The organism is Bartonella sp. HY406 (assembly GCF_025449315.1).
Taxonomy (GTDB): domain Bacteria; phylum Pseudomonadota; class Alphaproteobacteria; order Rhizobiales; family Rhizobiaceae; genus HY038.
Genome location: NZ_CP104893.1, coordinates 3,092,843 through 3,150,513 on the forward strand (window position 1 = coordinate 3,092,843; position 57,671 = coordinate 3,150,513).

The following is a 57,671-nucleotide window of genomic DNA, read 5'->3' on the forward strand; positions in this document are numbered from 1 at the left end:
CCCACTTATGAGGAAGTTTGCTCCGGCCGCACAGGACACACTGAGGTGGTCGAGGTTGTTTATGATGAAAGCAAAATTGACCTTAAACAGATTTTAAAACTGTTTTGGGAAGAACATGATCCGACCCAATTTATGCGTCAAGGCAATGATATGGGTAATAATTATCGCTCTGCCATTTATGTAAATGATGATGATCAGCTTGCTATTGTTGAACAAAGTGCCAAAGATTATGGCAACGCCCTTCATCAACGTGGCCTAGGTGATATTGTTACCGAAATAAAAATGCATATTCCTTACTATTATGCCGAAGATTATCATCAGCAATATCTTGCTAAAAACCCCAATGGTTATTGTGGTTTACAAGGCACGGGCGTATCTTGCCCTATTGGTCTTGGTGTCAAAGCTTAAAATGACTTAGTTACGCCCTTTATTGTGCCACAAAATTATAATAATTCTATTATAATTAGTTGTTCTTTAAGCACTTTGTAATGGCGATTTTAGCTATATATATTGACAATTTGGTTATTGCTTCTTATCTGTCAAGAAATTTCTATATTCTGTTTATATAGTAATTTCTTGAAAAATCGGGGTTGATGGCTTTATCCATCAAAGGCAAAGATTTGATTTAGTTTTTTTTAATGTTTCACGTGAAATAGCTATAATTGCTTTTTTAGTGAAATCATTAAAAGCTTAAGATTATTCAAGTCATTATTTGGTTTTTAAAGCAGGTTTTATAATGACATGCACTTTTGTGAGTTGCATTATAGTTGTTGCACTTATAAAAGCTGTTTAGGTTTAAAAGTGGTTTACTTGGATTAATACTTAATCCAAGTGGTTTTATTTAAGAATGGAAAGGACCAGTAATGGTCAGTTTAGGTGGTTTGGCTCGCAGACTTTTTGGCTCAGCGCATGAGCGCCGTGTTAAAAGTTTGCGCCCGCGTGTTGCGCAGATTAATGCGCTTGAACAGCAGGTTTCTGCCCTTAGTGATGACGAGTTGCGTGCAAAGACTGCCGAATTCAAACAACGTCTTGCTGATGGCGCCACACTGGACAGTTTGTTGAATGAAGCTTTTGCAACCATACGTGAAGCATCAAAACGTGTCATGGGTATGCGCCCCTTTGATGTGCAGCTTATTGGCGGCATGGTTTTGCATGAACGTGGTATTGCTGAAATGCGTACCGGTGAAGGTAAAACGCTAACCGCTACCTTGCCAATTTATCTTAATGCCCTTGAAGGTAAGGGTGTTCATGTTGTTACGGTGAATGATTATCTTGCTAGCCGCGATGCGCAAACCATGCGCCCACTTTTTGGCTTTTTAGGGCTGACCACTGGCGTTATCGTTCATGATCTTGACAATGACCAACGCCGTGCCGCGTATAATTGCGATATTACCTATGCCACCAATAATGAACTTGGCTTTGATTATCTGCGCGACAATATGGCTTTTGAGCGCGGCCAGATGGTTCAACGCGAACATAATTACGCGATTGTTGATGAGGTCGATTCTATTTTGATCGATGAGGCGCGTACGCCGCTTATTATTTCAGGACCGCTTGAAGACCGCTCTGATTTTTATACCCTTATTGATAAGTTTATTTTGCCGTTGGTGCCAGAAGATTATGAAATTGATGAAAAGCAAAAGACATCAACTTTCACCGAAGAAGGTACGGAAAAGCTAGAAAAGCTTTTGGCAGAAGCTGGTTATTTAAAAGCTGAAGGGCTTTATGACATTGAAAATGTCACCATTGTCCATCACCTTAATAATGCTTTGAAAGCCCATAAACTCTTCCAACGCGATAAGGACTACATCGTCCGCAATGATGAAATTGTCATTATTGATGAGTTTACTGGGCGTATGATGCCGGGTCGGCGTTATTCTGAAGGCTTGCATCAGGCTTTGGAAGCCAAAGAAAACGTCAAGATTCAGCCTGAAAACCAAACGCTTGCATCTATCACGTTCCAAAATTACTTTCGCATGTATAAAAAACTTGCTGGTATGACTGGTACGGGTGCAACGGAAGCTGAAGAATTTGCCAGCACCTATGGGCTTGATGTTATTGAAATTCCAACCAATGTTCCGGTTATCCGTATTGATGAAGATGATGTTATTTATCGCTCCATCGAGGATAAAACCAAGGCGATTGTTAAAGATATTCGCGAGGCGCATGCCAAGCATCAGCCAGTACTTGTTGGTACCACCTCGATTGAAAAATCTGAGCATCTTGCCGAGCGTCTTCGCAAGGAAGGTATTACTGATCTAAAAGTGCTCAATGCTCGTTACCATGAGCAGGAAGCCTATATTGTTGCACAAGCAGGTGTACCAGGTGCGATCACTATTGCGACCAATATGGCAGGTCGCGGTACTGATATTCAGCTTGGCGGTAATGCCGATATGCGTATTAGCCAGGAATTGGCTGATATTCCTGAAGGACCAGAGCGCGATGAAATGGCAAAAGCCATTCGTGAAGATATTGCGCGCTTGAAGGAAGTTGCGCTAAAAGCTGGTGGTCTTTATGTTCTTGCAACCGAGCGTCATGAAAGCCGCCGTATTGATAACCAGTTGCGTGGTCGTTCTGGACGTCAGGGTGACCCTGGTCGTTCTAAGTTCTTCCTTTCAACCGAAGACGATCTTTTACGCATTTTCGGTTCTTCCAAACTTGGCGCTTTGGTGCAAAAATTTGGCTTTGAAGAAGGCGAGCCAATTACCCATCCTTGGATGAATAAGGCGCTTGAAAAGGCGCAAAAAAAGGTTGAAGCTCGTAACTTCGAAATTCGTAAGAACCTGCTTAAATATGACGATGTGATGAATGACCAACGAAAAGTGGTCTTTGAGCAACGTAATGAAGTATTAGACTCAACCGATCTTCATGAACTCATTGCTGAAATGCGTGAGGAAGTGATTGATAATATGGTTGATCATTATATTCCTGCAGGTACTTATTCTGAACAGTGGAAGCCGGCGGAACTTGCTGAAGATCTGCGCCAGACCTTGCATCTTGACTTACCAATTGAAGATTGGTCCCATGAAGAAGGTATTGGTGAAGAGCAAATCCTTGAGCGGGTTCGCGAAGCACTCGAAGCACGCGTAAAAGAACGTGACGAGCGTTTTGGTCCTGAGCTTATGCAATATTTCCAAAAAGCCATGTTGCTCGAAACAATTGATACTTTATGGCGCGAACATTTGGGCAATCTTGATCATCTTCGCTCGGCTGTTGGTTTCCGTGGCTATGCGCAGCGTGATCCGCTTAATGAATATAAGACAGAATCCTTTGAGCTGTTCCAAAACATGCTAATTAATTTGCGCCGCGATGTGGTGTCGAAATTAATGCGCTTTGAAATTATTCAAGAAGCCCCTTCCCCACAATTGCCGCCGATGACTGAAAATCATCCTGAAGCTGACGAATTTGGTTCTTTTGAAGAAGCGGCGCTTGCGATACCTTTTGAAGAAGAAAGGATCGTTGATCCTGCTGATCGTGACGCAAATGATCCTGAAACTTGGGGCAAAGTTGGTCGTAATGAGCAATGTCCTTGCGGCTCTGGCAAGAAGTATAAGCATTGTCACGGCGTACTTCGTGCATAAAATCTATGCTTCGCATTGGTGACGCATATTATTATAAGTGAAGCTTTTTGTATTGGAAAACATATCCATTTTTTGCAATGGATATGTTTTTTTATTTATATAATTGATCGCAGGTTTATAATAAAATAAATATATTGGCAAAGTGTAAGGCAAACTTAAATTTAGCATGGGAAAACGGTAAGCAGGTGATGACAAAGGCAGCTATGGATCAAAAATCACGCTATGAAATGGCGTTGCGCGAAGCTGGTTTACGCATCACGCGTCAAAGGCGCATCATCCTTGATTTCCTATTAAGCACCGATGATCATCCTAATGCCTTTGAAATTTTTAATAAAATCAATGCTATTGATAATACAATTTCGCTATCCACCATCTATCGCACCATGAAGGTTTTGGAAGAATGCGGTGCTATCCATCGCCTTAGTTTTGAAGGTGGCCCATCACGTTTTGAGCAAGCAGGAGGTCAGCATCACGATCACCTTATTGATATTGACAGCAATGAGATTATCGAATTTCGCTCTGACTTAATTGAAAAATTGCAAGAGGAAATTGCTCGTGAACTTGGCTATGATATTATTCATCATCGTTTTGAACTTTATGGTCGCAAACGCAAATAATTTTAAAAAAATCATTTGCTGAAATGAACAATATTTTTAGTTATTATGAGGTTGACTTATAAGCTCTTAAATCACGGGTTTTACTGGCCTTACGTACAATGAAGTCAAATAAAGTCAACGTTTTTTTATTTACCTCCCTCCCAATCATATTGAATATGATTGTAAAGATATTTTAGTGTTTAAAACAAGATGTGTTTGAAACCCTAACACAATGCAATAGAACTTAATTGTTTCATTATGAGACTTGTTTATTATCTTGCTTGGCATATTTACCACATTTATAAATTTTTTGCTAAAATGCTGTTGAATGTAAAATGTCTTATTGCATTTTATCCTCAGAACGTTAAAACGCCTTTATTGGAATTATATTAAAAACAGTCATCAACAGCCATAGGACTATGCGATGGAATATGCGGTTTTGCATGTTGCGTGATATAGGGTTTGCTATACTAGCACTTTATTTGTAACATGTATGGTAAATGACTAATTTCACTCTTCATCACCTGAAAATAAGTTTTACCAAAATCGTTTTTACCATTAATTGGAAATAGGCATTATTTTTCGCAGTCGTTAGAAGAATAATGTAAAAAAATGGCATTACTTTTTAAAAAAGCTCTTTAGGCAAAGCAACAGTGCCAGAGGATGGACAAATGAAACTTTTCTGCGGAAATGCAAATCCACGTTTAGCTGCGGATATTGCGAAATACCTCAATATCCCTTTAGGTTCTGCGACAGTGCGCCGTTTTGCCGATCAAGAAGTTTTCGTAGAAATTCATGAAAATGTTCGTGGTAAAGACGTATTTGTTTTGCAATCCACGTCTTACCCAGCAAATGACCATTTAATGGAACTGTTGATCATGATTGATGCGTTACGCCGGTCTTCAGCTCGGCGGATCACCGCAGTTATTCCTTATTTTGGCTATGCTCGCCAAGATAGAAAGCCTGGGCCGCGCACGCCTATTTCTGCAAAATTGGTTGCTAACCTCATTACTGAAGCAGGTGCGCACCGCGTTTTGACGTTGGATCTCCATGCGGGCCAAATTCAAGGCTTTTTTGATATTCCAACCGATAATCTTTATGCGGTTCCTGTTATAGCTCGTGATGTTAAAGCCAATTATACAACCGACAATGTAATGGTCGTATCGCCTGATGTTGGCGGTGTTGTACGCGCCCGTTCTCTTGCTAAACGCATTGATGCGCAGCTTGCTATTGTTGATAAACGCCGCGAACGTCCAGGCGAATCAGAAGTGATGAATGTTATTGGTGATGTTGCGGGTAAAAATTGCTTGATGCTTGATGATATTGTCGATTCTGGTGGTACACTTTGTAATGCAGCAGAGGCCTTGCTACAAAAAGGTGCAACTAGCGTTACTGCTTATATTACCCATGGTGTGCTTTCAAGTGGCGCAGCAGCTCGTATTGGTGCATCTAAGTTGAAAGAATTGGTGATTACTGATTCTATTCAGCCCACCACTGCTATTGAACAAACCGGTAATATTCGCGTCATTTCTATTGCTAGCCTATTGGGCGAAGCTATTTCACGCACCGCGGCCGAACAATCGGTTTCCAGTCTGTTTGACTAATATTATTTATATTCCCCGTTTTTTTGCATCTGCAACGGGGAATTTTACAAAAACAGCTTGAATTAAAAAATTTACATTTAGCTATCAAATTGCACTGGCATTTATAATGTCGAGCATCATAATCATGATTAAACCGCAATATCCATGATGGTTATTGCGGTTTTAACTTGTTTAAGCTTGGCCGTTTCACTTAACTTCAATAATCTTTCAGCCTTATTGGTCATTGCGCGGCGAACCATCGCCAAAGCCATTTCTACCATAATCACCAAAAGCACTAACTGATATGCTTTGAGCAGAAGAATGAGTGCGTGTTGTATAATGATTTTCAGGAGAGCCATCACCAAACACAGTTCGCGCGCCATTATCGAAGGACAGATTGTTTTGGCTATGATCAGTTATAGCGATATGCGCAACATAGTTATTTTCTAACGATCCATCGCTAAAGAATATACGGCCGTTTTAAGCAAATGATGCAGAGGTTGTTGCTAAAATTGCTACTAATGTGGAAATTGATAATTTCATGATAATAATCCTTGATTTTGATTTAAAATATTTTTTTCTTATAGCTAAGAATTTAGCCAATATATTTTAGATCAGAAGACAGATTAATATCGACATATTGTATCAATTTCGTTGGCAGTCCCCATTGGCAGATTATTGGTATCATGGCTAAATTGTCTTTTTCTTCTATGCCGTGCTTTAATTGTATAGCTCAAGCAAAAACCGCTGACGGACGAGCCATACAGCGGTTTTTCAAAGAGGCAAAAATTATGCTTTTAGAGCGTAAAGCTATTAGTTAAGCGGTGAGCCATCGCCAAAACCATTTCTTCCTTCATCATTGAATGAAAAATTTGATGGGGTGTTGGACCGGTTCTGGATATTGATTGTGTAGCCGTTTTCAGGCGAGCCATCTCCAAACGCATCACGTCCATTAAAGCTGGCTGGCAAATTGCTTTTATTATTGATATTTGCCGAGGCACTTTGTCCAGAAATATAAGAATTTTCAGGTGAACCATCACCAAAAAAACTGCGATTATTCTCTGCCAATGCCACAGAGCTTGTTGCCAAAATTACGACTAATGTCAAAGCTGATAATTTCATGGTGCTATTCCTTATGTGTTGTTTTAATTTAATTTTTCTTTATCTGTAATAAGGAATATATTGGAAAGACTTAATGGGGAAGCCTATTAAAATACAACGGATTGTTTCTGTTTCATGAACATTAAGTGACATTTTAATGAATGTTTGATGGCTATCAAAAATAGGTTATGACGTTTAAAGCTTATTAAAAATGGCATCCATGAATGTGATTGCCAAGGTAAAGTGCTCAAAACAACTATTTGCAACTTAATAGCCAAAAATGATTGCCCATCTAAAGATTATAACCGCCGTCAACGGGTATTATGGCGCCTGTTGTAAAGGATGATTGCTCACTTGCAAGCCAAAGGGCAGCATTGGCAACGTCCTGAGGGTTAGATAGGCGGCCAAGTGGAATTGAGTTGATCAATTCCTGACGTTTTTTTTCGGCAAGGCTGCCATAGAAAACGTCAAAAGTTGCGGTATCCGACTGGGCTGGACATACGCAATTGACACGAATATTGTCGCGTGCAAGCTCAAGTGCTAAAGCACGTGTTGCGCTCATTACCCAGCCCTTTGCGGCACCAAACCAGCTGAAGCCAGATTGTGGCCGTTCTGCCATGGTGGCACCTAGTGTAATGATGGAGCCGCCGCCATTTTCTTTCATATGCGGGACAAGAGCTTTTATAGCATAATAAAGGGATTTAATATTGACAGCGAGTATAAGATCAAAAGTAGGCTCGTCAACATCTGTTACATCGGCTTGCGGATGGGCAAAGCCGGCATTGGCAATGAAAATATCAATTTTCTTAAAATGTTGCAGAGCCTTTGTAACCATATGATCTATATCACCTTCACGGGTTACATCAGCTTGAACTGCAATGGCGGCATTTTCTTGCGTTTTGCCAATATCAGTCACAATATGCTTGGCGATAGTATCTGCTTTTTTCAAATTAATATCGGCAAGTACCACATTGGCACCCGCTTGCGCTAATTTTTGGGCTATTGCGGCACCAAAGCCGGCCCCTGCCCCAGTAATTAATGCCGTTTTGCCTTTTAACGATAATTGGTTGTTGATATCATAATCTTTTGACAAAGTTTTCCCCTTATAAAAGGTTGGAAACGCCAACCTATCCCATGCAAATTATGGTAAGAGTTTGCCGTAAATTGGTTAACGGAAAATGATATCCGTCAAAATAAGATGGACATTTAAATTAGTTTTAGGATATCGAATATTAATTGTATATCGCGTTAAACAGTTAGATAAACTATTTTCTTTATGGAGCAATGTGATTAATATACCAATAATCGCGAAGCAGTCATGTCACATAGTTTGACTTGTTTTTCTGCTTGTGTGTTACGGATTACGTTGAATAAATATACAAAAAAACCGCATTAAATATATGAACCTTTTTAACCATAAGGGGTTTATAGAATAAATATAGGATTTTCTATTTGTAATAAATAGAGCCACTTCAACAACTGGTTAACCAATCAGGATAAGGTATTCTTCATGGCCCATGATAGTATTTCAATTCCTCCGTTTGATTGTATTGTATTTGGCGGCGCTGGCGATCTTGCTGAGCGTAAACTAATTCCCGCACTTTATCACCGCCAACTTGTTGGCCAGTTATCAGAACCTGTGCGTATTATCGGTGCCTCGCGTAGCCCGATGAGCGATGAGGAATACCGGCAATTTGCGGCTACTGCCCTTCATAAGCATGTTGCAAAAGATGACATTAATGACGAGCAGATTGAAAAATTTTTAAAACGCCTTTCCTATGTAGCCGTTGATGCAACGAGCGATAAAGGTTGGGGCGATTTGAAGAAAAAAATCGAGGAAGCACCGGTTGATGTCCGCGCCTTTTATTTGGCGGTTGGCCCTGCTCTATTTGGTGATATTGCGGTACGGCTTGGACAAAATGGCCTTGTTACCAAGGATACGCGCATCATTGTTGAAAAGCCAATTGGTAAAAATCTTGAAACAGCGCGCGAGCTTAATGATGCAATCGGTCAAGTTTTCCAAGAAAGCCAAATTTTCAGAATAGATCATTATCTTGGTAAGGAAACCGTACAAAATTTGATGGCTTTGCGCTTTGCCAATGCACTTTATGAACCATTATGGAATTCTAACCATATTGACCATGTCCAAATCACCGTTGCGGAATCGGTCGGGCTTGAGGGACGGGCAGGCTATTATGATAAAGCTGGCGCTTTGCGTGATATGGTACAAAACCACATGTTACAATTATTATGCCTTGTTGCGATGGAGCCCCCCTTTATCAATAGTGCCGATGCTGTGCGCGATGAAAAGCTAAAGGTTTTGCGGGCACTACGTACAGTCAATGCCAATAATGTTCAAACAGCTACGGTGCGTGGTCAATATATGGCTGGTGCATCGGAAAGCGGACGCGCGGCGTCTTATTTTGAGGATCTTGGTAGTGATAAAAGCAATACCGAGACTTTTGTTGCTTTGCGGGTCGATATTGATAATTGGCGCTGGGCAGGCACACCTTTCTATTTGCGCACCGGCAAGCGCATGACCAAGCGGGTGTCTGAGATTGTTGTAACTTTCAAACCTATTCCCTATTCTATTTTTGGCGAAGATGCAGGCCCTGTGATGGCTAATCGTTTGGTTATACGGTTGCAGCCTGATGAAGGTGTCAAGCAATTTATGATGTTGAAAGACCCCGGCCCAGGCGGTATGCGCTTAAGACAAATTCCGCTTGATATGAGCTTTGCCAACTCCTTTGCAGGGCGTAATCCTGATGCCTATGAGCGGCTGTTGATGGATGTTATGCGCGGCAACCAAACTTTATTCATGCGCCGCGATGAAGTTGAAGCGGCATGGAAATGGGTTGACCCAATTCTTGATGGATGGAATGAAACAAAACAACCTGCCCAAGGTTATACAGCAGGTACGTGGGGCCCGTCCGGCTCGATCGCTTTGATCGAGCGTGATGGTCGCACGTGGAATGATATGGATTGAGGCCCTTTTTATGATTGCATTACATATAGATCGCCATACTTTTGATCGACCAGAAGATCTTGCCCGTTCGCTTGCCGACCGTGTTGCAACCGAGCTTAGTTTGGCGATTAATGAACGCAACCAAGCAACTCTTGCTGTTTCTGGCGGAGAAACACCAAAGTTGTTTTTCAACTATTTATCACAGATTGATATTGCTTGGGATAAGGTTACGATAACCTTGGTTGATGAGCGTTTTGTAGCGCCTGATCATCTTCGTTCCAATGAACGGCTTGTGCGCCAACATTTATTGAAAAATTATGCAGAAAGAGCGCGCTTTATCGGGCTTTATATGCGCTCAACTACCGCAGAACTGGCCGCTTTTTCTGCGGCAAGCCGTATTAATAATATTCCTCGCCCTTTTGATGTGGTTATTCTAGGCATGGGTCTTGATGGCCATACCGCGTCATTTTTCCCAGGCGGCGACCGCTTAAAGCAAGCAATCGATCCACAATCGCGCGCCCTTGTTGTGCCAATTCACGCAAGAGGGGCGGAAGAACCGCGCCTTACACTTACTTTACCGCTATTGATCGAGGCACATTTTATTGCCCTTCATATTGAGGGTGAGGCAAAGCTCGAAAAATTTGAACAAGCTTTGGAACTTGGTGAAGCAGCTGAAATACCAGTACGTGCAGTATTGCGCAATGCGGCAACGCCAGTGCAGCTCTTCTGGTCGCCATCGACAGAAAAGGGCGAGCGCAACCCCTATCTTGCTGCGGAAAGCTATTTTGAAATGATTGAAGTGCGTGAGCAAATCGGTGAAAGTGAAGTACAACTAGATATTGAGGACTTCCTTCCAGAATTGCCATTAGGTAATAGAGAAGACAATCAGCCACAATAAATCGCTTGAATAAAGATAAGCCGTTTTTAAATGTTTAAAACGGCTTATCCTACATACTCATATTAAAGGATTTTTGTCGGTGTAGTCCGCTCATTATTTGATATCGGCGCTGCCTGCTGCAATTTATTCTTTCTATAGGCCATAATAAAAGTGGCTAGGGTCAGGACTTGTTTATTGAAATGGAACAGGAAAATTTTATCGATAATTTTGTCGTTCCAGGTTAAATTTTTATATTTCTTGCGTTTAAGACCTATCTTCTCCACATATTGCATATGGTCGCTATAATTATTTTTCAATTTTATCAAAGTCTTATGCTTAAAAAATGCTACTAGGTTTTACCCCTTGGACAAGAGCAACATTTTATCCAATTTATGATGATGTTTCATAAAATCGGTTAGGGCAGTAGATTTATTCTAAAAATCTATGAAAGCTCGCTGCTGTGTAAATTGTAATCATTACATAGTGAAAAAAAACGTGTTGGATGATTTCGTAAATTTTAAAAATATTTCCATATTCTGTTTGTAATTATTGTAAGAACCAAATGCTAAGGCTGCTGATTGCATCTCATTGTTAGGCACGTTAGTTTTTGTAGGCTTACAATAATTATATTGTTGATTTTTAATATTTTTATAAGGGATAAAATCGATTGCCAAAATTGAAATTTGCAAATAATTCAGAATGGACAGGATAGAAGGTTCTATACAGAATTGGTTAAGCTAATTGGGCGTTTATGAAATATTATTCTTTGAATTGATAGGTTTTACAGCTATTATAACGAAGGCACTCCATGCGCTTTATTTTAGATTATAAAACAAACACAAGGGAGAGCGTAAGTTGGTTGAACGCAATTTTTTTACATCTTCACCATGTTGCAATGGCTATGTTTTTAATTGCAGTATTTGGTTTGCTGATAATGGTACTGATTAGTTAATAAGTGTTTTCTTAAAAAAATATAAACAATATGTTAGCTGTTTTTTCATTTTAAACTAAATGGAAAATACTTCAGAATATGTCTTTTGAGCACCGCAAATGGATAGGCGCTTGTAAAGGTTAAAAATACGGTCTTAATCGCCTTTTTGGGCATAAGGATAGTGATTTATGGTAAAAAACATTGTATCGGGCAATTGGTTTCATTTCGGACAAGATAATTGGCAAAGCCAAAAATTAGCAGCCCGCCCTATCCGTGCGGTTTATAAATCTGCCAGTCAATTGCGCGAGCTTGCCAATGAAATGGCAGGACATGAGCCTATTTCCTTGCCTGAATATGATCCTTTTGTGTTCGGTAGCCGCCTATCAGAAGATTCCAAAATCATTCTTTATGTCTTTCGCGCAACCGATGCAGCAGCACGTAATAATGAAACGGTAACACCGGCAGCGCAATGGCTGCTTGATAATCATTACACCATTGATAAAGCTATCCAGCAAACGCGGCGCGATTTTCCGCGTGGCTTTTTAAAGCAATTGCCAGCCTATGGTAATAATGACAAGATTGCCCGTATTTTCGCAATGGCTTGGCTTTATGTTGCCCATACTGATAGTAACTTTTCTCTTGAAACCTTGACTGAAATGGTCGAGGGCTATCAAGAAAAAGAGCCATTACGTATTGGTGAATTATGGGCTTTGCCATCAGCGATCCGCTTTTTACTCATCGATAATGCTCGCCGTCTTTGCTTACGTATCGAAAAAGCCCGCCAAATGCGTTTTAACGCTAATGAAGTGGCCGACAAAATTATTGCCATGGGTGAGGAAGACGACGTCAACGAACTTTTTGCTGGTTATCGCGAATTTTTGGGGGACACAAGTTTTGCCGCCCATTTGCTTAACCGTTTACGTGGCGCATCGGTGGATTGTAGCCGTGCTTTGACCTTGATTGATGATGAGTTAAGCAGACAAAATATTGACAGTGAAACAATCATGGCCAATGAGCATAGTCGCCAAGCAACCGGCGGCGTGACCATGGGTAACGTCATAAAGTCGCTTAAAGCGATTGATGACGTTGATTGGACGTCATGGTTTGAAAGCGTCAGCCATGTTGACTTTTTGCTGCGTAATAATAGTGATTTTTCACAAGTTGATTTTCATTCGCGCAATAATTACCGGAAAATTATTGAAAAGCTTGCCCGTCGCTCGCCCAATGATGAATTGACTGTTACCCGTAAGGCCTTAGAACTTGCCGATGAAACACGCAGCGAAGAAAATCTTAAAGCAAATCCTGCTATCCGCTCGCTTGCTTGGTTTTTAGTCGGTGAGGGGCGCCGTGGTCTTGAAAAAAAATGCGATTATCAGCCAACATTTTCTGATAAATTCATGCGTTTTTTCAAGGGACTTGGCATTTGGAATATTGCTGTTCCAGTTACCGTCCTTACTCTTGTTTTGTTGGCAATTGTCTATTGCTGTTTGCATCTTTTGGGGCTGCCGCAAAGCTTTGCACTGCTATTTACTGCTTTTGCCATTTTTCCATCGATGGATATTGCTTCTGCCCTTTATAATTTGCTCATTTCATGGACGGTGGAGCCCCACCGCCTTATTGGTTACGAATATAAGGATGGCATTCCTGAAGATGCCCGCACATTGGTAGTGGTGCCAACTATGATCAATTCGCGCGATAGTGTTGATGAGCAGGTGCGTAATCTTGAAGTGCATTATCTAAATAATCCCAATGGCGCAATTGGCTTTGTATTGTTAAGCGACTGGCCCGATGCCAAAGAAGAAGAAACTAAGGAAGATCTTGATCTTCTGGATTATGCTCGCGATGCCATCGCCAAATTAAACCACCATTATTTTGGTGATAATGTACCGCAATTCTTCATTTTGCACCGCCGCCGCTTATATAATAAAAGCGAAGGCTGCTTTATGGGCTGGGAGCGTAAGCGCGGTAAGCTGCACGAGCTTAATCTTTTATTACGCGGCGATCAAGATACCTCGTTTTTCCCCATTGACCCCAATTTACCGCGCAATGTTCGTTATATCATGACACTTGATTCCGATACGCGTTTAACGCCGGATTCAGTTACATTGATGGTGGGTAAATTATCTCATCCAATCAATCGTCCAGTTCATGATCCAAAAACCAATAATGTTATTTCCGGTTATGGTATTTTGCAGCCACGGGTAACACCATCGCTCACCACCGGTGAAGAAGCATCGTTCTTGCAACGTGTATTTTCGCTAAATCGCGGTATTGACCCTTATGTCTTTGCGGTCTCTGATACCTATCAAGATTTGCTAGGCGAGGGCAGTTTTACCGGTAAGGGGCTTTATGATATTGATGCCTTTGAACGCGCCATGGATGGCCGCATTGATGAAAATGCCGTTCTAAGCCACGACTTGCTTGAAGGTGGCTATGCACGTGCGGCTCTCGTTACCGATGTTGAAGTGATTGAAGACTATCCAACCGCTTATCAAGTTGACGCTGCCCGTCATCACCGTTGGGTGCGAGGCGATTGGCAACTCTTGCCTTATTTGTTTAAAAATCGTGGCATTAGCCTTATCACCCGCTGGAAAATGCAGGATAATCTGCGCAGATCACTAACACCGCTTTTATGGTGTGCTGCCTCGATTGCTGGTTGGTGTTTAATGCCGTTATCAACGGCACTTTTATGGCAGGCATTTTTGCTTATCGGCATGTTTATTGCGCCAACTTTGGGGGTATTGCGCGGCATAATCTCGGTTAATCGTGATTATTCAATGCGCGGCCATTTACAGGCGGTATTAACCAGCATTTCATCAAATACCGCAGAGGCTACTTTGCGGGTTACCTTTATTGCTCACACCGCTTATTATATGGTGGACGCAATAATTCGCACCCTTTATCGGCTTGGCATTTCTCATCATAATTTATTGGAATGGCGTTCATCGGCTGCAACAAAATCAGGGCCTAATAATTTAATCTCTTATATTGGTCTTATGTGGCCAGCCAGTATTATTGGTCTTTTTGCCATTGCCTTGCCAATTTTATTAACTGCACCTGCCGCATTACTTGCCCTTCCTTTTGGTCTTGTTTGGTTTTTTTCGCCCTTTATCGCTTGGATTGTTAGCCGCTCGGCTGCCGTACAAGATTCGCTTGAACTTCATGCCAGCGATAAAGCGGAACTTCGCCGTATTGCACGGCGCACTTGGCTGTATTATGAAACATTTGCCGATGAGGAAAATAACTTCCTTCCTCCTGATAATTTTCAAGAAGAACCTGAACCAATTGTTGCCAAGCGCACATCGCCCACCAATATTGGTGTTTATTTGCTAGCAATTGTTTCAGCCCGTGATTTTGGTTGGATTAGTTTTAGTGATACTTTGCGCCGTCTAGAGCTTTCGCTTGAAACCCTTGGCAAGCTAGAAAAATATCAAGGCCACCTTTATAATTGGTATGAAACCGATAGTTTGCGTCCATTATTGCCGCTTTATGTTTCAACTGTCGATTCGGGCAATCTTGCCGGCCATTTGGTCACCCTATCATCAGCTTTGCGTTCTTGGGCGGAAGCGCCTGCCGTTTATGTACAAAGCGATTTTGCCGGCCTTAATGATGTCAATGATATTATTGAGGAAGCCCTGGCGGAAATTCCAAATGATCGGCGTGTTTTACGCCCCTTACGTGCGCGTATTTTTGACCGCACACAAAACTTCCGCCGTGCTGTTTTCCAATTATTGAATGAGCCGGAAACTGCAACCTTCCGTATTCATGATATTAGCCTCATGGCAAGTGATATTGCAAAATTGGTACGCGAACTTGACAGCGAATTGCATAGCAGCCGCTCTGCGCGAGCTTTGGCTTGGGCCGAACGTTTGTTAGACACTTGCGCCGCCCATGAGCAGGATATAACCGGCGACCATGATAGCGATTTCTTGCGGGCGCACTTAATCCGTCTTGCCGAGCAAGCGCGTCAATATGCCTTTGATATGAAATTTGATTTCCTTGAACGCAAGGAACGCCGTTTATTGTCGATTGGCTATCGCGTCCAAGAAAATGAGCTTGATGAAAGCTGCTATGATTTGCTAGCTTCAGAAGCACGACTTTCAAGCCTATTTGCGATTGCTAAGGGCGATCTTAAGGTTGAGCATTGGTTCCGTCTTGGTCGTTTGCTTGTACCTGTTGGCTGGAAAGGCGCTTTGTTATCTTGGTCTGGCTCAATGTTTGAGTATTTGATGCCACCTTTGGTAATGCGTGAGCCGCTTGGCTCGCTGCTTGACCAGACCAACCGACTTGTTGTGCGTGAGCAAATTCGCTATGCGCGTGAACGCTCACTACCTTGGGGCATATCGGAAGCGGCATTTAATGCGCGCGACCAGCAGATGAATTATCAATATGGTCCCTTTGGTGTACCAAGTCTTGGCCTTAAACGCGGCCTATCGCGTAATGCGGTCATTGCCCCTTATGCAAGCCTATTAGCTGCGCAATATAGCCCAAGTGAAGCAGTTAGCAATTTGCGTAATTTGCGCCAAATTGGTGCTTTGGGACAATATGGCTTTTATGATGCGGTTGATTTTACCCCAGCGCGTGTACCAGAGGGTAAGCATTGTGCAATAGTGCATAATTATTATGCCCACCATCACGGCATGTCTATTCTTGCTATATCGAATGTCATTTTTGATGGCATTATGCGCGAGCGTTTCCATTCTGATCCGGTAATTGAAGCAACTGAGCTTTTATTGCAAGAAAAAGCACCGCGTGAAATTCCCGTTGTCCATGCCAAAACTGCAAATCCCATGCGCTCCGATGCAGGCGGCTTTGAAGATGCACCAATGCGCATTATCAATGATCCATTGGCGGCAGCGCGTGAAACCTTATTATTATCCAATGGCAGCTATAATGTCATGCTCACTTCAAAGGGCGCAGGCTATAGCCGTTGGAATGATATAATGGTGACCCGTTTTGAGGCCGATAGCGCCCAAGACCAACAAGGAACTTTCTTATTCTTACGCGATGTGTCAACTGGCCGGTGGTGGTCGGCAACCAGTGAGCCAACCCGTGTCAGCGAGGAAGATTGTCTTTGTGTCTTCACCGCTGAAAAAGCGGAATATCACAAAACCGTTGATGGTATAAAATCAACGGTTGAAGTGATTGTTGCTTCTGAGGGCGATGGCGAGGGACGGCGAATTGAGCTTATCAATACCACGGGCAAAGATCGAATTATCGAGATTACCTCTTATGGCGAACTTGTTTTAACCACCGCAGATACTGATGCAGCCCATCCAGTTTTCTCACGGATGTTTGTGGAAACAGAAATTGCGGATGACGGCGCAACTATATTTGCCCATCGCCGTAAACGTAGCCCCAATGATCGCGATATTTATGTAAGCCATTTTGTTACCGATGCGGCAGGAGCTATCCGTGAGGCGGAAGCTGAAACAGATCGCGCTGCCTTTATCGGCCGTGGTAGAACCATCTGGCGACCAACTATTTTTGATCGTGATAAGACATTTGTTGGTTCATCAGGCTGTGTACTTGACCCCATTGCTGCTATTCGCTGCAAGGTGCGCGTGCCCGCCCACAAAAAAATTGACCTCGTCTTTTGGACACTTGTTGCCGATAATCGTGAAAAGCTAGAAAATAACATTGCTTATTATCGCCAACCAAATGCCTTCCCGCGTGAATTTGCCGTGGCTTGGACACGTTCGCAAGTGACTTTATATCAGGTTGGCATTACACCAAAGCAAGCGCTTGATTATCAAAAATATGCTGGCTATCTCATCTATCCTGAGCGGCCTTGGCTGCCATCAGAGCGTATTGCAACCGGTCTTGGTAAGCAATCAGATCTTTGGCCAATGTCAATATCGGGTGACTATCCAATTTTCGTTTTACGCATCAGTAATGAAACCGATATTGGCATTTTACAAAATTTGCTACGCGCCCATGAATTTTGGCGCACACGCGGCTTGATTGTTGATTGCGTTGTTTTAAATGAGCGTGCTTTTTCCTATGCTCAAGACACACAGCGCGCTATTGATTGGATGTGTGAAGGGTATCGTAATCGCTCCAATGATAGTAATGGAAAGCCTCATATCTTTACCATTCGCCGCGACCAAATTAGTGATGCAAGTTTTGATACTTTACTTAGCAGCGCTCGCATTGTTCTTCATGCCGCTAATGGTACCTTGGCAGAACAATTAAAGCGCATGGAAAGCATTGCCAATGATCCAATCAATGGCAAGCTTTCAAATGGTGTTGGTAATGACAAAGCATTAGGTAAATCTACGCCACATAATAGCCTCATCATTGCTAATGCTAGCGATGAAACAAGTTTGATTGATAAAGAAGCCAATATAAAACCAAAGGCAACGGCCATCGGCCTTATTAGTAAGGTTGATGATCGCCGTTTTGCCAATGGTAAGGATTTGCAATTCTGGAATAATTATGGTGGCTTTGATAGTGATGGTAGTTATGTCACGCGTCTTATTGGTGCCAATACCACTCCTCATCCTTGGATCAATGTCATTAGCAATGAGCATTTTGGCATGCATGTTTCAAGCGAAGGTTCAAGTTTCACTTGGGCTGGCAATAGCCGCGATTATCAATTAACGCGCTGGGCGAATGATCCAGTTTCAAATCGTCCCGGTGAAGCACTTTATATTGTTGATCGTGATAGTTTACGCAGTTTTTCACCAGTATCTGCGGTGGAACGCGATCATAATGTGGTTTATGAAGCGCGTCACGGGCAGGGCTACTCGCAATTCTCGTCAACCCATGACAAGGTGGATTACCAGTTAACCCATATTGTTGATCCGGTTAATCCGGTGAAATTGTCAAGATTGACGATTAAAAACAACTCGACTACGAAAAAGCGCTTACGCCTTTACCATTATACCGAATGGGTTTTAGGATCAGTACGCGCTAAAAATGCACCTTACATTGTACCAACTCATGATAAGGCGCGCGGTGCTTTATTCGTCCGCAATCCTTATCAAACCGAAAAAGCTGATTTTGTGAGCTTTGTTGCCGCCTCGATTAAGCCAAGCAGTGTCAGTGCAGACCGTAATGAATTTATTGGTTCATTGGGAGTGATCGAGCATCCGCAAGCTATCCGCGATGCAAAAGATCTTTCTAATCGTGTTGAAGCGGGGCTTGATCCTTGTAGCGCATTTGCAGTTGATATTGAAATCGCTGCAGGTGAAACAACAGAGGTAATTTTTTATCTTGGTAATGGCAATAATATCGATCAGGCTAGAGTTGTTTTGGATGAAGCAAAAAAATCAGATTTTGCTGATCTCTTGGCCAAGCAAAAACAATTCTGGCGCGATTTTACCGCACCTTTACAGGTAAAAACGCCAGATCCTTCTTTTGATATGATGGTTAATCATTGGTTGCCTTATCAAGCCTATGCTTGCCGCATTATGGCGCGTGCTGCTTTTTATCAAGCAAGTGGTGCCTTTGGTTTTCGTGATCAGCTGCAGGATACTTTATCCATGCTGTTGCTCGAGCCTAACCTTGCTAGTGAGCAATTAATCAATGCCGCATCACGCCAGTTTAAAGAAGGTGATGTTCAGCATTGGTGGTTGCCGCAATCTGGATCAGGGGTACGCACGCTTATATCAGATGACGTGGTATGGCTTGGCTATGGCGTGTCGCTTTATATTAAAGTTACAGGCAATAGCGATATTTTAGACCAGAAGATCGCCTTTATCGAAGGAGAATTATTAAACGAAGGCCAGCATGATTCCTACTTCACACCAGAGCGCTCAGAGATAAGTGTTTCGCTCTATGATCATTGCGCTCTGGCGCTTGACTTAGCGATAAAACGTACCGGCGAAAATGGTTTGCCACTCATGCTAGGTGGCGACTGGAATGACGGCATGAATCTCGTTGGCATTGAAGGCAAGGGCGAAAGCGTTTGGCTTGGCTGGTTCCTTTGTGCCACTTTGCAACAATTCATTCCCCTTGCCAAGGCACGCGGCGATGAAGCCCATGTTAATGCTTGGAATGGTCATCTTGAACATTTGACCAAGGCCTTGCATGATAATGCGTGGGACGGCGAATGGTATCGCCGCGGTTTTTATGATGATGGCGCACCGCTGGGTTCGCATTTGAGCGATGAATGTAAAATTGACACCATTGCCCAGTCATGGAGTGTCTTGTCAGGTGTTGCCGCACCAGATCGTCAAGAACAAGCTATGGCATCTATGCTTGAGCATCTGCTCGATGAAGAGGGCGGCCTTATCCGTCTATTCTGGCCACCTTTTGATAAAACAGTACAAGAACCGGGCTATATTAAAGGCTATCCACCAGGCGTTCGCGAAAATGGTGGCCAGTATACTCATGGCGCTTTATGGAGCATTTTGGCATTGGCAAAAATGGGTAAAGCCGATGACGCCTATAAGGTATTTTCCATGGTCAATCCCATTAGCCATGGCCAAAAGCCTGAAATCTATAAGGTTGAGCCTTATGCTATAGCGGCTGATATTTATTCAGTTGAGCCGCGGCGCGGGCAGGGTGGCTGGACGTGGTATACGGGATCGGCTGGCTGGTTTTATCGCGCTGCAACCGAGGCTATTTTGGGTATTCGTAAAGAGGCCGACCGGCTTTATATCAATCCATCTATTCCAAGTGATTGGAAACAGTTCAAGATTGATTATAAAAATGGTGACGCTATTTACCACATAACGGTTACGCCAAAGGGTAGCGAGTTGAAGATCTGTGTAAATGACAAGGATATAATAGCCAATGAGGGCATTAAGCTTGAAGAAAATGGCGAGTTTAATGTAACTGTTTCAATTCCTAAATTATAGGTTCTTGCCTTACAGTAAGTGCTTTTAATTTGGCCAAAATAAAAAAAACCCTTTGCCTGGAATAACAGTCAAAGGGCTTTTTTTGGCGTCGACTTTTTTAGCAAAAATCTGCCATTTTTAATTTAAAGTATTTTATGGGAAACCTTTATAAAAAGGTGCGTTTTTAAAATAGATGCATGGCTTAGCGCAAAAATAGCCCGCTTTCTACTGAGTTATTACGTTTTTTAATGCTAAACAATTGTATTTGTTTTATAAAATTTCACGATTCTGTTAATAGCTTCCAGCGCTCGTGACTTGAAAACATCAAGGCAAGCCCCAAAGATAGCTTACCGGCTTTGCTTAAATATTGGGGTTGGCTCTAGTTAACCTAAACTATCTAAGGTTAGCCTCTTAATTATTATTGACTATCTTCACTTTTAGCATACCAAAGAGCTTTAGGGCCAATTTTTTCAAGCAAAGCCATATGGGCGGCTTTTTCTTCATCGGTTAATAGGGGGGCTAAAAATTTTGGCCGCGGTGGAAGAGTAATAACATTTTGGTCTTTATTGTTTTTGCCTGAATTGCTGTTTTTATTGTCAGCAGCTAGCCCCAAAGCGCCCTGTTTACCGCCGATAAGTTCAATGTAAACATCGGCCAAAATTTCAGAATCGAGCAATGCGCCATGCAATGTGCGGTGACTGTTTTCAATGCCATAACGCTTACAAAGCGCATCCAAAGAATTGGGCCCCATTGGGTGTTTACGCCGCGCCAAGGCAAGCGTATCAATAATACGGTCAACACTAATCGGCAATTGGCCAATACGATCCAATTCAGCATTAATAAAACCAAGATCGAACATCGCATTATGAGCTACTAATTTAGCGCCATCGCAAAAGGCCAAAAACTCATCAACAATATCACCAAATTTTGGCTTATCTGCCAGCATTTCATTAGAAATGCCATGCACTGCCAAAGCATCTGGATGAACAGCCTTACCTTGCGGATTAATATAAACATGGAACGTGCGTCCGGTCAAAAATCGGTTTTCCATTTCAACGCAACCAATTTCAATCACCCTGTCGCTGGTTTTATCTAGACCGGTGGTTTCCGTATCAAATATAATCTCACGCATTTTTTGTATTTTCCGTTAGGGTCTTTATAATGTTTTGTACCGCTTGTTCTGCTGCAATTAAACCTTGGCTAGTATCAATGATAAAATCAGCGCTCGCGCGTTTTTCACTATCAGGCATTTGCCGTTTTAAAATGGCGGCAAATTTTTCCTCACTCATATTTTCACGGGCAAGAACACGGGTTCTTTGTATATCATACGGCGCACTAACAACAGCAATTTTATCCACACGGCTTTCACCACCTGTTTCAAAAAGCAATGGAATATCAAGCACAACCAGTTTTTCGCAATTATCTTGATGAAGTTTTATAAAATCTTGCTCTTTTTTGCGCACTAGCGGATGGATAATCGCTTCAAGTTTTTTCAAATTATCGCTATTGCCAACCACGTAAGAGGATAGATTTTGCCGCGAAACCTCACCATTGATCACTGTATTGGGGAAAGCCGCTTCAATAAGGCTTAAAGCAGGTTCTTCAAGGTAAAGCTCATGCACTGCCTCATCGGAACTATAAACCGCAATGCCATATTTTTTAAAAAATGCGGCGGTTGTGCTTTTTCCCATGCCGATAGAACCAGTTAACCCCAAAATAATCATGCAATTACCTGTCTTTTTCACCCATTGATTGCAAGATGCTTGACCGCAATTCCGGTGTGACGCTTGGCTTTACACCAAACCAGCGCTCAAATCCGGGAATTGCTTGGTGCAATAACATACCAATACCATCAACCGTTTTAAGTCCTTCTTGCGCAGCAGCCTTTAAAAAAGGTGTGTTAAGTGGGGTATAAACAATATCATTAATAATAACATCACGGCGCGCTTGTTTAAAGTCGATGGGCATAAAATTTGCATCTTGTTGATGATTTTCAAGTCCCAAGGAGGTGGTATTGACGATGAGATCAGCCGCTTGCACATGATCATTCATATCCTGCCACTCGATCACATCGACATCATTATTAAAATGCACCATTAAATTTTCAGCCCGCGATTTTGTGCGATTACTCAACATAATCTTTTTAAATCCGCGTTCTCGTAAAGCATGGATAATTGCCCGGCTCGCACCGCCAGCACCAATCACCAATGCGCAGTCTCCCGCCCAATCATCAACAAAATCATCAAGATTTTTGGCAAAGCCATAGGAATCGCTATTTGATCCCCAAAGCACATCGCCTTCAAACCATAAGGTATTAGCCGCACCAATTTCATTGGCTAAATCATCACGTCGATCCACCAAATCATGAGCCATTTCCTTATGGGGAATGGTAACATTACCGCCGCTAAAACCGCTTTGCCTTAAGTTTTTAATAAAATCTTTGAAATTATCGGGCGCAACTTCAATTGGATCATAGCTGCCTTCGATTTCATGGGATTTAAGCCAATGGCGATGAATTTGCGGCGAGCGCGAATGTTTAATTGGATAACCGGTGACAAAAGCCTTAGAAAGTTCACGCATTGATAATCCCCAATTGGCGTAATTTATTTAATAATGGAATAAGTGGCATGCCAATAATGGTAAAATAATCGCCATCAATCTTATCAAAGAGTTGAATGCCTTCCCCCTCAATTTGATAAGCGCCCACGCTTGCCAACACTTGATTACCCACCCGTTCAAGATAATGGCCAATAAAGCTTGGCTCTAAAATACGCACATGCATATTGGCCGTTTCAACACTACTCCAAATCGTTTCTTGGTTTTTAACCAAAGCAATACCACTATGCAGATAGTGAATTTTCCCCGACATGGCCATTAACCGCCGCCGTGCTTCTTCCATATTTTTTGGTTTATGAACCACATTGCCATCAAGCTCCAAAGTTTGGTCGCAGCCAATGACAAGCGCATTAGGAAAGCGTTTTGATACGTCATAGGCTTTGGCAAGGCTTAAAGTTTCAGCCAATTTTATCGGACTAACGGCATCCAATTCACCCTCAATTGCGCGTTCATCAATGTGGGCGCCCTCAATCGCAACGGAAAGACCGGCATTTTTTAAAAGTCCTGCGCGAAAAGGGCTAAGGGATGCTAAAATAAGATCATCTGTCATGAAAAACCAACAAGGAATTAAAACAATAGGCTAACTTGGCCAACAAGCTTAATCTTTAACGAGTATGATCTTTTAAAACAATTAAAATATTACAATCGGACTTTTAAAATTACCAAATTTTATAAAAATAGTTCCAAGGTCAAAATCTATGAAATATCATAATATAAAGGTAGCTAACTAATGTTGACATTTTTAAATAATAACAGTCCTGAAGATAGGCTGTATAAAAATCTCAAAGTTATACGCAATCGAAAAATGGATTTTGATCCTTGGGTATTTTTAAGTGATGACGAGATTATAAAAACAAGTGCTGGCATTAATAGCCACTATCCGTATCGAAACATATTGTGTTTTGCTCATCGCCAAGGCTCTGATGATTATGCTTGTCTTATCACCAAAGGCGAATTAACTGGTAAATTTATATTCATTCACTGGTTTGCATCGCCCGGATGGGAAACTGGAAAAAACAGCCCACTTGATAGTTTTGGTGATGTGCTTGAAGCAATTATCAGTGATATGATTGACAATAACATATTATAAAAAGCCTATTGTTAAAATACCTTCAATATATAGGCTGCCACCTTGAATAATGTTGAGATACAATTTTGCTGCCAATGAGGAAATTTGAAATTTAGAGCACTTTTGCCGCCTTGGTAAAAATGCTCTCGAATATTCTAGCCTTGTGTTTAAACCCTAATTTTCCTCGTTTTTAGGTTCCTTATTCATTTGGCCTAAGGAAATATAACCAGACCAGATATTTTTACGCCGATTAGGTTCAAAGTGAGAAAAATGGCGATGTAAAGCATTGAGCACCATGCGTGTAGCGCCAAGTAAATGTGGCAATTCCCTATCATCGATAAGGATATATTGAATTGCCGCATAAAGATTTTCATTGCCATTATCAAATTGTGCTTCCTGAATCGCTTTCAAAGTCGCACTATAGCGTCTTCGTGCCCGTAAAACCCAGGCCGAATATTCTTCCATATTTTCACTGCCAAGCTGAATGCCGGTTGCTTCATAATAGGCGCCGGGTGATAAAAGAGATCGGCGATAATCATTACGAATTTCTAAAAATCGTAATGCTGCTTGATATTGATCGGCACTGATACCGCCTGCACGATCAAATAGCGATAGCCGTCCAATATAGCTTTGAGAACGGGGATCACTTGCCTGCGCAATTGTTAGTTTATGGGCTTTGGCTCGCGCTTCAATAGCCAATTTTTGGATAGGCTCTTTGGCACGGCTAACCCGACCATTGGCTTCACGTAATTTGCCTTTCAATTTAGGGCGACCGCGTTTTTTAATGCTGATTGAAAAATTGCTATTCATAAAAATTCCTCACATTTTTAATAATTGTTCTTGTTTTGTTCTTTTGGCGGTTATGAAGAAGTGATGATTTTGTCTCTTTCAAAAATCTTGGATAATTGGAAATGGAATAGAAGAGGCGGCTTGGTTAAAAATGATGAAATTATTTGGTAATCACTTGGCTTAATACATCTTTATCCAGCTAATTTTGTGCAATTGGTTTGTTTCAAAATCCAAGTGCCAGATTATAGAAATTATCATTCGTTTTTTCCATCTATTTTTGCAAAAAATCAAATGCACCCAACATATAATCATCATTGATGATTGCTTGAATATAAGGTAAATTTACCGTTAAAATCAAGGTAAATTTATTGGATATCTTAACTGCTGGTGGATAATTATCTTAAACCATTAAAATAAAAACAATATTATTTTTTAATGATAAATTGATTTTATCAGTATTTATGACAAGATATTAAAAATATATCGAATCGATCTTGTAAGGGATATATACCTGTGATCCAGAACAAAGACAGCCAAAACAATAAGAATAATTTTGACAGTTTGGCCGGCCGTATAAAACAGCGGCTTGAAAAGCTGGGCAAGAGCGAGCGCAAGGCCTCGCTAGAGGCGGGGTTGAGCGATTCCTTTTTGCGTAATATTCGTGAAGGGAAATCGTTGTCACCGCGTATTGATACACTCGAAAAAATAGCCGTTGTTTTGCAGACAACTGCACAATGGCTTATGAGCGGTGAAGGAAATGCGGAATCTTTGCACCAAGATGCCCATTTAGACCCATCATCGGGCATATATAACAACAATGGATATGATCTGGCAGAGTCAGCCAATGGTATGATTGTTAAGGGGTTAAAATTTGGCACTCGGCGGCTGCCGGTTTTTGGCCAGGCCGTTGGTGGTGTTGATGGGGATTTTCCAATGAATGGTACCGTCTTATTTGATGTTCTATGTCCACCACAATTGGAAGATGTTGAAGATGCTTACGCGATCATGATTTCAGGCGATTCTATGTATCCACGCTATGAAGATGGTGAACTTGCTTTTATTGATCCAAACCGCCGTGTTAAAAAAGGTGATTATGTTGTTGCGCAAGTTATAATCAAAAATGAAACCACGCCCCATGCCTTTATTAAAAAGTTTCTGCGCCATAATGCACAAGAATTGGTTTTAGAGCAGTTTAATCCAATGAAAGAATTATCCTTTCCCCATGCAAATGTTGTATCGGTACATTTTATTGCTTTGGCTGGCGTGATTTCTTAAAGGAATTCACGCCAAATATTATTAATAGGTCCTGCCCCAATGAATTTAGGGCTGTTAAGTGTCATGTGCAGTGAAAATTTTGTACTCACACTTTGGAAGATATAAACCTAACTAGATTATTTACGCCAATTTAATATGCGTATAATGATAAATATTGGCACCACCACCGCTGCACCAACAAAAATAACATTGAGCAATTGGCTGGCAGATGAAAAGCCAGTACGCCATAAATGGGCAATCATATCCCACAGCCGTTCAAAAACATTAAATGGTGTCCAGCCAAAGAAGTTAAGCAAAGCACCAATAATAAGCGAAAATATCAGTAATTTGATAAAAACTCTGCCTGGTGAGTCACCCAAAAATGATTGCAACCATTTTTTCATATAAATTTCCGATCAATTACTTTTATTGGCATTTGAGAGCTGATTAGCATCAGCCATTCCATCATTCATGATAATATAGGAGGTTTCAAGGCGCTTGTTAATAATCTATCATAGGTAAATTACAATTTCTTTCTTCTTTTTGGACTTTATATCCAATAGGGTATGTCGAGCATTTTTGTCGCAATAGGTAAGCTATGCACGTCATTCGTTTTATCCTATATTAAGGGTAGGGCTGAAAGTCGTTTGCTAAATGAATACGGTGGATTGAGCACAATTTAATGCTTGAAACCATTAATTTATAGTGATTGAATGAGCTAGGCAGAATAAAAATCGCTTTAAAGTATTTTATGTTCAAGGAGAGGCTATAATGAAATTATATCGCTTTTTAACCGGACCTGATGATGCTAGTTTTTGCCATAAGGTGACGGCTGCGTTAAATAATGGTTGGATGCTTTATGGCAGCCCCACTTATGCTCCTAATCCTGAAAATGGCGTTATGCAATGCGGTCAAGCAGTGATTAAGGAAGTTGATGGTATTCAATATACTGAAAACATGAAGCTTAGCCAATATTGAAATATTATATAATAAAAGTGGTGGCGTACAACATTCACAAAAAATTGTTTTGTTTTTGCATGAAATAACGCGAAACTATAAAATTAGAGCATTTTTACCAAGTTGGTTAAAGTGCTCTAATAATGTTATTAAATTGTAATGCTTATTTTATTGAAGGCTGCACAAAACGCTATTCGCGTTTCATTTTACCTGCAATAGCAGCATTAATAATAGTAAGTGCTGCTTTTTGCGTAAAACGGATAGGATACATGTGTGCAAGTGGGTGATTAACCGACATTTGCTCAAGCATTAATTTTTCTTTGCGTTTTATCTTTGCTGTTCCCACCAGATTGGTCAATTTACTTGGTACGCCAGCCAAGCGGCGTAATTTTAGCAAGGCTTTGGCAAGCCCTGTCGAGCCGCCTTTAATGCCAAGGCGGTTAGCAAGGTCGGTTAGTCGTGGGTCAAGCACCTCAAGATTATAGGTGAGGACATGGGGGAGAAGAAGCCCTGCAGCCTTGCCGTAACCCACGCCATAGATAAAGCTTAAACAGCGTGCTAATGCGGCTGTTACCCCTTGTCTTCGCGTACCTGCAAGGCCTGCCATGACCGCCGCACTTAATAAATGGGCATGAATTTCATGGTTTGTTGGATTATTGATTAATTGCGGCAATTGCGCAAATATAGTTTTGGTGGCCTCTAGGGATAGATTGTCAGCCAAAGGGTCAAAGCCGCCCACACACCAAGCTTCAATGGCGTGGACAAGAATAGCAAGAGCAGAATCGACCAATAATGCCTTATTTTGTTTACAAGCAAGTCTTGTGTCAAAAAGAACGAGTTTGGGTAATTCTATTTTATGCAAAGTAACTGAGGGATATTTTTCACCGGTTTGGTATGAAAATCCATAAGGCAAAAATTCAGTTGTATTGCCAGCAGTTAAAGGAACCGCAATGACGGGTATTTTTAAGTTATTGGCCGCAAGGCGCGCAAAAGCTATGATACGGCTAGCACCAAGAGCGACAACGCAATCAAATTCGCCTTTCATGATAATTTCATCAGCAAAACCAATGCTTTGATCACTAACGTAACCAATATCTTCTGAAAAACTACCAAATGAATAATTGCCGCGGTCAAGCCGGCGCAATAGATTTTTAACAATTGCCGAATTGGCAGTTTGCTTATCACAAATTATGATAGGGCTTTTAAAATTATAATGATCAAGCTGCGCTTCAATTTCGCTAATACGGCCTTCACCTAATAATATGCGAGTGGGAATATTCCACTCAGCCTTGGCAACACTATCATTTATCATAATAATCAATCTCTTTAAATCATTTTTCACCAAGAACAAAAGCTGGTTGCATTTATATCGGTCTATAATCTTTATATGGGGCAGTGAAATGAAATTGCTATAAAGTATTTATTGCTAATTAAGTAAAGTCTTATTTTAAAGGAACGGATGAAACCAGCTCATTTTGTCCTTCAAATCGTTCCGCTTCTTTTAACAATACGCTAAAATATCGGTTAGATTTTTTTAAATTCATTCGAACAACATATAGATTTTATCAATCTATGCAAAAGAAATTGCAAAGATTGATATATTTATCGCGTTAAATAGCTATTTAAGGCATAGCAATGCTCAGTGCGGCGGTTTTAGGCCAATTGATTGTTTAGAGCGATTTTGTTAAAATGAAAGGCGTTTTTCATTAAAATACACATAATAAAAGACAAGGGTCAGCGCCAAGTAACTTCAAGATATGGAAAATTTTCTTATATTCTTTGCTTCAAATTAACGAGCTCTGACCCAATGAGATTTTTTATTAAAAACCGATCATATTTTTAGTTGTGCATATTTTTATCAAAAACTTTAATTTTAAGAATACTAGCTATTATAGCTTCTGGTAACACGGTCAATAACGCGTCTTCCCATCAAGCTTGCAGCAAGGTCCATCATCAAGGTTGCGGTTTTGCCCCGCTCGTCAAGAAACGGGTTAAGTTCAACAAGATCAAGGCTAGAAACCAGCTTGCTATCGCTTAAAAGTTCCATAATCAAATGGGCTTCACGAAAGGTTGCCCCGCCAGGTACGGTTGTGCCAACGGCAGGCGCAATCGAAGGATCGAGAAAGTCCACGTCAAGGCTGACATGCAAAATACCCTTGGCTTGTTCAACCCGCTCCAAAAAGCGGCGCAATAAAACACCAACACCTAGCTCATCAATATTGCGCATGTCGCAAATGGTAATTGGTGTTTTATTAAGCGCGGTACGTTCAGCGCCATCAACACTACGAATGCCAAAAAGACAGATATTTTTAAGCGGAACTGGATTGGCAAGGGGAGGGAAATAACCTTCAAAACCTGCTTGACCACTGAGGTAGGCAACAGGTGTGCCATGTAAATTGCCACTTTTGGTGCTATCAAGTGTATGAAAATCAGTATGGGCATCAAGCCATAAAACAAAAAGCGGTTTGCCGATTTGTTGTGCATAGCGTTGCATGCCGGCGACAGTACCAGCCGATAAAGCGTGATCGCCCCCCATAAAAATTGGAAACCCTTGGGAGCGCTCTTGATAGGCGCGCTCAGTAATAGCCTCAATCCAATCATGGACCTGTGGTAAATGATAGATTTCTTTATTTGGGTGGTGGAGTTTTGACTTAGAGGCAGGGGTTATATTGCCAGTATCAATTACATTATGCCCCAAATCTTCTAAGGCCTTTACGATGCCAGCTGCACGATAAGCACTTGGCCCCATATCGCAGCCCAAACGCCGTGATCCATCTTGCATGCCAATACCTACGAGGCGAATATCCATATTTTTTCCACTCTTTGTTAAAAAAATGCAAACTATAAACGAGTTATGGCATTTTTATGTGATATGATAATGACAACAATAACTGAAGTTATCATTGTGTTTTTTGTTAGATTTTGTCTATTTAACTTGATGCTAATTAAAACTAGCTAAATATTCGTGTTCTAATAAGGTAATTAGATCACTTGCTGGTAAGAAACGGGCAAATGGTGCTCCTTGGCCAGCCCAATAACCGCCAATATCAAAATTTTGTTCCTTTGCCATAATGGACATGATCTGTTTTGTCGCATCATAGGCAAAAGGATAGTCGGCAATAATATTGGTATCAAGGCTTATGCCCCAGCCAACAAAATCATTCATAAGGCTACGAGCGGGCCGGCCAGAAATGACCTGCGTCATCGTTGTGTTATAGGCTGCATCAGACTTTAATAATTGCCGATAATGCTCATTTGCTGCGCTTTCTTTGCAGCCAATAAAGGCAGTGCCAAGTTGCACAGCACTTGCACCAATTTTTTTATAAGCGGCAATATCTGCCCCAGTCATGATACCGCCAGCCGCAATGATTGGGAGATTAAACCGGTTGACAAGAAGATTGGTCAAAACATGGGTAGAAAGCCGACTATCAAACTGGTCGATGTCGAACATACCGCGATGGCCACCTGCTTCATAGCCTTGTGCAATAATGGCATCAAAGCCGCTTTTGGCAATTTGTTCGGCCTCGATAAGGTTGGTTGCGCTGGCAATTAAAGTCGCGCCGGTTTTGCGAAATAGCGCAAGGATATTTTCATCAGGAATGCCAAAATGAAAGCTAATGATCTTAGGTTGTAAATCGCAAATAGCCTCAGCAAAGGCTATATCATGCTTTATCGAGCCGTAAACCGCTTCAAGGGGCTTATCTAATTGACAGTTTCCGTTAAATAATTTTTCATTTAATACTTGTCGCCAATGGCTTTCTTTTTGGCGATCTTTTTGTTCATCAAGCGAAGTTGCAGGCTTATGGCAAAAAAAGTTAATATTAAAGGCGGCATCGGTTAAGGTTTTGGTTTTCTCAATCATTAAAACCGCGTCATCTAGCTTTAAATTGCCAATACCAAGTGAGCCAATGGCACCAGCATTACTTACAGCGGCAGCTAATTGCGGGGTTGATACGCCAGCCATCGGCGCTTGAATAAGACTAGAGCGAAAATGATTATTATCTGTTGTTTGTTTAAACATAGCCTCCCCTTTCTTCATCATTATTTTTATTCTTATAAGAAAAATAAATTCATCATGCAAATTTAACGGCTGAAGATTGCTGCAATTTTTCGTTATATTAAATTTAGTTCGAGGGTCGGCCCATTTATTATTGAGGCAATATCGTGATCTAATTTTTTATTTTGTTGTATTGTTTTCCGCAAAAATTGACTTAAACTTTGCAGGAAAAGATTTTTAAAAAATGTGTAATCCTTTCCCAAAAAATTGAAATAAAAATTTGTTTTTCATCATTTGGCTTTCATATAAAGCTGTGTAATATCGAGTTAAAATTTCAATTATATTGAGGCTAGTATATTTGAGCCGGTATAATGAGACAGCTATCGCAGGATTTTTTGATAAGAGGCAGATAAATGGTTAAACTGAACAAGATTTATACCCGTACTGGCGATGACGGTACGACTGGGCTTGTTGATGGCTCGCGTCTGCGAAAATCCAATCCCCGTATTGAAGCTTACGGCACAATTGATGAAGCAAATGCCACAATAGGCATAGCGCGGCTTTATATTGAACAAGGCAGCATGCTTGATGTCATACTTTTGCGTATTCAAAATGATTTTTTTGATTTAGGCGCCGATCTTGCTACTCCTTTGCGTGATGATAATTTACAAGAAAGCCATGATTTACGTATTGTCGCCGCGCAAGTCAGCCGTATTGAGCAAGAAATTGATGTTTTGAACCAAGCATTAGAACCATTACGTTCTTTTATTTTGCCGGCTGGCAGCCATGCAAGTGCCTATCTACATCTTGCCCGCACGATTACTCGCCGTGCGGAGCGCGCTATGGTGGGCTTGCAAGAAGTGGAAGCAATCAATCTTGCCGCCTTGCATTATGTTAACCGCGTTTCCGATTTGCTCTTTGTTGCGGCGCGCTATGCTAATAATGATAAGGGTGGTGATGTCCTTTGGGTACCTGGTGAAAACCGCTAGATTTGATTGAGCTAGTACTCTTCATATAGGTGAATTTTTTGGAAGATCACACATGAAACGAGGTTCAATGCAGGAGACATCCTATATTTGGTATATTGGGGATTTATATCTTATTCTCCCCAATGACAATGGCATTGATTATACCAATTAGGTTGGTGGCCGATTAAAGGACGAAATGAGCAGCAAAGGGTATTTATTGCCATTACCTGTTTTTGATAATCTATCGCTAAAACACGAATTATTATCGCTGTTTGGACAAAGCTATGATGGTGGTTATTTAAATGACCATAAGGATATTTATCAACGGTTAAACCTATTGCTAAGGCTCTTTGCTTTAGACGATAGTATTGCACTGGACGAGGAAAAATTACATGATTCATGCAATCAATGGATTCATATTCTGATTAAAAAACCGCTTGCCTATGATAATCAATTAGATTGCGGTGACGTGTTTCACCATAAGGGTGAATCCTATCCAATAAAAGCTATTTTAACATGGAGCCTTTTATATTTAAGCGACATTGCCCCGATAAATCATCAGGTCGATATTGACTACTTAAAATCTGATATGAAAATTTATCAATCCTTAGAAGCACGTGGCTGCGATACGACAAGTTGGAAAGACGGGGTGCGAGGGCAGCAAACAAAACAAATCGGCAAATTATGCCGAAAACAAATGGATTATATGCAAATGAAACTGCAAAACATTCAAACCTATCGCAACAATATATCAGAATTAATTTCTTTGGCTCAACATAATTTACCTGATGATAAAGATTTGCCGGCTTTGTATAACATTTTGAAGTAACTGCCTCTAGTCAAATAAAACGTATATTAATTAAGAAAGCTAAAATCACCGTCATTTTGCAATAGATAATTGAAGCTTTTTTAAATAGCTATTGATTGTTATAAATTTTGTTTGGGAAAGATGAAAAATACTTATTGCAATTTATAAATGCCAAGTTAGTCTTGATTTACTTGAAAATCTAAGCGGGGGTTTATGGTTTCTATTGAAAAAATCGAGCAAATAGCACCAGATCAAGCCTCGCTTGCCGCGGCCTCAAAACTGCGTAAAGCCTCCAAATGGCCAACTCTTGCCTGTGATGATGGTGGATTGGTATGGGGTGAGTGTCAGGGCTCTGGTTCTACGCCTTATCGCACCGTATTTTGCGAAAGTGATATGGGGTATAAATGCAATTGTCCAAGCCGTAAATTTCCGTGTAAACACAGTTTGGCAATCATGTGGATGCGGGCGGAAAACCCTACGCAATTTGTAGAGGCCGAACGCCCCGACTGGGTAAGCGATTGGTTATCGCGCCGGCGCGGCCCAACAACGGCTGCAAAAGCTGGCAGGGACAAAGCCGATGATAAGCCAAAACCAAAACTTTCTGCTGATCTCGCCAGTTTGGATATTGAAAAGCCATTAGATCCTGAAGATGCTGCAAAGGCTGCCAAACGCTCGGCTGATGCGCGCGAGCGTAGCCGCAAGCAGCGTGAAAAATTGGTAGGCGATGGTTTAGACGCGCTTGATATATGGCTTAATGACCAAATATCGCGGGGGCTTAATGGTTTTGATGTGCGCGCAGTTAGTGATTGTCGTATATTGGCAGCCCGCCTTGTTGATGCCAAAGCTGGTGGCCTTGCAAGCCGGGTTGAGCAATTATCCAGTGCAATTTTTGGCCTAAATGAAGCATTGCGCGCTGATTTTGCTTTAAAGCAGTTGGGCGTGCTGCATATTATTGCCATGGCCTATCGCAATCGTGAAGCATTGCCACCACTACTCTATAGTGACCTTTTGGAAACTATTGGCTGGAATGTTGAAAAAGAAGCTTTATGCCAAGACGCGCAAGCTTTGCGTATTAAAGCAGATTGGCAAGTGGTTGGCGCCAGCAGTGTTGTGCAGCCCGATAAATTGCGCCGCAATGAAATATGGTTGATTGGCAAAGATAGCAATGATCAATGGCAAAAGGCAGTCTTATTAGACTTTTTTCCGTTAAGCGTTGGTTCTGTTGGTTTGGCTTTTGCGGTTGGAGATTGTTTTTCAGCCGAGCTCGTGTTTTATCCTTCGCCCGTGCCAAGGCGCGCATTAATTGCAGAGCAAAGCAGCGCGACTGAAACGCGGGCAAGTTTAACCGCCAGTGGGCAAAATTTACAACAAAGCTTTAACGATTACCAACAGGCGCTAACTTTAAAGCCATGGCTCACCCAAGATTTGCTGATGGCTGATAATGTGCATCTTTACCAAAAAAATGATGGGCTTTATGTGGTGGGTGAAAAAATTTGTTTGCCTGTTCATAAAGATAGTATTGATGAAATGCGCTTGCTTGGCGGTGTTGGTGCTTTCACACTTTTTGCGCTTTGGGATGGCACATGGCTGCGCGCACTATCAGCGCAAACGACTATCGGGCTTTGGAGGGCATGATTAAATGACGGATTTTTCCCCCCACCTTTTAGCGCAATCCTTTATGTTAGGCACAGCAAGGCGGCCCGTAAAAGACAATGATCTGCCGCTATTGGTTGACAAAACAGCAAATATGGACACACGCCAATTGGCAGCTTTTGCCCTTGCTGCACAGGTTTTGCTCTTTGAGCCGCCGAGTTTTATTGATGACTTACAAGGCTTTGAACCATTAGCGCAAACATGGCCTTTTATGTCGACGCAAAGCCGCCGCGCTTTATTATCTTTTCTCGACAAAAATTCTGCAGATAGCAAACTTGCAGAAGCAGCTGCGATGCTCATTGATTATTTTCAGATTAGCCCTCACCCTTTTGATTTTTTAAAACTATCAAGTTTTGCAAAATCTCACGCCGCTATGCTGGGTCCTAATTACCAAAAACTTTGCGGCGTTGAAGACGGCGGTAAAACTGACGAAATCCATTCTGAAGACGATTGGCAAACTGCCTCGCCCTCAGCAAAAGTAAGGTATTTTTCTAAATTACGCTGGCGTGATCCCAAGGCTGGTCTAGAGTTTTTAGAAAAATATTTTTCTTCTCAACCCGCAAATATTCGCTACAGTTTGTTAGGGCACATGAGTGCTTATCTTAGTGAAATTGACCGACAATTTTTAGAGGGACTGTCTACAGATCGATCTGTTCATGTGAGACAAGAAGCTGAAAAGCTAATTAAAGATTTACACATGACAACTTTGCTTAATGACAGAAATAACCAGCTTATCAAATCGATTGCAGTTGAAAAAAAAGGTTTTATAAAACGCCGTAGGACTTTAGCACTTGATTCAGCAACAGCACAGAGAATGAAGATAGCAAACAATGGGACTCCGTATGGGGTTATTCAAGACTTTCGCCATATTTCACTAAATGCGTTGATCGAAGCTTTGGATTTTGAGAGTGTTGAAAGTCTATTTGAAGCGGCCAAAGATGATGAAGCGCTTATTATTGGTTTTGCCGTTAGTGCTTTTGTCCATCAAGAATTTACTGCATTAAAAAATAGCGCCCATCTTTTGCCTGCTGATTTATGGCAGCATTTTTTATGCTTTCCAAGTTATAATATAGCTATCGAAAGCGATGATGAAATCGAATTTTATATTGAAAATTTATTTCATCCTGAAAAAATGACATCACCTCTATTACCTGATCACTTAAGCCATCTCTACACAATTATAAAAAAACCTTTACCAGTTAAAAAATTTGAGGCCTTAGACCAATCGGGACTGCTAGACCAATATATCAAAGATACATTAGAGCTAAAAGAAGAAGAAAGAAAAGTTTCTTTTCAACGTATGATGCATGCTTTTGCAGCATTAACTCCACCTCAATCCTTATCAATTTTAAAAAAATATATTGACAAATGTCCTTATGAATATGTGGACAACGTTCAATATTATATCAAATTTGCGACAGCCATAGCGAAGGATGCAGCCCAATGAGTGAGCAATTAAGAAAGAATGCCGAAAATCTTTATGCCCATGAGCTTGAAGCTTTACGCAAGGATGATGACCGTTCGCGTCCACCAGGTTGGCTTATGTCACCCAATGCTGTCGTTGATTATTTAATGGGCGGCACAACCAAGGACGGCACAGAAATTTCACCCAAATATATTGGTAATCGCCGTTTGATGGAAACCGCCGTTGCAACCCTTGCTACCGATCGCGCTTTGCTGCTGCTTGGTATGCCCGGCACGGCAAAAAGCTGGGTGTCGGAGCATTTGGCGGCAGCAATTTCAGGCTCATCAGAGCGGTTGGTGCAATGCACAGCCGGAACCGATGAAAATCAGCTTCGCTATAGCTGGAATTATGCGATGCTTTTAGCCCATGGCCCATCGCAAGAAGCCTTGGTGCGCACGCCGGTTTTACGTGCGATGACCGAAGGAACCTTGGTACGCCTTGAAGAGCTAACCCGTATGGGATCAGATGTTCAAGATACACTTATCACTTTACTTTCAGAAAAAACACTGCCTGTTCCTGAACTTGATTTTGCTTTTTCAGCTAAGCAAGGTTTTAATGTTATCGCCACCGCTAATAATCGCGATAAAGGCGTTAATGAATTATCATCAGCATTAAAGCGCCGTTTCAATGTGGTGGTTTTACCCGCCCCTGCCACGATTGAAGAAGAAACCGCTATTGTCACCAAACGAGTTGGCGAAATTGGTGGCGGCTTAAAACTGCCAGAAATTGAACCTGCGGCGGAAGAAATCAGCCGTATTGTTACAATTTTCCGCGAATTGCGTGAAGGCCAAACCCTTAATGGCAAGCTAAAACTTAAAACTGTTAGCGGTTCACTTTCTACCGCTGAGGCTATTTCAGTTGGCATATCGGCTTGGGCACAAGCTGGACATTTTGGCTCTGGTCGTGTTGATGCGGTAAGCCTTGCTGGTAATCTTGTCGGCGCTATTGTTAAAGACCCCGGTGCCGATAGTGTAGCGCTTCAAGAATATATGGAAAATGTCGTGCGCACACGGAAAAATTGGGATGATCTTTATACCGCTTTGCGCGATGTCGTATAATTTTGCGAGCTATTTGTTAAAAAAGCTCACAAAACCAAATGATAAAAAGCATCTATGCTTTGTGAGTTTTGAAATCTTGAAATGAACGAAGTATAACTAGGTTGGATTATATGGATAAGCGCGTTCATCTTTTTGGTATTAGACACCATGGGCCAGGGTCTGCGGCAAGCCTTTTGCATGCGCTTAATACCCTTGATCCGGCCGTGGTGTTGATTGAAGGGCCACCGGAGGCCAATAATCTTATCCATTTTGCCAATTATAAAGGCATGACACCGCCATTAGCATTGCTCATTTATGATGCCGAAAATCCTGCGCAATCCGTATTTTACCCCTTCGCCGCCTATTCACCTGAATGGCAAGCCATGCGCTGGGCGCTTGACCACGGTAAAGAAGTTCGTTTCATTGATTTGCCGGTTGGCATGTCTTTTGCCCTTTATGAAAAATATAAGCAAGAAGCTACTGATAAAGCTGCAAAAGAAGATGAAAGCGAAGATAAAAATAACCAACATGGTGATGAGAATGGTGATGAAGACCAAAATGCCGAACTTCTCACCTCCCCAACCATAAGCGATGACAAACAAGAGATTAATGATCCATTAGAATTGCTAGCCAAGCTTGCTGGTTATGATGATGGTGAAAGTTGGTGGAATGCTCTTATTGAAGAGCGTGGTGCGGCTAGCGATGTTTTTCCTGCCATTACCCAAGCAATGAGCGCATTACGCAATGAAATCGGCTTTTCGTTAGAGCGTAGTCCAATGGCAGTTGAGCGCGAGCAGATGCGTGAAGCCCATATGCGGCTTGAAATTGTCAAAGCGATCAAAGAAAATAATGGCGAAATTGCCGTTATTTGCGGTGCATGGCACGTGCCGGCTTTGGCTGAAAAACATGCGCAATCTGCTGATAGAGATTGTTTAAAAGGTTTAAAGCCAATAAAAACTGCAGCAACATGGGCACCGTGGAGCGAAACACGATTAGCATCTGGTTCTGGCTATGGCGCAGGTGTTGCCGCACCCGGTTGGTATGGGCATTTATGGTCAAAATATAAAGGTGGTCAAAATGTCGATGCGGCAGAGCTTGCCTCCCATTGGCAAGCACAAGTTGGGCGTTTATTGCGCGACCAAGGTTTTTCTGGTGCAACGGCATCAGTGATTGAAGCGGCAAGGCTTGCCTTAACCCTTGCCACGTTACATGGCCGCAGCATTCCTGATATTGATGATATGCGTGATGCTAGCCTTGCCGTTCTTTGCCAAGGCGAAGCTGCTGCATTCCACCTCATTGATAAAAAGCTATTTATTGGTGAAAAAATTGGTAGCCTTGATGACAGCGTGCCGCAATTACCATTGATGGAAGATTTGCAACGCTGGCAAAAAAAGACAAGACTAAAACCTGAAGCTTTAGATAGCGATATATCGGTTGATTTGCGCAGTGAGGCGGGGCTTATTAAATCAACTTTGTTGCATCGCCTTAACCTTATTGAAGTGCCGTGGGGTCAATTAACTGCAAGCTCTGCCGGACGCGGTACATTTCGCGAGCAATGGCGGTTGCGTTGGCAGCCAGAATTATCAGTCGCTCTTGCTGAAGCCATGGTCTATGGCGTAACCATTGAAATGGCATCAGCCAATGCCGCTATTGCTAAAGCACGCGCCAGTCAAGCGATTGGCGAACTTGCAAAAATTGTTGAGGGCTGCTTGCTTGCCGATTTGCCTCAAGCGGCGGAAATTATTATTGCCCGCTTACAAGAAGTTGCAGTTGTTGATAGCGATATTGGCAGTTTGATGAAGGCTATACCACCGCTTGTTTCTGTATTGCGTTACGGCACAGCACGGCGCATTCCTGAAAATGAATTGCGTAAATTGGTCGAAACACTGCTAAATGAAATCCACGTTAATCTTGAAATAGCGGTTCGCAATTTAAACGAGGATGAAGCAAGCGCACTTGCCGAGATTATCGCGGATCTTGATCCAGCAATCAGTCAATTTGACAATAAAGCCATTTTAGAAAATTGGATTTTCACCTTAACTAAAATCATTAGCCACGACATGACAAGCCCTGCCATTGCTGGTCGGGTTTTACGGCTTTTGCATGAACGCGGAGCCTTGGAGCAAACAATCGTTGCAACGCATTTTTCTCGCCATTTAACCCCGCCGATTGCACCACAAGATGCAGGGCTTTTTCTGGAAAGCTTTCTATCGGGTTCGCCCGAAATTTTGTTGCAAGATACCCACCTTATTGCGCTGGTCAATGAATGGCTGCTGCAAATTGACGAGTCGATCTTTACCGAATTATTACCGATTATTCGCCGCGGTTTTAGTGATTTTGATGCCATTGCTCGCCGCCGTTTAACCGCACTTGTTAAAACAGCAGCTGTGCAAAGTCCAACGCCAGCAAATTTGGCCCAACAAGGGCAAAATGTGTCAAAGGATGATAACGCAGCTTCCAATGTGCCAGAAGCGTTTTATGGGGCTCTTCCCTTATTAGAAACCATTCTTGGTGTGCAAAAAGACACGATAGCCCGCAATAATAAGGGAGAAAGCCAATGACCTTGAGCGACCAACAAAGACGCTGGCAATTGGCCTTAGGTAGCGATGACGAAAATCGTGATTTATTAAGCAAGAGCGATCAAAGACTGGATTTAGCCCTAAGCGCTCTTTACGGCAATGGTGAAACAACCAAAAAAGGCAAAGGCGGCCTTGGTGGTTCGATGCCGCGCGTTGCCAATTGGCTTGGTGATGTACGCGAATTTTTCCCAACGCCAGTGGTGCAACTCATCCAGCGTGATGCTTTTAAACGGCTTAATCTAACCGCTATGATGCTAGAGCCAGAATTCTTAACCACTTTGGAAGCCGATGTGCATCTTGTCGCCGACCTTATTTCACTGCGCGGTGTTATTCCTGATAAAACCAAGGATACCGCACGGCAAGTGGTTAAAAAAGTAGTCGATGAATTGATGAAACAGCTTGAGCAAAAGACCGCCGAAACCATTCGTGGTGCAGTGCAACGCGGCGCAAGGACACGGCGTCCGCGCTTTGCCGATATTGATTGGCCACGTACCATTAATGCTAATCTTCGCCATTGGCAAAAAGACTTTAACACAATTGTACCGGAAACTTTAATTGGCTTTCGCCGTCAGTCACGCAAATTGGCGGATCTTGACAATGTCATCTTATGCGTTGATCAATCTGGTTCAATGGCAAGCTCGGTGGTGTATGCATCTATCTTTGCCGCCGTTATGGCAAGCTTGCCGGTTATTCGTACCCAACTTGTCTGTTTTGATACGGCTATCCTTGATTTAACCGAGCAATTGCAAGATCCGGTTGAAGTGCTCTTTGGTGTGCAATTGGGCGGCGGCACCGATATTAATATGGCGCTTGGTTATTGTGCGGATCTTATTGAACAACCGGCAAAAACCCATCTGGTACTCATTACCGACCTTTATGAAGGCGGCAACGCCCAACAAATGCTCGCGCGTGCAGCAGAGCTCAAACGCTCTGGCGTTAATCTCATTGTGCTACTGGCATTATCAGATGATGGCAAGCCATCTTATGACCATCAACATGCCCAAAGCCTTGCCGCGATGGATTGTCCAGTCTTTGCCTGTACGCCAGACCGTTTTCCCTCATTAATGGCGGCAGCCTTGCAAAGGCAGGACTTAAACCAATGGGCTGAAGCCAACGATATTGCACCACTCATTGACCAAAGCGCGCATTAAAACCCTTTAATACTATTATATGATTGAACGATTGCGCAAAAAATTATTGGGAAATTTAATTGGGGCTGTATTGATGTAATTATAGCAATATTAGTTGCACCAATATATTGGCTCAGAAATAACGCCTAAAATTTGGCCATCTATCATCACGGTAAATGATAAAAGGATGGTGTATGGTTTTCAAATAGGTAATCCTATTGGATAATATTATCTTCATTTAAACAAATTGAAAATCCTCTGGCATTATTGAACAAATGGTATAGGCTAAAAATGCGTGTCTAACAAATTTGTTGGCATCCATTTTACATGAAGCTTATCAAGGCTAATTTTAAATAGCTGCAAAGGTTGGATTGCATAAATAAAATCAATTAAAATTAACAAAAAAGGGAAAACCATGAGTAAAGAAATATTTATTTCATTTGGTATAGATGTTGATGCTGTGGCTGGGTGGCTTGGTTCCTATGGTGGCGAGGATTCTCCCGATGATATTTCACGAGGCTTATTTGCCGGTGAAGTTGGTTCAATGCGATTATTAAAGCTGTTTGAAAAATATAATATCAAAACGACGTGGTTTATTCCTGGACATTCTGCAGAAACATTTCCCGAGCAGATGAAAGCCGTTGCTAATGCTGGCCATGAAATTGGCTTACATGGATATAGTCATGAAAATCCAATTGCAATGACAGCTCAGCAAGAAGAAGCAATTTTAGATAAGACAATAGAAATATTGACTAATTTATCAGGAAAAAGGCCAACCGGATATGTTGCCCCATGGTGGGAATTTAGCAATATTACCAATGAATTATTGTTAAAAAAAGGCATTAAATACGACCATAGTCTCATGCATGACGATTATACGCCTTATTATGTGCGCGTTGGTGATTCATGGACTAAAATCGATTATAGCCAACATCCAGATAGTTGGATGAAGCCACTTATTCGCGGTGAAGAAACCGATTTAATCGAAATTCCTGCCAATTGGTATCTTGATGATCTTCCGCCTATGATGTTTATCAAAAAATCACCGAATAGTCATGGTTTTGTAAATCCACGCGATATTGAGCAAATGTGGAAAGACCAATTTGACTGGGTCTATCGTGAAATGGATTATGCCGTTTTTCCAATTACGATCCATCCCGATGTTTCTGGACGAGCGCAAGTGCTTCTTATGCTTGAGCGTTTGATAGAGCACTTCAAGCAGCATGAAGGGGTAAAATTTGTCACTATGAATGAAATAGCAACAGATTTCGCCAATCGTCGTCCCCGCAAAAAATAATAATATATAATTGGGGAACAATCAGAAATTTGGGAGCAGAATTGAATGGACAACATTAAAAATGATGGTGACCAGTGGCAACCGACGCCAATTAGCCAAAAAGATATTAATTATGCGTCAATTATAACATTCTTTGCTTGGGTATTTGCAGTCTACGACTTTATCTTGTTTGGTATGCTGTTGCCGGTCATGGGACAAGACTTTGGTTGGGACGAAGCAAAACAGACAGAGATGGCAACATTGATTGCAATTGGCGGTACGGTAGTCGCATTTGTCATTGGTCCAATTGTTGATCGTATTGGACGGCGAAAAGGAATTATATTTACCGTTGTTGGGACTGGTATAGCCTCGGCTTTGACTTCACTCGGTATTAGTTTTGGTAAAATGGGGCTAATATTGGTGCGCTCGGTTGCAGGCCTTGGCTATGCTGAACAGGGAATTAACGCTGCTTATCTTACTGAAATATATGCAAAATCAAAAGATTTAACTTTTCAAAAACGCAAAGGTTTTATCTATTCTCTCGTTCAAAGTGGTTGGCCTGTTGGCGCATTAACGGCAGCAGGTTTAACCGCAATATTATTGCCCTATATCGGCTGGCAAGGCTGTTTCATTTTTGCGGCTATTCCTTGCTTTATTGTCGCATTCTTTGCACGAAAATTAAAAGAAAGCCCACAATTTGAAATCATGAAGAAGATTTCAGAATTGAAAAAGGCAGGTAAAAATGATGAAATTAAAGTGCTTGCCGAGCGTTTTAACATTGCAGCACCATCTCATCAACAAACCAGCATAAAGGTTGCTTTTCAAGGCAAGGCATTGCGCTCGACATTGGTGCTAAGCTTTGCCGTTTTATTAAATTGGGCAGCTATTCAGGTCTTTAGTGTTTTGGGAACATCGGTCATTGTTAATATCCATAAACTATCTTTCGAAAATTCTCTTTTAATATTGGTTCTATCAAATTTGGTTGGTTTTGCTGGCTATTTGGTTCATGGTATGTTGGGTGATCGCATTGGGCGGCGTAACACAATTGCAATTGGTTGGATTTTGGGCGGCTTTGCATTTAGCGCGATGATTTTCCTTTCGAGCAATCTTACTGTTGTCATTACATTGTATAGTGTTGGCTTGTTCTTTTTAACTGGCCCTTATGCAGCTTTGATGTTTTTCATGGGTGAATCATTTCCAACCCAAATTCGCGCAACGGGCGGTGCAATCATTCTTGCTATGGGGCCGCTAGGCGCAATTTTGGCCGGTATTGGTATTACATTTGTTTTAAAATCTGGTGGTGAATGGGCATCCGCCGCTTTCTGGTTTGGGGCGCTTCCTTGTTTCTTATCGGGATTAATGATTTTTGCAACACCGCATATTAAACCTGAAAATATGCAATAAAGGGGGATGATCATGGAAAGAGAAATACCCGTTGCCTTAATTACTGGTGCTGCAAGTGGTATTGGTCAGGCTTTGGCTGTAACATATGCACAAAACAATATTCGCGTTATTGGGGGATATTATGAAAAAGCCCCCCATGACCCTGTTGTAACGCAACAATTGGTAGAACAACAAGGTGGTCAATGCCTTATGTTACCCTTAGATGTTGGCGATGCACAATCGGTTGAAAATGCCACTCAACAGGCTATTAGCCATTTTGGGCGGTTAGATTATGCAATCGCCAATGCTGGTCTATTAAGGCAATCATCTTTATTAGAAATGACCGATAGCGCATGGGACGAGATGATTAATATTGATCTTACCGGCGTAATGCGAACATTTCGTGCTGCTGCTCGACATATGGTGGATGGTGGCGCTATGGTAGCAATATCCTCCATCGCTGGTGGTGTTTATGGTTGGCAAGATCATGCTCATTATGCGGGGGCAAAATCAGGCGTTCCTGGTTTGGTTCGCTCCATTGCGGTAGAGCTTGCGCCTAGGCGTATTCGTTGTAATACGATTATTCCCGGTTTAATTGAAACGCCGCAATCGCTTGATGCTAAAAATTCACTTGGTCCTGAAGGTTTGAAAGCTGCCGGCAAGATTATTCCATTGGGCAGAGTTGGAAAGCCTGATGAAGTTGCGGAAGTTATACAGTTTTTAACCAGCACCAAAGCGAGCTATATTACCGGACAAACGATTATTGTCGATGGCGGACTAACCATTCGTTGGCCCGATTAATTGCAATAAATTTGATTAATGGCAATAAACGAGATCAATGAGAATAAAAATGCCATCTTAAAAATTTAAGCTGGCATTTAAAGGCGAAACTTACAAATAGGTGTAAATTATGAAACCTTTAAATGAGTGTCGTGTTGTTGTTACCGGCGCGGGTGGCGGCATCGGTTCTGCTATTGCAGTTGAATTTGCCAAACAAAATTCAAAATTATTAATAAGTGATATTAACGAGCAAGCAAACGCTAAAACTCTAGCCGAATGCAAGAAATACACCAAGCATGTTATTTCATTTACGGCAGATATTGGCACTGTTGCTGGTTGCCATCAACTCATTGATAGTTGTGTTCGCCATTATGATGGCATCGACGTGCTTGTTAATAATGCTGGTCTATTGACCCAAGCGCCTGTAATAGATCTGACTCTTGACATGTGGGATCAAATGTTGCGGATTGATTTAACCAGCGTTTTTTTAACATCTCAACGCGCACTACCCCATATGATAAAACAAAAATGGGGTAGAATTATTAATATAGCTTCGCAACTTGGTATTAAAGGCGGAGTTGAGTTGGCACATTATGCGGCAGCAAAAGCCGGTGTCATTGGCTTTACAAAGTCATTAGCCCAAGAAGTTGCAAGGCATAATGTTTTGGTGAATGCCATTGCCCCAGGGCCAATTTCGACGGCATTGGTTGATGGCATTAGTGAAAAATGGAAAACTGAAAAAGCTAAAGAATTACCATTGCAGCGTTTTGGTCAAGCTGAAGAAGTGGCTCCAACAGCTATTTTATTAGCCTCAGATCCTGGGGGTAATCTTTTCGTTGGGCAAACACTTGGCCCCAATAGCGGCGATGTTATGCCCTAAGGAGTTGTTATGTGCGGTTTATGCGGATTAATTGGCGAAAAGCAGGAATGGAGTGATCAAGTTAAGTCTGATTTACCACTGCGCCAAAATAGATTGAAAAAAATAAAGTTGATTAATAAAATTCTTCATTATCGACGTTTAACCGTTTCAGATTTTCATGGTGTTAGCTATTTGCTACAGACCCCAACCGGTAAATCTGCCATTGTTGGTGGGCTTGATAATTTATGGGACGAATGTAAAAATATAAGCGGTCATTCTATTGATGTATTAAACCCTGATTTATTATCCTTTATTGAGGGCAATAAATGATCCCAATCCATATTATAACCGGCTTTTTAGGCAGTGGTAAAACCAGTTTTATCAAACAATTGCTTAAAAATGGTTCGCAAGAAAATACCCTTGTTTTAATCAACGAGTTTGGCAGCATCGGTATTGATGATATTATGGTTCAAAATATTTCAGAAAATACCTATCTTATGCCTAATGGCTGTATTTGTTGTGCAGTCTTATCTGATTTAAAAATGACACTGTTTAATGTCCTTAATAAGCGAAATAATAAAGAAATACCCTATTTTGATAAGATATTAATAGAAACCACAGGGCTTGCCAATCCTGCGTCTTTATTGGCCACCATATTGAATGACGTTCATTTAAATGGCAGTTTTTCAATGAATGGCTTAACCACTATTGTGGATGCTGAACATGCTAGATTGCAATATGATTTACACCCAGAATGGCTGACGCAGGTGGTGGCATCGCACCAGATTTTTATAAGTAAAGTTGATAGGGTAGAACATCAAGAGCTCATCTTTGTACAAAAATTGATAGAGGCCTTAAATCCTGATGCTAATTTTATTTTGAAAGACAACATGGAAACGATGAAACAGTTGTTTTTGCGAGATGAAAACTTGAAATGTGATTATCAAAAGGCTCTCATATTTAATAAAGATGAAAATAAAATTCACAATCAAGCTGTAAGTTTTACTATCACCCATGATAAGCCGATAAATTGGCTCATCTTTGGATTATGGCTTAATCTATTATTGAAAAAACATGGTGAAAATATTTTACGCGTAAAAGGCATTTTAAATCTTGAAGATTCAAAAAATCCAATATTGATCCATGGGGTTCAACATTGCTTATACCCACCAGAACATTTAGAACGTTGGCCGTGGGATGATCAATTTTCAAGATTGGTTTTTATTGTTAGAAATATAGAGCATGAAAATATAGTGCGGTCCTTTAAGGCTTTCACATCATTGACTTAAGCTTGTTCATTCAAACGAAATGGCTTCTCATCTGAAGCAACATTCAAGGATTATAGGCGTTAAAAAATGCTTTAATATCACCAATTGATTGGCCGCTTGCCAATAATGCCCATAGCAATAGTCGTGCTTGGCGTGGGTTTAGCCATTTTGCTAATATTACCCCCTTAGCGGCAAGATCAATCTCGGAGCCACAAAACCCATAGGTTTTAGCTGCCGTGGAGCCGCTATAGGTTCTACTTGCTAGAATAATTGGTTTTTTATCCATGTAACGCGTAATGATTGCCATTTCATCTTGTGAAACATGGCCGGCGCCAAAGCCAGCAATCACTATGCCGTGGTAATGATTTTGCTCAAGCATCATTTCTAGCACGTCAACATCACCATCAAGCAGGCATTCATAAAAGCCAATTTTTACGCTTTTCTTAAGCAACTGCGCATCTAATTTAGGCAGATCTTTTAAGGATGAGAAGAAAATAGGGCGGTCTTCAACAACATATCCTAGCGATCCACCAATGCTCGATATAAAAGTTGCAACGTCCAGTGTATGGGATTTGCGTATAAAGCGCGCTACATGAATAGTGTTGTTTAGTACAACAAGTACCCCGCGACCAATAGTATCGGGACTTGCTGCCGTTATAACTGACGATAAAATATTGGCTGGCCCATCAGCGCCGGCAGCATTGGGGGTGCGCATGGCTCCTGTTACGATTAATGGCTTATCATGCTTCCAAAAAAGATCGAGCAAAAAGGCAGTTTCTTCAAGGGTGTCGGTTCCTTGGGTTAAAACAATGCCATCTGCGCCATTTAAAATTTGTTGATCGGCCCAATGTAAAACATCCATGATATGTTGGATTTTTAATGACGGACTAGGAAGCTGTAATAAGGTTTCAGCTTGTATATGTGCAAATTGCTTTAAATCAGGAACCGCATTTACCAATAATTCGGCCGAGAGCTTTGGAACAACACCGCCATGTTGCTCGTCCTTGACCATTGCAATAGTACCACCAAGACTACCTATTGAAATAAATGCCATTTTAATCATCCTGTAATTTATCTATGTATTCTTATCGGTCAAAATATGCCCAAGCCACTGATTTAAAGCAACGACAATAAGGAAGTTGAAACCTTAAATCGTCAGTTTTAAGTGCTTCTTAGTCTTAGCAAAAATATCCCTTTTGTTGAAGCCTTAAAAGGATTATGTCAAATTATCGCCTCGTTAGCCGATTGGTAAGTTTTGCCAAGAGAGATTAACCTGCAAAAAGCCGATCATCTTTGAAAGTCTTGCAAAAAAAACGCGTGGCAGCATTTTTATCTCTCGATGCTTTCGTCAAAAAATCAATGGAAACGCCGTGTTTATCAATTGCTCGATAGAGATATTTCTCCAAATCTAACCGCTAAATCAGTATTAGGCCCTTTAACCTTGATTGTGGTGTTATCAATGGAAGTGTAAAAATGGGCGAGAACTGCAATATTGCCGAATTATTTAAATTGGCTTTAAAATCATTCCTTGACCAATTGGTTTTTAAAGGCTGAAATAAATTAGTCTCTAATCTTTTAAGTCATGTCTCCCTAAAATAGGTAAACCCAAGGGGGTAGATAAGTCTCAAGGTTTTATATTTTTTACGTTTACGCAGATTACAAATGATATTTGCGACAGGGCCCTTTAAACCCTAAACTTTTGTCTAAATTTATTGTCATTTGCGGTGTGATTTTAAAAAAATATGCCGCGGGTGAGGGCGGTAATTTAAATTATTTTGCCATAAAACCAACGATTACTATTGTTACAAATGAAATATAAATTATTTAAATTTAAACAGGTCTAAGAAAACAACTCAATTAAAGTGATAATCATTGCTTTTTATTGGTTTTTTTTGTAGCGCTGGTTTAAAGAATTTAAAATAGTATTAGCGATTATCCAACTAAAATTGCAACTGCATCAAACCAATGGGGCGAGCCAAGGGACCGTGTCAAAAGGTGGTGATGAAGTGCGGAGATTGACATGAAGTTGAAGCGGCCATCCTTTACGGCAAATTCCATTGCATTGGGTGTTATTTTGATGATTTTGGGGCAATTTATGTTTGCCGCCAATGACACAATGGGTAAAATTTTGGTGCAAGGCTTTGCCGTGGGACAATTGATTGTTTTTAGATCAATTGGCGCATTTATTATTTTAACTCCAATGCTAAGCCAAAAGAAGCCGCAAGATATTATAAAGCCGCCTCGTCCCTATTTACTCGCTTTGAGGGGGCTATGCTCGGTTGGTGATGCCGTATTCTTTTATTCTGCACTGATTTATTTGCCATTAACCGATGTAATGACCTTTTATATGGCTGTGCCAATTTATGTTGCAGTCTTTTCGCATTTTTTCCTTGGTGAAAGAATTGCTTGGCGGCGGTGGCTTGCCATTTGTATTGGCTTTGTCGGGGTTGTCATTGCTATGCGTCCATCGACCAATATGATTTCACTCCCATCAGCCTTTGCCTTGTTTAGCAGTTTTTGCTTTACTTTCGTGCTGATTTTAGGGCGCTCATTACGTTCAACCAGTGATACAATATCGGTTGCTTGGCAAAATAGTATTGCACTGGTGATTGGTTTGTTTATGATTGTTGGCCATTGGCAAACCCCAGATTTTTCCCAATCCATTTCGCTTTTATTGCTAGGTATTGTTGCTTGCATCGCGCATTTGCTCATTTCACGCTCGCTTAAAATGGCACCAGCCTCGGTACTTGCGCCTTTGCAATATACCATGCTGCTTTGGGGGATTATCTTCGATATTGTTATCTTTAAACATTATCCTGATGCGATGATTTTGTTAGGGGCTGGAATTATTGTTCTTGCCGGCCTTTTCATCTTCCACCGCAAAAAAGTGGTTACCGATCATATTCCAAAGTCCGACGTGCCTAATATTACGCACTAGATCATTTTTAACGAAATGCTTGTCTAGTATTTTAATTTTCACATGGAGCTGATAAACTTATAAAAGCTTGGAAAACTTTGAAAGGGTAAAACTTGGTTTGCCCTTTTGAGGATAAATGCCTATATGACCCTTTGATAGAAAAATTCTAGAGATAGAATAATTATAGATTTTCGCTTTTGAAGAAGTGGTGGAAACGCAAATGACAGATGTAACAGCGATCAAAACGCCTTATTATCTTATTGATAAGTCCAAACTTGTCCGCAATATGGAGCTTATTGCCAAATTGCGTGAAAAGTCTGGTGCAAAAGCGCTTCTTGCATTGAAATGTTTTGCCACTTGGTCGGTGTTTGATTTTATGCGCGATTATATGGATGGCACCACATCCTCTTCGCTTTATGAGTTAAAACTTGGCCGCGAAAAATTTGGTAAAGAAACCCATGCCTATTCGGTTGCTTGGGCTGATCATGAAGTTGATGAAGCTATTTCTTATGCCGATAAAATGATTTTTAATTCAATCAGCCAACTTAACCGTTTTAGTGAGCAATCATCTTCTATTAAACGTGGTTTGCGTTTAAATCCACAAATGAGTTCATCAAGTTTTGATTTGGCCGATCCTGCGCGCCCTTTTAGTCGCCTTGGCGAATGGGATGCCAAAAAAATTGAAACCGTGCTTGATCAAATTAGCGGCTTTATGATTCACAATAATTGTGAAAATGGCGATTTTGCGCTTTTTGACCGTATGCTTAGTGAAATTGAACAGCGTTTTGGTTCGCTATTTAATCATGTTGATTGGATCAGTCTTGGCGGCGGTATTCACTTTACTGGTGAGGGCTATCCAATTGATGCGCTAGCAGATCGCTTGAAGCGGTTTTCCGACACGCATAATGTTACGGTCTTTCTTGAGCCGGGCGAGGCGTCGATTACTCGCTCAACTACATTAGAAGTTACAGTATTAGATGTGCTCAATAATGGTAAGGATTTGGCTATTGTCGATTCGTCGATTGAAGCGCATATGCTAGATTTGCTAATCTATCGCGAAAATGCTAAAATTTTGCCAAATAGCGGCCCTCATGAAATCATGGTTTGCGGCAAATCTTGTCTTGCTGGCGATATTTTTGGCACCTATCAATTTCCTGAAAAGCTAAAAATTGGCGATCGTCTATCGGTGCAAGATGCTGCCGGCTATACAATGGTTAAGAAAAATTGGTTTAATGGTGTTAATATGCCAGCAATTGCCATTAAGGAATTGGATGGCAGTGTTCGTGTACAACGCGAATTTGATTATAATGATTATATGAACAGTCTTTCTTGACATGAAATTGTAACATAAATGCCATAAGCGAAAATGTGAAATAATATCGCGTAAATGGCTTAATAATGTTGATGAAACCGCTTATCAAGGCAACAGCGTTAATCGCAATCTTGCTAAGTGGGACGCGTTATATTAGAAGGGTTTTTAAACATGCGCTATGCGCTTTTTAAAGCCCTTAAACTTCACTGAAATATTGATTGGCATGGTGCCAGAGCGGATATTTCATAACCATTGATAGCAAGCTATAAGGAGATAAACCGGGAATGAAAAAGAATGTCCTGATTATTGGCGCCGGCGGTGTGGCACAAGTTGTTGCCCATAAATGTGCTCAAAATAACGATATTCTTGGCGATCTTCATATTGCATCACGTAGAATTGCAAAATGCGAGATCATCATTGCTTCGGTCAAAGAAAAAAATTCCATGAAAGTTGATGGAGTTTTCAAAGCCCATAGCCTTGATGCCATGAATGTTGCGGCAACCGTTGAGCTGATTAAAAATAACAATATTGAAATTGTTATCAATGTTGGTTCTGCTTTTTTGAATATGTCGGTGCTTTCCGCCTGTGTTGAGGCAAAGGTTGCCTATATTGATACAGCGATCCATGAAGACCAGTTGAAGATTTGCGAAACTCCACCTTGGTATGGCAATTATGAATGGCCACGCCGTGAGGAATGTGAGAAAGCTGGTGTTACCGCAATTCTTGGTGCAGGGTTTGATCCTGGTGTTGTTAATGCCTATGCTGCTTTAGCGCGTGACAATTATTTCGACACGATGGAATCGATTGATATTATTGATATTAATGCGGGAAGTCACGGGCGTTGGTTTGCTACAAATTTTGATCCTGAAATTAACTTCCGTGAATTTACTGGTCAAGTTTGGTCTTGGCAGGATAATAATTGGACATCGAATGAGATGTTTGAAGTGCGCAAGGATTGGGATTTACCAGTTGTTGGCACTAGCACAACCTATATGACTGGACATGATGAAATTCATTCCTTGTCTAAAAATCTTGATGTGCCAAATATTCGCTTCTGGATGGGCTTTGGTGAGCGTTATATCACTGTATTTAATGTTTTAAAAAATCTTGGTCTGTTATCTGAACAGCCAGTTAAAACAGCTGAAGGTTTGGAAGTTGTGCCGCTTAAAGTGGTTAAAGCCGTCTTGCCTGATCCATCATCACTTGCACCTGATTATACCGGCAAAACTTGCATTGGTGACCTTGTTAAGGGTAAAAAGGACGGTAAAGAGCGCGAAGTCTTCATCTATAATGTTGCCGATCACCGCGAAGCTTATGATGAAACTGGCGCGCAGGGTATTTCTTACACTGCTGGTGTTCCAGCCGCAGCTGCTGCATTATTGGTTGCAACCGGCGAATGGGACGTAAAAACCATGGCCAATATTGAAGAATTAGCGCCGCAGCCTTTCTTAGCATTGCTTGATAAAATGGGGCTGCCAACCCGCATTAAAGAAGGTGAAAATGATAAGCCGTTAGAGCTTTAAATTTTTGCTTTTCAAAAATTGGAAATTATCAATAAACCCTGTTAGATTATCGTCTAACAGGGTTTTTTTAAGGTTGGGGCAAAATGCAGGAAAATTGGCATTATGATTATAAGCATATTAAATCCGTTTGCTGCCACCTTATTGCCGAACCCGATGATTATTATGGGTGTGTCTTTACTGGCAATAGTGAAGATTTTATGTTGCTATGTGGCGAATGCTCATCAAAGCCCCAAAAAGACATTGAAAGCGCATTGCGTGACCCTAGCGATGAGACGTTGGCAGTGATTTTTCGTGAAGGCTATTTTGATGAATTTTATCATAGCCCTGCGACTTTCGAGAAAGAGCAAAAACCTTATAACTTTGCCGCTATTCAGCATTATCAATTTCCTTTCGAGATTGCAGCAATAAGCCCGTTTGGAAAAGATGAGTGGTTGGTGGCTTCCACGAATAGTCAAATTTATAAATTTAACCAATGTGACGATAGTCATGTTTTTCTCAGTAATTTTTCATTGCCTTTTGAGGAAGATGAAAATTTTATAGGGCATCATCTGACAGTAAAATTGCATGTAAGCGATGATAGGCATTTTTGTGCTATTGTCCATGATTATGGCCGCAATGGCCAGCTTATTGATTTAAAGAATAATAAGACTATTTGCGATCTTGAAAGCGATCGCTATTATTGTTCAACTGTTCCTTTTAGTGTTTGCTTTTTTACCTATAATGAAAAAAACTATCTTATAAAGCGTCGTGACTGGAACCACCTTGATATTTTAGATACAACTACCGGAGAGTGTTTAACTCAACGTCATTTTGAAAAGACTACTTATAATGATCCTGAATATTTTCATGGGGGGCTTTATTTGTCGCCCGATCAAGCTACAATTTTAGATGATGGTTGGGTTTGGCACCCAAGAGGTTGGCCGTCGCTATTTTCCGCTAAAACATGGCTTACGCAAAATATAAAAGAAAGTGACGAAAAATGTGCTAAGCAAAAGGTCTTAGCACGCGATGATTGGGATTGTGGTGCCTGCTGGCTAGATGAAAACAACTTTATTTTAGGCACAAAGACCAATAATAAAGCTAATCCTTATGCGTTTCTTTATGATATCAAGAATGGTACAATTACAGTTGTGCGCGGACCAAAGGGTCTGTTTTATAAAGCTAACCAAGGCTTAATATCCGTAGATGAAATAGGGCTTAGTCTTTGGGATATGAAGAACTGGCAAAGATTGGGCTTTTTACCAAATTTCATGCCGCAAGCTTTTAATGATCAAAGCAATATAGCTGCATTTTTTGATGGCAATAGATTAAGTCTATTGAAACTCTAAACGCTTTTCATGTTGCAAAATGCAACAAGGCCAGATTAAAATATCCGGCCTTGCAAATTAATTATAGAAATTGAGATATTTTATTTGCTTAGTCAGCAACTGCAATCATTACATCCGATGACTTAACAACTGCTGCAGCTTCCATGCCAACGGTCAATTGTAGATCGTCTACAGATTCATTGGTAATTGATGCTGTTACAATTGTACCATCTACATCAAGGCGAACATGGGCAGTGGTTGCGCCTTTTTTAATTTCAACGATTTTACCTTTAAGAACATTACGTGCACTAATTTTCATTTTACTATCCTTTTTGTAAAATATGCGTGTCAACCATTTTTAATAATAATGAATAAACACAAATCTAATAATCAAGATTTTTCTTATTTTAGGGATATATATAAGACCTCATAAAAAAGACAAGGATTTATTTAAAAATAAATAATGACAATTTGTCTCATTATCGGTGCGTTATAACGATTTATACTATAACGAAGTAAAGAAATACTTTGTTGTTATAAACTCAACCTTTATAGCGTAATGCATCGACTAAAAGGCGAAAGGCCATAGAGTGTTGGCGCTTGCTTGGATAATAAAGATAATAGCCTTGCCAAGGGGGAAACCAGTCTTCTAAAACGGGGATTAATTCGCCTTTATCAATCGCCTCTTGTGCTATATCTAATGGCAGATGGCCAAGCCCAAAACCTTTTTTGGCAGCTTCTAAAATATGGTAGCTTCCGTTAAAGATTAATTGACCTTCAACACGTACAGCAAGTTCATGGCCGTCTTTTTCAAATTCCCATGCATAAATTCCGCCGGTGGAAACAAAGCGCATATTGATGCAATTATGTTGAATAAGATCTTGCGGTGACTTTGGCTTATCGTGCTCTGCAAAATAGCTTGGAGCGCCGACGACAGTAAATTTAATATCGGGGCCGATGCGCACTGATATCATGCCATTTTGTAATTGTTCGCCAAGGCGAGTGCCGGCATCATAACGCTCACTGACAATATCGGTAAGGCGATAATCATCAATAAGTTCAATTTTGATATCAGGATATTGACGGCAAAATTTTTGCAACTTTGGCCAGAGAATTGTATTAATGGCATAATCAGTGGTAGAAATACGGATAGAACCGCTTGGCTTATCGCGAAAATTCCCCAAAAGATTAATCTCGTCATGAATATCGTCAATGCGGGTGCCTAGGGTAGAGAGAAGATGCGCGCCGACGTCGGTCAAGGTAACGCTGCGTGTGGTGCGGGTAAGGAGACGCACGCCCAAACGTTCTTCAAGCCCTCTTATTGTATGGCTTAATGCTGATTGTGATACCCCAAGTTGAGCCGCGGCACGGGTAAAATTTTTTTCCCGTGCAACCACAACAAAGGTTGCCAGATCATTGAGGTTTTCCCGTGCCATTGCAGTCTTTCTATAAGGATGAATTAGCCAAGCTTATAAAGCTCTGGTCGTCTTTGATCAAGGCAGGGCAATTTTTCGCGGGTGGTTTTGACCTTTTCAAGATCAATATTTGCAAAAATAAGCCCTTCATCTTCGCCGCAACTCGCTAATATAGTGCCCATGGGATTATATATAACACTTCGGCCACTGTAAATATTGCCTACCTGATCGGCAACGCACATATAAACGGTGTTTTCAAGGGCGCGTGCTTTGGATATAGATAATAGATGTTCTTCCTTCATCGGGCCAGAAACCCAAGCGGTGGGTACAATAAGAATATCAGCGCCTTTTAAGGCAAGGGTGCGAGAAATTTCGGGAAAGCGCAATTCATAACACACAAGCAAACCAATGGTGCCAAAGCGCGTTTTGACCGGTTCAAAACCATTGTCGCCAGCAATAATATTGGCTGATTCTTGATAGGAAAACGCATCATAAAGATGGGTTTTGCGATAGCTATGGATAAGCTCGCCATTATCATTTAAAAAAATAATGGTATTATAGGCGCGAATATTATCACTGCTGGATTTTTCAAAAATGCCGCAAATAATGTGGATGCCGCTTTCTTTGGCAGCTTTTGCCAAGGTACTGACAAAAGGACCATCAAGTGGTTCTGCCATATCGGCATAAACAATACCAGATTTTGGTCCAAGCAAAGCCATATAGACTTCTGGGAAAACAATAAGATCGGCGTTTTGTGTTTTTGCTTGTTTTATATAAAGCAATGCCTTATCAAGATTTTCCTGTTTGTTTCGACTAGCAGAAAGTTGAGCAAGAGCGATTTTCATGAGCTATCCCGTTTAAAAACTTAATATCCTGTCTAAGGCTGAGACTAAACCGCCTAATGATTTATGACAAGCAGTTCTCATAAGTATTTATAATTGGCGCCTTGGCCAGATTTTGGCACCTTATTTTTGTCTTGTGGTTTAAGGATTGTAGCTCTGACATCTCTATGTCACGGATATTTGAGTGGCGCCCTTGATTGGCCTTTGATCTATTACCATATAGTTATGAAGTGACAGTGCCAATAAAGGGCTGTCTTACTCGGTCGCTTGAACTTTGAGGACTGCAAATGACACGTATAGCATCTTTTTCAAATCCACTTTTATTAGGATTTGATACTGTTGAAAAAGCTTTGGAAAGGGTGGCAAAATCTGGTGATGGTTACCCACCTTACAATATCCAACGGCTTAATGATTTGGAAGATGAAACCGGCGAAGTGAGGTTGCGAATTACTTTGGCTGTTGCAGGTTTTTCGCCTGATGAGCTTGATGTGTCTGTTGAAGATAGTCAGCTTATCATTCGTGGCAAGCAATTGGATGATAGTGAGCATGAATATCTCCATCGTGGTATTGCTTCACGGCAATTTCAACGGGTTTTTGTACTAGCCGATGGCATGATGGTTATTGGAGCGGAATTGAAAAATGGTCTTTTGGCCATTGATCTTAACCGCCCACAGCCGGAAAAGCAGGTGCGACGAATAACCATTTCAACAAGTGATGAGTAATATTGACGTTATTAAGCGTTAAATAATGATATCTCGGCTCTATGGAGGGATGCCATGACAAATACCAAAATGACTAATACAAAAACAACTAAAAAGCCTATTTTTACCTCAGCCGAATTTGCGCAGCTTGGCGCTGGGCGCATTGCTTATGTCAAAAAGGTTAATACCGACGAATTGGCAAAGAATTTCCCCGGCCTTCCCGAAATGACCCCTAATATTGAAGTTTGGGGGCTGTTTGGAGCAAGTGGTGAGCCAATAGTGCTTTCTGATGCTAAGGGGCAAGCTTTAGCTGGTGCCAATGAACATGAATTGGAAACAGTTACCTTACATTAATCATTTTGCATGGTTTTTAAATTCTGTCGGTAATTAGACGTTATAATTTTATCAAAGCCAGTTTTTAATGAGACTTTTTCATTAAACACTGGCTTCATTTTATTAAAAAATTTAATTAAATAAGACGTTATTTGCCGGTCTTATTTTGTAGCTTCTTCCATAAATGTTGCAAAATGGTCTAAATTTATATTATAGCAGCCTGCAATTGCTCTCTTTTTAAGGCTTTATCAGGCGTTATAAGTCATATAATATTAAAATAATTTGAGCATTGTTAGTTAAATAGGATGAATGATGAAGCGCATCGAGTTATTAATTGAAGCAATTATTTTAGCCTCGCGCTGGTTGCTAGTTGTTTTTTATGTAGGGCTTGCCTTTGCCCTTGCGGTTTACGCGCTTTCTTTTGCTAAGGATTTGTTTTTATTTGTTCAACATGTGTTTACGTTGAATGAAAAAGCAACAATTTTAGAAATGCTTGGTCTTATTGATGCAGCGCTAATTGCTAGCCTAGTGGTGATGGTGATTATTTCTGGTTATGAAAATTTTGTTAGCCGTTTTGATGAAGGCGAAAATGATGTTCATTGGCTTGGCACTATTGATGCTGGCTCTTTAAAGGTTAAAGTTGCCTCAACAATTATTGCAATTTCTTCTATTCATTTGTTGCAAATATTTCTCAACCTGCCTTATGACTTCAATAAGGACCATGTTAAATGGTACACAATTTTGCATCTTACTTTTATTGTTTCCGCGCTTTTCCTTGCCTATATTGATAAGCTCACCGCCAAAAAAGACAAAAAGTAAACCACTATTTTTCAAAGCGGCGTAATGCTTTTTATTAATTTTAGTTTGAAAATAATAAAGCCCATTGCAATAAAACTGCAATGGGCTTTAATTTTTAATGAAGACAAATTAGTTAGCATAATGTCATATGCAAGAAATCAGCCTTTTAACGGCAGTTTTTATGCAATCGATGCTTTAATCCAATCAGCAAGGCG

At 41.1% G+C, this 57,671-nt stretch carries 46 protein-coding genes and 2 pseudogenes (2 of these 48 running past the window's edge); 30 read left to right on the plus strand and 18 right to left on the minus strand.

All coding sequences use genetic code 11. The features are described from left to right. The 4 genes from msrA to N6B01_RS13055 all read left to right on the plus strand — a co-directional run. Window positions 1–408, plus strand: partial view of a peptide-methionine (S)-S-oxide reductase MsrA gene (msrA, locus tag N6B01_RS13040; RefSeq protein WP_262079146.1) — the 3' portion only. The gene continues 249 nt to the left of window position 1, outside the view; only the last 408 of its 657 coding nucleotides appear in the window; the start codon falls outside the window, past its left edge; the stop codon is at window positions 406–408. Between the two features lie 455 nt (window positions 409–863). Next, the gene (gene secA, locus N6B01_RS13045) at window positions 864–3,581 is read left to right on the plus strand and encodes a preprotein translocase subunit SecA (RefSeq protein WP_262079148.1); all 2,718 of its coding nucleotides are present in this window, start codon (window positions 864–866) and stop codon (window positions 3,579–3,581) included. 203 nt (window positions 3,582–3,784) lie between these two features. After that, on the plus strand, window positions 3,785–4,198 hold the full coding sequence (locus N6B01_RS13050; RefSeq protein ID WP_182419781.1) for a Fur family transcriptional regulator: 414 nt from the start codon (window positions 3,785–3,787) through the stop codon (window positions 4,196–4,198). 650 nt (window positions 4,199–4,848) lie between these two features. Next, a complete protein-coding gene (locus N6B01_RS13055) occupies window positions 4,849–5,781 on the plus strand; it encodes a ribose-phosphate pyrophosphokinase (protein ID WP_182418180.1) in 933 nt (310 codons plus the stop codon). Between the two features lie 213 nt (window positions 5,782–5,994). Here the strand turns inward: N6B01_RS13055 and N6B01_RS13060 are convergent, their stop codons facing one another. The 3 genes from N6B01_RS13060 to N6B01_RS13070 form a co-directional block, all read right to left on the minus strand. Next, window positions 5,995–6,129 carry a hypothetical protein gene (locus N6B01_RS13060; RefSeq protein WP_262079151.1) on the minus strand — a complete coding sequence of 45 codons (135 nt, stop codon included), beginning with the start codon at window positions 6,127–6,129 and terminating at the stop codon, window positions 5,995–5,997. A gap of 444 nt (window positions 6,130–6,573) precedes the next feature. Beyond that, window positions 6,574–6,882 carry a hypothetical protein gene (locus tag N6B01_RS13065; RefSeq protein WP_262079153.1) on the minus strand — a complete coding sequence of 103 codons (309 nt, stop codon included), beginning with the start codon at window positions 6,880–6,882 and terminating at the stop codon, window positions 6,574–6,576. A 271-nt stretch (window positions 6,883–7,153) separates the two neighbouring features. Then, complete coding sequence (locus N6B01_RS13070) at window positions 7,154–7,954, minus strand: glucose 1-dehydrogenase (protein WP_262079155.1); 801 nt, start codon at window positions 7,952–7,954, stop codon at window positions 7,154–7,156. Between the two features lie 417 nt (window positions 7,955–8,371). Here N6B01_RS13070 and zwf point away from each other — a divergent pair, with 417 nt between their 5' ends. The 3 genes from zwf (at window position 8,372) to N6B01_RS13085 (ending at window position 20,441) form a co-directional block, all read left to right on the plus strand. Beyond that, window positions 8,372–9,847 carry a glucose-6-phosphate dehydrogenase gene (zwf, locus tag N6B01_RS13075; RefSeq protein ID WP_262079156.1) on the plus strand — a complete coding sequence of 492 codons (1,476 nt, stop codon included), beginning with the start codon at window positions 8,372–8,374 and terminating at the stop codon, window positions 9,845–9,847. A gap of 10 nt (window positions 9,848–9,857) precedes the next feature. Beyond that, window positions 9,858–10,724: a 6-phosphogluconolactonase gene (gene pgl, locus N6B01_RS13080; RefSeq protein WP_182418184.1), complete on the plus strand. Its 867-nt coding sequence runs from the start codon at window positions 9,858–9,860 to the stop codon at window positions 10,722–10,724. Window positions 10,725–11,822: 1,098 nt separating this feature from the next. Beyond that, entirely contained in the window at window positions 11,823–20,441 is an 8,619-nt protein-coding gene (locus N6B01_RS13085) for a glycoside hydrolase family 94 protein (protein WP_262079158.1), read from the plus strand. A 397-nt stretch (window positions 20,442–20,838) separates the two neighbouring features. On the opposite strand, the gene dnaQ is transcribed toward N6B01_RS13085, so the two are convergent. Genes dnaQ through N6B01_RS13105 form a run of 4 tightly spaced genes read right to left on the minus strand, consistent with a single transcriptional unit; the run spans window position 20,839 to window position 23,586 of the window. Next, entirely contained in the window at window positions 20,839–21,552 is a 714-nt protein-coding gene (gene dnaQ, locus N6B01_RS13090; protein ID WP_262079160.1) for a DNA polymerase III subunit epsilon, read from the minus strand. Further along, window positions 21,545–22,144, minus strand: coding sequence for a dephospho-CoA kinase (coaE, locus tag N6B01_RS13095; RefSeq protein ID WP_262079162.1), 600 nt, complete (start codon window positions 22,142–22,144; stop codon window positions 21,545–21,547). The genes dnaQ and coaE overlap by 8 nt, the downstream gene beginning before the upstream one ends. 4 nt (window positions 22,145–22,148) lie before the next feature. After that, window positions 22,149–23,000 carry a shikimate dehydrogenase gene (locus N6B01_RS13100; protein WP_262079163.1) on the minus strand — a complete coding sequence of 284 codons (852 nt, stop codon included), beginning with the start codon at window positions 22,998–23,000 and terminating at the stop codon, window positions 22,149–22,151. Next, window positions 22,993–23,586: a Maf-like protein gene (locus tag N6B01_RS13105; RefSeq protein ID WP_262079164.1), complete on the minus strand. Its 594-nt coding sequence runs from the start codon at window positions 23,584–23,586 to the stop codon at window positions 22,993–22,995. Before N6B01_RS13105 ends, N6B01_RS13100 begins: the two co-directional genes overlap by 8 nt. 180 nt (window positions 23,587–23,766) lie before the next feature. Here N6B01_RS13105 and N6B01_RS13110 point away from each other — a divergent pair, with 180 nt between their 5' ends. Continuing rightward, window positions 23,767–24,126 (plus strand): hypothetical protein, encoded by a 360-nt coding sequence (locus N6B01_RS13110; RefSeq protein ID WP_262079165.1) that lies wholly within the window; start codon window positions 23,767–23,769, stop codon window positions 24,124–24,126. Window positions 24,127–24,279: 153 nt separating this feature from the next. Here the strand turns inward: N6B01_RS13110 and N6B01_RS13115 are convergent, their stop codons facing one another. Continuing rightward, complete coding sequence (locus N6B01_RS13115) at window positions 24,280–24,915, minus strand: hypothetical protein (protein WP_262079166.1); 636 nt, start codon at window positions 24,913–24,915, stop codon at window positions 24,280–24,282. A 492-nt stretch (window positions 24,916–25,407) separates the two neighbouring features. Here N6B01_RS13115 and N6B01_RS13120 point away from each other — a divergent pair, with 492 nt between their 5' ends. Further along, window positions 25,408–26,169 carry an XRE family transcriptional regulator gene (locus N6B01_RS13120; RefSeq protein ID WP_262079168.1) on the plus strand — a complete coding sequence of 254 codons (762 nt, stop codon included), beginning with the start codon at window positions 25,408–25,410 and terminating at the stop codon, window positions 26,167–26,169. 116 nt (window positions 26,170–26,285) lie between these two features. Here the strand turns inward: N6B01_RS13120 and N6B01_RS13125 are convergent, their stop codons facing one another. Further along, window positions 26,286–26,552, minus strand: coding sequence for a DUF6460 domain-containing protein (locus tag N6B01_RS13125; protein WP_262079170.1), 267 nt, complete (start codon window positions 26,550–26,552; stop codon window positions 26,286–26,288). 367 nt (window positions 26,553–26,919) lie between these two features. Between N6B01_RS13125 and N6B01_RS13130 the strand changes: the two genes are divergently transcribed. Next, window positions 26,920–27,126 carry a DUF1737 domain-containing protein gene (locus tag N6B01_RS13130; protein ID WP_182418193.1) on the plus strand — a complete coding sequence of 69 codons (207 nt, stop codon included), beginning with the start codon at window positions 26,920–26,922 and terminating at the stop codon, window positions 27,124–27,126. Between the two features lie 169 nt (window positions 27,127–27,295). On the opposite strand, the gene N6B01_RS13135 is transcribed toward N6B01_RS13130, so the two are convergent. The 3 genes from N6B01_RS13135 to N6B01_RS13145 form a co-directional block, all read right to left on the minus strand. After that, window positions 27,296–28,417, minus strand: a complete 1,122-nt coding sequence (locus N6B01_RS13135; RefSeq protein WP_262079171.1) for an iron-containing alcohol dehydrogenase — start codon at window positions 28,415–28,417, stop codon at window positions 27,296–27,298. Window positions 28,418–28,987: 570 nt separating this feature from the next. Continuing rightward, the gene (rocF, locus tag N6B01_RS13140) at window positions 28,988–29,914 is read right to left on the minus strand and encodes an arginase (protein WP_182418195.1); all 927 of its coding nucleotides are present in this window, start codon (window positions 29,912–29,914) and stop codon (window positions 28,988–28,990) included. Between the two features lie 132 nt (window positions 29,915–30,046). Continuing rightward, the gene (locus N6B01_RS13145) at window positions 30,047–31,126 is read right to left on the minus strand and encodes an NAD(P)H-dependent flavin oxidoreductase (RefSeq protein WP_262079172.1); all 1,080 of its coding nucleotides are present in this window, start codon (window positions 31,124–31,126) and stop codon (window positions 30,047–30,049) included. A gap of 389 nt (window positions 31,127–31,515) precedes the next feature. Here N6B01_RS13145 and N6B01_RS13150 point away from each other — a divergent pair, with 389 nt between their 5' ends. The 13 genes and pseudogenes from N6B01_RS13150 to N6B01_RS13210 all read left to right on the plus strand — a co-directional run bounded on the left by N6B01_RS13150 (window position 31,516) and on the right by N6B01_RS13210 (window position 46,329). Continuing rightward, window positions 31,516–32,091: a cob(I)yrinic acid a,c-diamide adenosyltransferase gene (locus tag N6B01_RS13150; RefSeq protein ID WP_262079173.1), complete on the plus strand. Its 576-nt coding sequence runs from the start codon at window positions 31,516–31,518 to the stop codon at window positions 32,089–32,091. A 166-nt stretch (window positions 32,092–32,257) separates the two neighbouring features. After that, window positions 32,258–32,899, plus strand: a pseudogene (locus tag N6B01_RS13155) (DUF6210 family protein); the annotation flags it as partial. Window positions 32,900–33,091: 192 nt separating this feature from the next. Beyond that, window positions 33,092–34,513: an SWIM zinc finger family protein gene (locus N6B01_RS13160; protein ID WP_262079174.1), complete on the plus strand. Its 1,422-nt coding sequence runs from the start codon at window positions 33,092–33,094 to the stop codon at window positions 34,511–34,513. Window positions 34,514–34,640: 127 nt separating this feature from the next. Then, window positions 34,641–35,978 (plus strand): DUF5691 domain-containing protein, encoded by a 1,338-nt coding sequence (locus N6B01_RS13165; protein WP_262079175.1) that lies wholly within the window; start codon window positions 34,641–34,643, stop codon window positions 35,976–35,978. After that, window positions 35,975–37,054, plus strand: coding sequence for an ATP-binding protein (locus N6B01_RS13170; protein ID WP_262079183.1), 1,080 nt, complete (start codon window positions 35,975–35,977; stop codon window positions 37,052–37,054). Before N6B01_RS13165 ends, N6B01_RS13170 begins: the two co-directional genes overlap by 4 nt. 110 nt (window positions 37,055–37,164) lie before the next feature. Continuing rightward, entirely contained in the window at window positions 37,165–39,594 is a 2,430-nt protein-coding gene (locus N6B01_RS13175) for a DUF5682 family protein (RefSeq protein WP_262079184.1), read from the plus strand. Then, window positions 39,591–40,763 (plus strand): VWA domain-containing protein, encoded by a 1,173-nt coding sequence (locus tag N6B01_RS13180; RefSeq protein WP_262079185.1) that lies wholly within the window; start codon window positions 39,591–39,593, stop codon window positions 40,761–40,763. The genes N6B01_RS13175 and N6B01_RS13180 overlap by 4 nt, the downstream gene beginning before the upstream one ends. Before the next feature lie 394 nt (window positions 40,764–41,157). Then, window positions 41,158–42,039, plus strand: coding sequence for a polysaccharide deacetylase family protein (locus tag N6B01_RS13185; protein WP_262079186.1), 882 nt, complete (start codon window positions 41,158–41,160; stop codon window positions 42,037–42,039). Window positions 42,040–42,084: 45 nt separating this feature from the next. Next, on the plus strand, window positions 42,085–43,422 hold the full coding sequence (locus N6B01_RS13190) for an MFS transporter (RefSeq protein ID WP_262079188.1): 1,338 nt from the start codon (window positions 42,085–42,087) through the stop codon (window positions 43,420–43,422). Between the two features lie 12 nt (window positions 43,423–43,434). Continuing rightward, window positions 43,435–44,202: an SDR family NAD(P)-dependent oxidoreductase gene (locus N6B01_RS13195; protein WP_262079189.1), complete on the plus strand. Its 768-nt coding sequence runs from the start codon at window positions 43,435–43,437 to the stop codon at window positions 44,200–44,202. Between the two features lie 109 nt (window positions 44,203–44,311). Further along, window positions 44,312–45,061, plus strand: coding sequence for an SDR family NAD(P)-dependent oxidoreductase (locus N6B01_RS13200; protein WP_262079190.1), 750 nt, complete (start codon window positions 44,312–44,314; stop codon window positions 45,059–45,061). Window positions 45,062–45,070: 9 nt separating this feature from the next. Then, on the plus strand, window positions 45,071–45,370 hold the full coding sequence (locus N6B01_RS13205) for a hypothetical protein (protein ID WP_262079192.1): 300 nt from the start codon (window positions 45,071–45,073) through the stop codon (window positions 45,368–45,370). Next, window positions 45,367–46,329 (plus strand): CobW family GTP-binding protein, encoded by a 963-nt coding sequence (locus tag N6B01_RS13210; protein WP_262079194.1) that lies wholly within the window; start codon window positions 45,367–45,369, stop codon window positions 46,327–46,329. Before N6B01_RS13205 ends, N6B01_RS13210 begins: the two co-directional genes overlap by 4 nt. Window positions 46,330–46,372: 43 nt before the next feature. Here N6B01_RS13210 and N6B01_RS13215 read toward each other — a convergent pair whose 3' ends face one another. Then, window positions 46,373–47,362: an asparaginase gene (locus N6B01_RS13215; protein WP_262079196.1), complete on the minus strand. Its 990-nt coding sequence runs from the start codon at window positions 47,360–47,362 to the stop codon at window positions 46,373–46,375. A gap of 220 nt (window positions 47,363–47,582) precedes the next feature. Next, window positions 47,583–47,708 (minus strand): annotated as a pseudogene (locus N6B01_RS13220) (DDE-type integrase/transposase/recombinase); the annotation flags it as partial. Between the two features lie 626 nt (window positions 47,709–48,334). Here N6B01_RS13220 and N6B01_RS13225 point away from each other — a divergent pair. The 4 genes from N6B01_RS13225 to N6B01_RS13240 all read left to right on the plus strand — a co-directional run bounded on the left by N6B01_RS13225 (window position 48,335) and on the right by N6B01_RS13240 (window position 53,388). Continuing rightward, window positions 48,335–49,246 carry a DMT family transporter gene (locus N6B01_RS13225; RefSeq protein ID WP_371739851.1) on the plus strand — a complete coding sequence of 304 codons (912 nt, stop codon included), beginning with the start codon at window positions 48,335–48,337 and terminating at the stop codon, window positions 49,244–49,246. Window positions 49,247–49,445: 199 nt separating this feature from the next. Then, a complete protein-coding gene (gene nspC, locus N6B01_RS13230) occupies window positions 49,446–50,558 on the plus strand; it encodes a carboxynorspermidine decarboxylase (protein ID WP_262079197.1) in 1,113 nt (370 codons plus the stop codon). Between the two features lie 263 nt (window positions 50,559–50,821). After that, window positions 50,822–52,060 (plus strand): saccharopine dehydrogenase family protein, encoded by a 1,239-nt coding sequence (locus N6B01_RS13235; protein ID WP_182418214.1) that lies wholly within the window; start codon window positions 50,822–50,824, stop codon window positions 52,058–52,060. An 83-nt stretch (window positions 52,061–52,143) separates the two neighbouring features. Beyond that, window positions 52,144–53,388: a hypothetical protein gene (locus N6B01_RS13240; RefSeq protein ID WP_262079198.1), complete on the plus strand. Its 1,245-nt coding sequence runs from the start codon at window positions 52,144–52,146 to the stop codon at window positions 53,386–53,388. 88 nt (window positions 53,389–53,476) lie between these two features. Here the strand turns inward: N6B01_RS13240 and N6B01_RS13245 are convergent, their stop codons facing one another. The 3 genes from N6B01_RS13245 to N6B01_RS13255 form a co-directional block, all read right to left on the minus strand. Beyond that, window positions 53,477–53,686, minus strand: a complete 210-nt coding sequence (locus N6B01_RS13245) for a TOBE domain-containing protein (protein ID WP_182418216.1) — start codon at window positions 53,684–53,686, stop codon at window positions 53,477–53,479. A gap of 223 nt (window positions 53,687–53,909) precedes the next feature. Continuing rightward, entirely contained in the window at window positions 53,910–54,803 is an 894-nt protein-coding gene (locus N6B01_RS13250; protein WP_182418217.1) for a LysR family transcriptional regulator, read from the minus strand. A 23-nt stretch (window positions 54,804–54,826) separates the two neighbouring features. Then, window positions 54,827–55,627, minus strand: coding sequence for a carbon-nitrogen hydrolase family protein (locus N6B01_RS13255; RefSeq protein WP_262079199.1), 801 nt, complete (start codon window positions 55,625–55,627; stop codon window positions 54,827–54,829). Window positions 55,628–55,911: 284 nt separating this feature from the next. Here N6B01_RS13255 and N6B01_RS13260 point away from each other — a divergent pair, with 284 nt between their 5' ends. The 3 genes from N6B01_RS13260 to N6B01_RS13270 all read left to right on the plus strand — a co-directional run bounded on the left by N6B01_RS13260 (window position 55,912) and on the right by N6B01_RS13270 (window position 57,477). Continuing rightward, window positions 55,912–56,346 (plus strand): Hsp20 family protein, encoded by a 435-nt coding sequence (locus N6B01_RS13260; protein WP_182418219.1) that lies wholly within the window; start codon window positions 55,912–55,914, stop codon window positions 56,344–56,346. Window positions 56,347–56,400: 54 nt separating this feature from the next. Beyond that, entirely contained in the window at window positions 56,401–56,679 is a 279-nt protein-coding gene (locus tag N6B01_RS13265; RefSeq protein ID WP_246708086.1) for a BQ00720 family protein, read from the plus strand. A 291-nt stretch (window positions 56,680–56,970) separates the two neighbouring features. Continuing rightward, complete coding sequence (locus tag N6B01_RS13270; RefSeq protein ID WP_182419785.1) at window positions 56,971–57,477, plus strand: TIGR00645 family protein; 507 nt, start codon at window positions 56,971–56,973, stop codon at window positions 57,475–57,477. 158 nt (window positions 57,478–57,635) lie between these two features. Here the strand turns inward: N6B01_RS13270 and trxA are convergent, their stop codons facing one another. Continuing rightward, a protein-coding gene (trxA, locus tag N6B01_RS13275) for a thioredoxin (RefSeq protein WP_182418220.1) crosses the window boundary here: on the minus strand, window positions 57,636–57,671 show its final stretch. Its footprint extends 288 nt past the window's final position; only the last 36 of its 324 coding nucleotides appear in the window; its start codon lies off the right edge, out of view; the stop codon is at window positions 57,636–57,638.

What these genes read in the sequence shown, in the direction of transcription:
- N6B01_RS13150 (WP_262079173.1), top strand. Translation starts at nt 31,516, where the DNA reads ATGGTTAAACTGAACAAGATTTATACCCGTACTGGCGATGACGGTACG.
- N6B01_RS13235 (WP_182418214.1), top strand. Translation starts at nt 50,822, where the DNA reads ATGAAAAAGAATGTCCTGATTATTGGCGCCGGCGGTGTGGCACAAGTT.
- N6B01_RS13110 (WP_262079165.1), top strand. Translation starts at nt 23,767, where the DNA reads ATGTTGACATTTTTAAATAATAACAGTCCTGAAGATAGGCTGTATAAA.
- N6B01_RS13130 (WP_182418193.1), top strand. Translation starts at nt 26,920, where the DNA reads ATGAAATTATATCGCTTTTTAACCGGACCTGATGATGCTAGTTTTTGC.
- N6B01_RS13180 (WP_262079185.1), top strand. Translation starts at nt 39,591, where the DNA reads ATGACCTTGAGCGACCAACAAAGACGCTGGCAATTGGCCTTAGGTAGC.
- N6B01_RS13160 (WP_262079174.1), top strand. Translation starts at nt 33,092, where the DNA reads ATGGTTTCTATTGAAAAAATCGAGCAAATAGCACCAGATCAAGCCTCG.
- zwf (WP_262079156.1), top strand. Translation starts at nt 8,372, where the DNA reads ATGGCCCATGATAGTATTTCAATTCCTCCGTTTGATTGTATTGTATTT.
- N6B01_RS13115 (WP_262079166.1), bottom strand. Translation starts at nt 24,915, where the DNA reads ATGAATAGCAATTTTTCAATCAGCATTAAAAAACGCGGTCGCCCTAAA.
- N6B01_RS13085 (WP_262079158.1), top strand. Translation starts at nt 11,823, where the DNA reads ATGGTAAAAAACATTGTATCGGGCAATTGGTTTCATTTCGGACAAGAT.
- N6B01_RS13135 (WP_262079171.1), bottom strand. Translation starts at nt 28,417, where the DNA reads ATGATAAATGATAGTGTTGCCAAGGCTGAGTGGAATATTCCCACTCGC.
- N6B01_RS13240 (WP_262079198.1), top strand. Translation starts at nt 52,144, where the DNA reads ATGCAGGAAAATTGGCATTATGATTATAAGCATATTAAATCCGTTTGC.
- N6B01_RS13055 (WP_182418180.1), top strand. Translation starts at nt 4,849, where the DNA reads ATGAAACTTTTCTGCGGAAATGCAAATCCACGTTTAGCTGCGGATATT.
- N6B01_RS13210 (WP_262079194.1), top strand. Translation starts at nt 45,367, where the DNA reads ATGATCCCAATCCATATTATAACCGGCTTTTTAGGCAGTGGTAAAACC.
- N6B01_RS13050 (WP_182419781.1), top strand. Translation starts at nt 3,785, where the DNA reads ATGGATCAAAAATCACGCTATGAAATGGCGTTGCGCGAAGCTGGTTTA.
- N6B01_RS13215 (WP_262079196.1), bottom strand. Translation starts at nt 47,362, where the DNA reads ATGGCATTTATTTCAATAGGTAGTCTTGGTGGTACTATTGCAATGGTC.
- N6B01_RS13175 (WP_262079184.1), top strand. Translation starts at nt 37,165, where the DNA reads ATGGATAAGCGCGTTCATCTTTTTGGTATTAGACACCATGGGCCAGGG.
- rocF (WP_182418195.1), bottom strand. Translation starts at nt 29,914, where the DNA reads ATGGATATTCGCCTCGTAGGTATTGGCATGCAAGATGGATCACGGCGT.
- dnaQ (WP_262079160.1), bottom strand. Translation starts at nt 21,552, where the DNA reads ATGCGTGAGATTATATTTGATACGGAAACCACCGGTCTAGATAAAACC.
- N6B01_RS13270 (WP_182419785.1), top strand. Translation starts at nt 56,971, where the DNA reads ATGAAGCGCATCGAGTTATTAATTGAAGCAATTATTTTAGCCTCGCGC.
- N6B01_RS13245 (WP_182418216.1), bottom strand. Translation starts at nt 53,686, where the DNA reads ATGAAAATTAGTGCACGTAATGTTCTTAAAGGTAAAATCGTTGAAATT.
- coaE (WP_262079162.1), bottom strand. Translation starts at nt 22,144, where the DNA reads ATGATTATTTTGGGGTTAACTGGTTCTATCGGCATGGGAAAAAGCACA.
- N6B01_RS13185 (WP_262079186.1), top strand. Translation starts at nt 41,158, where the DNA reads ATGAGTAAAGAAATATTTATTTCATTTGGTATAGATGTTGATGCTGTG.
- N6B01_RS13105 (WP_262079164.1), bottom strand. Translation starts at nt 23,586, where the DNA reads ATGACAGATGATCTTATTTTAGCATCCCTTAGCCCTTTTCGCGCAGGA.
- N6B01_RS13265 (WP_246708086.1), top strand. Translation starts at nt 56,401, where the DNA reads ATGACAAATACCAAAATGACTAATACAAAAACAACTAAAAAGCCTATT.
- pgl (WP_182418184.1), top strand. Translation starts at nt 9,858, where the DNA reads ATGATTGCATTACATATAGATCGCCATACTTTTGATCGACCAGAAGAT.
- N6B01_RS13260 (WP_182418219.1), top strand. Translation starts at nt 55,912, where the DNA reads ATGACACGTATAGCATCTTTTTCAAATCCACTTTTATTAGGATTTGAT.
- N6B01_RS13145 (WP_262079172.1), bottom strand. Translation starts at nt 31,126, where the DNA reads ATGTTTAAACAAACAACAGATAATAATCATTTTCGCTCTAGTCTTATT.
- N6B01_RS13250 (WP_182418217.1), bottom strand. Translation starts at nt 54,803, where the DNA reads ATGGCACGGGAAAACCTCAATGATCTGGCAACCTTTGTTGTGGTTGCA.
- N6B01_RS13065 (WP_262079153.1), bottom strand. Translation starts at nt 6,882, where the DNA reads ATGAAATTATCAGCTTTGACATTAGTCGTAATTTTGGCAACAAGCTCT.
- N6B01_RS13200 (WP_262079190.1), top strand. Translation starts at nt 44,312, where the DNA reads ATGAAACCTTTAAATGAGTGTCGTGTTGTTGTTACCGGCGCGGGTGGC.
- N6B01_RS13125 (WP_262079170.1), bottom strand. Translation starts at nt 26,552, where the DNA reads ATGAAAAAATGGTTGCAATCATTTTTGGGTGACTCACCAGGCAGAGTT.
- secA (WP_262079148.1), top strand. Translation starts at nt 864, where the DNA reads ATGGTCAGTTTAGGTGGTTTGGCTCGCAGACTTTTTGGCTCAGCGCAT.
- N6B01_RS13190 (WP_262079188.1), top strand. Translation starts at nt 42,085, where the DNA reads ATGGACAACATTAAAAATGATGGTGACCAGTGGCAACCGACGCCAATT.
- nspC (WP_262079197.1), top strand. Translation starts at nt 49,446, where the DNA reads ATGACAGATGTAACAGCGATCAAAACGCCTTATTATCTTATTGATAAG.
- N6B01_RS13100 (WP_262079163.1), bottom strand. Translation starts at nt 23,000, where the DNA reads ATGCGTGAACTTTCTAAGGCTTTTGTCACCGGTTATCCAATTAAACAT.
- N6B01_RS13195 (WP_262079189.1), top strand. Translation starts at nt 43,435, where the DNA reads ATGGAAAGAGAAATACCCGTTGCCTTAATTACTGGTGCTGCAAGTGGT.
- N6B01_RS13170 (WP_262079183.1), top strand. Translation starts at nt 35,975, where the DNA reads ATGAGTGAGCAATTAAGAAAGAATGCCGAAAATCTTTATGCCCATGAG.
- N6B01_RS13255 (WP_262079199.1), bottom strand. Translation starts at nt 55,627, where the DNA reads ATGAAAATCGCTCTTGCTCAACTTTCTGCTAGTCGAAACAAACAGGAA.
- N6B01_RS13205 (WP_262079192.1), top strand. Translation starts at nt 45,071, where the DNA reads ATGTGCGGTTTATGCGGATTAATTGGCGAAAAGCAGGAATGGAGTGAT.